The organism is Cohnella boryungensis (assembly GCF_042651945.1).
Lineage (GTDB): Bacteria > Bacillota > Bacilli > Paenibacillales > Paenibacillaceae > Cohnella > Cohnella boryungensis.
In genome coordinates this window covers 1-57671 of record NZ_JBHSED010000021.1, presented here as the reverse complement: position 1 = coordinate 57671, position 57671 = coordinate 1, and the positions used below count along the sequence as shown (strand labels likewise).

At 54.5% G+C, this 57671-nt stretch carries 45 protein-coding genes (1 of these 45 running past the window's edge); 10 read left to right on the top strand and 35 right to left on the bottom strand.

Annotation, left to right across the window (positions count from 1 at the left end; all coding sequences use genetic code 11):
• Positions 1–342, bottom strand: the 5' end (the start) of a protein-coding gene (locus ACFO1S_RS12755; RefSeq protein ID WP_204605323.1) for an SDR family NAD(P)-dependent oxidoreductase. It extends 435 nt beyond the left edge of the window; 342 of the gene's 777 nt are visible here — the first part of the coding sequence; the start codon lies at positions 340–342; its stop codon lies off the left edge, out of view.
• A gap of 606 nt (positions 343–948) precedes the next feature.
• Complete coding sequence (locus ACFO1S_RS12750) at positions 949–2238, bottom strand: MFS transporter (RefSeq protein WP_204605353.1); 1290 nt, start codon at positions 2236–2238, stop codon at positions 949–951.
• Positions 2239–2618: 380 nt separating this feature from the next.
• Here ACFO1S_RS12750 and ytxJ point away from each other — a divergent pair, with 380 nt between their 5' ends.
• Both ytxJ and ACFO1S_RS12740 read left to right on the top strand, forming a co-directional pair.
• Positions 2619–2957, top strand: coding sequence for a bacillithiol system redox-active protein YtxJ (ytxJ, locus tag ACFO1S_RS12745; protein ID WP_204605322.1), 339 nt, complete (start codon positions 2619–2621; stop codon positions 2955–2957).
• Between the two features lie 27 nt (positions 2958–2984).
• Positions 2985–3650 carry an ArsR/SmtB family transcription factor gene (locus tag ACFO1S_RS12740; RefSeq protein ID WP_204605321.1) on the top strand — a complete coding sequence of 222 codons (666 nt, stop codon included), beginning with the start codon at positions 2985–2987 and terminating at the stop codon, positions 3648–3650.
• Between the two features lie 219 nt (positions 3651–3869).
• Here ACFO1S_RS12740 and ACFO1S_RS12735 read toward each other — a convergent pair whose 3' ends face one another.
• The 8 genes from ACFO1S_RS12735 to ACFO1S_RS12700 all read right to left on the bottom strand — a co-directional run bounded on the left by ACFO1S_RS12735 (position 3870) and on the right by ACFO1S_RS12700 (position 14657).
• The gene (locus ACFO1S_RS12735; protein WP_204605320.1) at positions 3870–5573 is read right to left on the bottom strand and encodes a S41 family peptidase; all 1704 of its coding nucleotides are present in this window, start codon (positions 5571–5573) and stop codon (positions 3870–3872) included.
• 88 nt (positions 5574–5661) lie between these two features.
• Positions 5662–7026 (bottom strand): sensor histidine kinase, encoded by a 1365-nt coding sequence (locus ACFO1S_RS12730; protein WP_204605319.1) that lies wholly within the window; start codon positions 7024–7026, stop codon positions 5662–5664.
• Positions 7023–7700, bottom strand: a complete 678-nt coding sequence (locus ACFO1S_RS12725; protein ID WP_204605318.1) for a response regulator transcription factor — start codon at positions 7698–7700, stop codon at positions 7023–7025. Before ACFO1S_RS12725 ends, ACFO1S_RS12730 begins: the two co-directional genes overlap by 4 nt.
• Before the next feature lie 217 nt (positions 7701–7917).
• Positions 7918–9837, bottom strand: coding sequence for a ribosomal protection-like ABC-F family protein (abc-f, locus tag ACFO1S_RS12720; protein WP_204605317.1), 1920 nt, complete (start codon positions 9835–9837; stop codon positions 7918–7920).
• A 374-nt stretch (positions 9838–10211) separates the two neighbouring features.
• Positions 10212–10979: an immunity 51 family protein gene (locus tag ACFO1S_RS12715; protein WP_204605316.1), complete on the bottom strand. Its 768-nt coding sequence runs from the start codon at positions 10977–10979 to the stop codon at positions 10212–10214.
• Between the two features lie 3 nt (positions 10980–10982).
• Positions 10983–11204 carry a GNAT family N-acetyltransferase gene (locus ACFO1S_RS12710; RefSeq protein ID WP_378126898.1) on the bottom strand — a complete coding sequence of 74 codons (222 nt, stop codon included), beginning with the start codon at positions 11202–11204 and terminating at the stop codon, positions 10983–10985.
• A complete protein-coding gene (locus ACFO1S_RS12705) occupies positions 11159–11941 on the bottom strand; it encodes a GNAT family N-acetyltransferase (protein WP_378126883.1) in 783 nt (260 codons plus the stop codon). Before ACFO1S_RS12705 ends, ACFO1S_RS12710 begins: the two co-directional genes overlap by 46 nt.
• Positions 11942–12086: 145 nt before the next feature.
• The gene (locus ACFO1S_RS12700; RefSeq protein ID WP_378126897.1) at positions 12087–14657 is read right to left on the bottom strand and encodes an adenosylcobalamin-dependent ribonucleoside-diphosphate reductase; all 2571 of its coding nucleotides are present in this window, start codon (positions 14655–14657) and stop codon (positions 12087–12089) included.
• Positions 14658–15078: 421 nt separating this feature from the next.
• Between ACFO1S_RS12700 and ACFO1S_RS12695 the strand changes: the two genes are divergently transcribed.
• The 3 genes from ACFO1S_RS12695 to ACFO1S_RS12685 all read left to right on the top strand — a co-directional run bounded on the left by ACFO1S_RS12695 (position 15079) and on the right by ACFO1S_RS12685 (position 18754).
• Positions 15079–16791, top strand: a complete 1713-nt coding sequence (locus tag ACFO1S_RS12695; RefSeq protein WP_378126896.1) for a DEAD/DEAH box helicase — start codon at positions 15079–15081, stop codon at positions 16789–16791.
• On the top strand, positions 16788–17672 hold the full coding sequence (locus ACFO1S_RS12690) for a YqhG family protein (RefSeq protein WP_204605313.1): 885 nt from the start codon (positions 16788–16790) through the stop codon (positions 17670–17672). Before ACFO1S_RS12695 ends, ACFO1S_RS12690 begins: the two co-directional genes overlap by 4 nt.
• Positions 17673–17827: 155 nt before the next feature.
• Positions 17828–18754, top strand: a complete 927-nt coding sequence (locus ACFO1S_RS12685; protein ID WP_204605312.1) for a hypothetical protein — start codon at positions 17828–17830, stop codon at positions 18752–18754.
• A gap of 29 nt (positions 18755–18783) precedes the next feature.
• Here ACFO1S_RS12685 and ACFO1S_RS12680 read toward each other — a convergent pair whose 3' ends face one another.
• Positions 18784–19008, bottom strand: coding sequence for a YqzE family protein (locus ACFO1S_RS12680; protein ID WP_204605311.1), 225 nt, complete (start codon positions 19006–19008; stop codon positions 18784–18786).
• A 159-nt stretch (positions 19009–19167) separates the two neighbouring features.
• On the opposite strand from ACFO1S_RS12680, the gene ACFO1S_RS12675 reads away from it, so the two are divergent.
• A complete protein-coding gene (locus ACFO1S_RS12675) occupies positions 19168–19845 on the top strand; it encodes an N-acetylmuramoyl-L-alanine amidase family protein (protein WP_378126882.1) in 678 nt (225 codons plus the stop codon).
• On the opposite strand, the gene ACFO1S_RS12670 is transcribed toward ACFO1S_RS12675, so the two are convergent.
• From ACFO1S_RS12670 to ACFO1S_RS12610, 13 genes are all read right to left on the bottom strand, one after another.
• Positions 19824–20645 carry a divergent polysaccharide deacetylase family protein gene (locus ACFO1S_RS12670; RefSeq protein WP_204605310.1) on the bottom strand — a complete coding sequence of 274 codons (822 nt, stop codon included), beginning with the start codon at positions 20643–20645 and terminating at the stop codon, positions 19824–19826. The genes ACFO1S_RS12675 and ACFO1S_RS12670 overlap by 22 nt on opposite strands.
• Before the next feature lie 87 nt (positions 20646–20732).
• Complete coding sequence (locus ACFO1S_RS12665) at positions 20733–21434, bottom strand: 4'-phosphopantetheinyl transferase family protein (RefSeq protein ID WP_204605309.1); 702 nt, start codon at positions 21432–21434, stop codon at positions 20733–20735.
• Positions 21435–21616: 182 nt separating this feature from the next.
• Positions 21617–22945, bottom strand: coding sequence for an ABC transporter substrate-binding protein (locus ACFO1S_RS12660; protein WP_204605308.1), 1329 nt, complete (start codon positions 22943–22945; stop codon positions 21617–21619).
• A gap of 204 nt (positions 22946–23149) precedes the next feature.
• Entirely contained in the window at positions 23150–24352 is a 1203-nt protein-coding gene (locus ACFO1S_RS12655) for a glycoside hydrolase family 130 protein (protein WP_204605307.1), read from the bottom strand.
• Entirely contained in the window at positions 24349–25596 is a 1248-nt protein-coding gene (locus tag ACFO1S_RS12650; RefSeq protein ID WP_378126879.1) for an AGE family epimerase/isomerase, read from the bottom strand. Before ACFO1S_RS12650 ends, ACFO1S_RS12655 begins: the two co-directional genes overlap by 4 nt.
• Positions 25593–26558 carry a glycoside hydrolase family 113 gene (locus tag ACFO1S_RS12645; RefSeq protein ID WP_204605306.1) on the bottom strand — a complete coding sequence of 322 codons (966 nt, stop codon included), beginning with the start codon at positions 26556–26558 and terminating at the stop codon, positions 25593–25595. Before ACFO1S_RS12645 ends, ACFO1S_RS12650 begins: the two co-directional genes overlap by 4 nt.
• 205 nt (positions 26559–26763) lie before the next feature.
• Positions 26764–27801, bottom strand: a complete 1038-nt coding sequence (locus ACFO1S_RS12640) for a substrate-binding domain-containing protein (protein ID WP_378126895.1) — start codon at positions 27799–27801, stop codon at positions 26764–26766.
• Positions 27802–27910: 109 nt separating this feature from the next.
• A complete protein-coding gene (locus ACFO1S_RS12635) occupies positions 27911–28741 on the bottom strand; it encodes a carbohydrate ABC transporter permease (RefSeq protein WP_204605305.1) in 831 nt (276 codons plus the stop codon).
• A 2-nt stretch (positions 28742–28743) separates the two neighbouring features.
• The gene (locus ACFO1S_RS12630; protein WP_204605304.1) at positions 28744–29622 is read right to left on the bottom strand and encodes a carbohydrate ABC transporter permease; all 879 of its coding nucleotides are present in this window, start codon (positions 29620–29622) and stop codon (positions 28744–28746) included.
• A 156-nt stretch (positions 29623–29778) separates the two neighbouring features.
• Positions 29779–31293, bottom strand: a complete 1515-nt coding sequence (locus ACFO1S_RS12625; protein ID WP_204605303.1) for a response regulator transcription factor — start codon at positions 31291–31293, stop codon at positions 29779–29781.
• A gap of 19 nt (positions 31294–31312) precedes the next feature.
• A complete protein-coding gene (locus ACFO1S_RS12620; protein ID WP_204605302.1) occupies positions 31313–33172 on the bottom strand; it encodes a cache domain-containing sensor histidine kinase in 1860 nt (619 codons plus the stop codon).
• A gap of 214 nt (positions 33173–33386) precedes the next feature.
• Positions 33387–33890 carry a WGxxGxxG family protein gene (locus tag ACFO1S_RS12615; protein ID WP_378126877.1) on the bottom strand — a complete coding sequence of 168 codons (504 nt, stop codon included), beginning with the start codon at positions 33888–33890 and terminating at the stop codon, positions 33387–33389.
• A 436-nt stretch (positions 33891–34326) separates the two neighbouring features.
• A complete protein-coding gene (locus tag ACFO1S_RS12610) occupies positions 34327–35247 on the bottom strand; it encodes an AraC family transcriptional regulator (protein ID WP_378126875.1) in 921 nt (306 codons plus the stop codon).
• A gap of 188 nt (positions 35248–35435) precedes the next feature.
• On the opposite strand from ACFO1S_RS12610, the gene ACFO1S_RS12605 reads away from it, so the two are divergent.
• The gene (locus ACFO1S_RS12605) at positions 35436–36233 is read left to right on the top strand and encodes a phytanoyl-CoA dioxygenase family protein (RefSeq protein WP_204605300.1); all 798 of its coding nucleotides are present in this window, start codon (positions 35436–35438) and stop codon (positions 36231–36233) included.
• The gene (locus tag ACFO1S_RS12600) at positions 36226–37143 is read left to right on the top strand and encodes an NHL repeat-containing protein (protein WP_204605299.1); all 918 of its coding nucleotides are present in this window, start codon (positions 36226–36228) and stop codon (positions 37141–37143) included. The genes ACFO1S_RS12605 and ACFO1S_RS12600 overlap by 8 nt, the downstream gene beginning before the upstream one ends.
• Positions 37144–37244: 101 nt before the next feature.
• Here the strand turns inward: ACFO1S_RS12600 and fur are convergent, their stop codons facing one another.
• From fur to ACFO1S_RS12545, 11 genes are all read right to left on the bottom strand, one after another.
• On the bottom strand, positions 37245–37733 hold the full coding sequence (fur, locus tag ACFO1S_RS12595; protein ID WP_204605298.1) for a ferric iron uptake transcriptional regulator: 489 nt from the start codon (positions 37731–37733) through the stop codon (positions 37245–37247).
• A 104-nt stretch (positions 37734–37837) separates the two neighbouring features.
• On the bottom strand, positions 37838–46441 hold the full coding sequence (locus tag ACFO1S_RS12590) for a Tc toxin subunit A-related protein (protein ID WP_204605297.1): 8604 nt from the start codon (positions 46439–46441) through the stop codon (positions 37838–37840).
• A gap of 312 nt (positions 46442–46753) precedes the next feature.
• Positions 46754–47416, bottom strand: coding sequence for a bifunctional 2-keto-4-hydroxyglutarate aldolase/2-keto-3-deoxy-6-phosphogluconate aldolase (locus ACFO1S_RS12585; protein ID WP_204605296.1), 663 nt, complete (start codon positions 47414–47416; stop codon positions 46754–46756).
• Positions 47417–47444: 28 nt separating this feature from the next.
• Positions 47445–48422 carry a sugar kinase gene (locus tag ACFO1S_RS12580; protein ID WP_204605295.1) on the bottom strand — a complete coding sequence of 326 codons (978 nt, stop codon included), beginning with the start codon at positions 48420–48422 and terminating at the stop codon, positions 47445–47447.
• A 33-nt stretch (positions 48423–48455) separates the two neighbouring features.
• Complete coding sequence (locus tag ACFO1S_RS12575) at positions 48456–49109, bottom strand: GntR family transcriptional regulator (protein ID WP_204605294.1); 654 nt, start codon at positions 49107–49109, stop codon at positions 48456–48458.
• A gap of 224 nt (positions 49110–49333) precedes the next feature.
• Positions 49334–50926 (bottom strand): AraC family transcriptional regulator, encoded by a 1593-nt coding sequence (locus ACFO1S_RS12570; protein WP_378126872.1) that lies wholly within the window; start codon positions 50924–50926, stop codon positions 49334–49336.
• Between the two features lie 223 nt (positions 50927–51149).
• Entirely contained in the window at positions 51150–52166 is a 1017-nt protein-coding gene (locus ACFO1S_RS12565) for an ABC transporter substrate-binding protein (RefSeq protein ID WP_378126870.1), read from the bottom strand.
• Positions 52167–52313: 147 nt separating this feature from the next.
• On the bottom strand, positions 52314–52796 hold the full coding sequence (locus ACFO1S_RS12560) for a nitroreductase family protein (protein WP_378126869.1): 483 nt from the start codon (positions 52794–52796) through the stop codon (positions 52314–52316).
• A gap of 28 nt (positions 52797–52824) precedes the next feature.
• Positions 52825–53400 carry a nitroreductase family protein gene (locus tag ACFO1S_RS12555; RefSeq protein WP_378126867.1) on the bottom strand — a complete coding sequence of 192 codons (576 nt, stop codon included), beginning with the start codon at positions 53398–53400 and terminating at the stop codon, positions 52825–52827.
• The gene (locus ACFO1S_RS12550) at positions 53378–53896 is read right to left on the bottom strand and encodes a MarR family transcriptional regulator (RefSeq protein WP_378126866.1); all 519 of its coding nucleotides are present in this window, start codon (positions 53894–53896) and stop codon (positions 53378–53380) included. Before ACFO1S_RS12550 ends, ACFO1S_RS12555 begins: the two co-directional genes overlap by 23 nt.
• A 199-nt stretch (positions 53897–54095) precedes the next feature.
• Entirely contained in the window at positions 54096–56084 is a 1989-nt protein-coding gene (locus ACFO1S_RS12545; RefSeq protein ID WP_204605292.1) for a helix-turn-helix domain-containing protein, read from the bottom strand.
• A 240-nt stretch (positions 56085–56324) separates the two neighbouring features.
• On the opposite strand from ACFO1S_RS12545, the gene ACFO1S_RS12540 reads away from it, so the two are divergent.
• Together ACFO1S_RS12540 and ACFO1S_RS12535 are read left to right on the top strand one after the other, a co-directional pair.
• The gene (locus tag ACFO1S_RS12540; protein WP_204605291.1) at positions 56325–57137 is read left to right on the top strand and encodes an undecaprenyl-diphosphate phosphatase; all 813 of its coding nucleotides are present in this window, start codon (positions 56325–56327) and stop codon (positions 57135–57137) included.
• Between the two features lie 251 nt (positions 57138–57388).
• Positions 57389–57583 (top strand): transposase, encoded by a 195-nt coding sequence (locus ACFO1S_RS12535; RefSeq protein WP_378126894.1) that lies wholly within the window; start codon positions 57389–57391, stop codon positions 57581–57583.
• Positions 57584–57671: the final 88 nt, after the last annotated feature.

Genomic DNA, 57671 nt, shown 5'->3' with positions numbered 1-57671 from the left:
ATTTACACGGATGACACGATCCCAGGACTCAGGTTCAATTTCGTGGATGGCGCCCACTCCGCTGATGCCCGCATTGTTAAACAGAACATCGATTCTTCCATACTTGCCGATAGCGATTTCCGTCATCTCAGCTACGGAATTGGGATCGGCAACGTCGGCATTAATGTAGAAGGCTTCGCCGCCTGCTTGCTGGATTAGACGGACTGTTTCAAGACCGCTCTCCTCGCTGAGGTCGTTAACGATTACCGTTGCTCCTTCGGAAGCGAACAAGAGCGCAGCGCTTCTGCCTATACCGGAACCCGATCCGGTAATTAAACTCACTTTGTTGGCCAATCTCGGCATCACAGCCACCTCTATTTCATATATTAAATATGTTTTTATATATGAATGGTATCATCAAATTCCTTCTTTCGTCAATCGTCCTACAACCAAGCAAAAACGCCTCCGGTGTCCTCTGACAGCCGGAGAAGCTTTGCGGAGACGATACAGGGAAGAATATACGTAAAACTTATAAAGCCTGTATCGTTAAAAAAACTGGCCTTTCGGGAAATACCCGATCAAAAGGCCAGTGCTTTCAATTTAATCGTTTTTATTTAAGTCATATGCGCCTATAAGTGATTCGTTTTGAATCGCTCTATAATTTCAGATACGGCTCGATCAGCGGATCTGAGCGCGCCTTCCAGATGTCCGCCTTGAGTACGAGCGGTTTCCGTACCTGCAAAAATGATCTTCTTGTCCCAGCTTTGCATACCCGCAGGAGGACCATAACTTGGATAGTCTTGAAATCCCTTGAGCGGTAAGCAATGAGGCTGCTCTCAGGCCACTCAATCCTGCCCCAATAATTATCACGGGTTCATGCTGTGTCATGTTAAATTCCACTCCTGTATACTTCGGCGATTCGATATGCGGTAACGCTGCGAGCTCAACATCGGGAGAAAAGTGGAGGCTTCAAGCTTTCTTCGTTCGGAACCAAACGACGACTGGAATCAGCAGTAAGGATAGGAAAGCTCCAGCCAAAGAAAGTGTCGTATAGCTGGATTGCGCTACAACCATACCGGACAATGCGCCTCCAGAGGCTCCCCCTAAAGCGATCAAAACATCCACCGTGCCCTGGGTCTTTGCACGAACCTGCTGAGGCGTTGCATCAACAATCGCCGCCGTTCCGCTAATCATGCCAAAGTTCCAACCCAATCCAAGAAGCGCAAGCGCCAGAACCAGCAACCCCATAGAATCACCAGGCGCAAATGCTGCCAGTAAACCTGACAACAGCAACGTAAATCCGGAAACGTACGACATGATAATATGACCAAATTTATCGACGAGAACACCAGTAATAAGAGAAGGGAGATACATCGCAGCAACATGAATGCCGATGACTATCCCCACCTCGCCCAAGCCGTGACCATGATGTTGCATGTGCACGGGAGTCATGGTCATAATGGCAATCATCACAATCTGGGTGAGAACCATGACGGTTGCTCCAATTGCAATGCCTTTTTTACTTATGGTGTTTTCTTGAGCATGGGATAGTTTCTCTTGGTTAGGAATAGCCTTGACCCTTTGCCCTTCAGCAACGGCCTTTGCGACAATGAACGGATCAGGCCGCAAAAAAATAAGAAGGATCAAGCCGGCTGCAATATAAGCCACGGCTGCGAGCATGAATGGCCCTGACAACGAAGGAGCGCCCCAGGAAGTAGTAAGCCGTCCAGTCAGGTTTACTAGATTCGGGCCGGCAACGGCACCAAACGTTGTGAATACCATAGCCATACTTATCGCTTTTGCCCGGTGTGCAGGCAATGCCAAATCCGTACCTGCATATCGCGCTTGCAAGTTTGTAGCCGTGCCCGCTCCGTATAACAGCATCGAAAGAAAAAGTAAAGGAATACTGTCTACTAGCGCTGAGAGTACAACGCCGATGGCTCCCAAACCGCCTGTAATGAATCCAATAGCCAGTCCGGGCCGTCGTCCCCAGCGTTGGGAAAGGCGACCGATCCCAAAAGCGGCACCAGCCGAACCCAATGTAAATAGCGCAGTGGGCACTCCAGCATAGCTATCCGAACCAATCATGTCTTGCGCAAGCAATGCGCCAACGGTGATTCCTGCCGCTAATCCCGATCCGGCAAGAATTTGTGATAAAATGACTACCTTCATTGTTTTTACATGTAACTGACGCTGCTTCTCCGATGAATTTACATACTCCAAAATGGAAGGGGGCAGATTTTGCACTTTATCCCCCATAGCTAATGGATTCTCCAGCATTTGTATTCTCCTTCTCTCTTTGAGCCACGATAATTCTTCTTTAAATTCTAATATTCAATTTTTCTATTGAATTATAGTTATGAACGCTGGCTTCGTCAAGTGCATTCTAATGAGGATTGCGAAGCCAGTTCGTCTGCTCATTACACCAGACTGAATTGAATTTTGAAACGTATTCCTCGTTAATGCAGTTGCTCCCATCTGAAAAACCTCCTTTTAGTATGCGGTATAGATTCATCTTTTTCTTACCTCCTTACAGTTCAGTTATGGAACGCTATGCTCAATTGAATAATTGAACAGCTTGATGTACACTATATAAAAACTCTAGACTAATCGGTTTGATAACGAAAGGAGTCCTTCATATGGATTGGATTGAAATTACAAGTATTGAGGAATGGAACGAGGTTTTGAGTAAGTCATCTGAACGTGGACAAGTAATTCTTAAGCATAGTACAACTTGCCCGGTAAGTGCTAATGCACTTCAAGAATATGAACAGTATTTAAAAGATACACCGAATGAAAAATTGGATTATGTCATGATCAAAGTCATCGAATCGCGACCGGTATCCAACCAAATAGCGGAAGATTTGAATGTGAAGCATGAATCTCCACAAATCATTTATGTAAAGGATAGAGCCAAATACTGGACTGCCTCGCATTGGTCTGTTACGAAGGCGCATATGACCGCAGTGTTAGATTAACTTTTCAAGAAGCGAGGAAAATGAATTATGACCAATAATATGTTGGACTCTGCGAATATCTTAAAGGAAGAGCTCTATAGACACTTATCGAGAATCGGAAAATGCCTGTCGAGCGATAAGCGTTTGGAAATACTGAACTTATTGTCCCAAGGATCAAAAACGGTGGAGAAGTTAGCCTCTTCCTCGGGCATGAATTTTGCAAATGTATCTCGTCATCTACAGGTTTTATTGGATGCCAGACTTGTTAAATTCACAAAGAAAGGCACACACGTTATCTATTCCTTGGCTGACCCTGCTATTGTTGACTTCATGACTTCGCTATGGAGGATTAGCGAGAAGCAAATTCCGGATATTGCAAGACTTAAGGGCGATTTTATGAATAACTTAGACAACATTCAAACTCTAACGATGGATGAAGTGATGGAAAAGTTAAATACGGAGTCCATACTTCTTTTGGATTTACGACCGAAAGAAGAATTTGAAATTAGCCATATTGAAGGCGCTATATCGGTACCAATGGAGGAACTGGAGTACTTCATACGTGAACTGCCTCAGGATGCCGAGATTATTGCTTATTGTAGAGGTCCGCTCTGTGTATACTCCGCAATAGCGGCACAAAAGCTGCAGGCCGAAGGATTTAAAGCCTATCAGATGGATGAGGGATTGAATGAATGGCAGGAGCATTTTGCTTAATCGATGCTTTCGATTATGAAACCAGCCTGTAGCTGCTTAAATGTTGCCGCTATAGGCTGGTTTTCTGTGAAATTCCATATTCCCTTAGACAAAACGCTCAAAAGTCGCACTGCCCGATTTTGATTCCATAGTACGCAGAACAATTTACAGGCCCTTCTTGTTCGTTTATGCTACGGGGGCTGCCGCCGCTTCAGCGAATAATAGAGTGGTTCCCTTAGATTATCTCTCTAACGCTTCGATTGCATACTTCAACTCGACATCCTGTCCGTTCATTACGCTTTCCTTGAACGTTTCTTCGTTTAGAGGGATTTTAATGTCGGGAACCGCGCCCCCGGACCCAGATTGGTCAGCGTCGCCCTGAACCACTTTGTCTTGATTGAGTGACCTCCCATCTGGAAATTGAATGATGTACCCCTCTGGCATTTTTATTTCAATCGGGCTGCTCATAAGTCCAAACGAACCGGCTGTAGATGTAAACCCTACAATTTTGACGTTAGGCAATCCTTTTAATGCAAGAGGCATTCCTTCTCCCGAGCTACCGGTTCTGCTGTTGACTAATAGGGCCACTTTCCCATCAAAATAAGGCTTTGAAGGCTTGACCCTAATAACCTCATTCCGGTTCAGCTCAAACTTTCCCGTATATCTGTTGTAATAACTGACATATTCATAGTGCTTCTCCTCTTTAACGAAGAAACCGGCCAGATTAGCGGCAAGCTGATCCTCCCCGCCTGGATTGTTCCGCAGATCGATAATCAAGCCTCTTACGCGCTTGTCCTGAAACATCTTTAATAGGTCCGCCAAGCTTTTTTCGGGGGCGGTAATGTTTGATTTAGGGAGAAAATGCTTGATTCTCACATAACCGTACCCGTTGTCCAGAAGCTCGCCTTCAATTGGGGAAGCATCCAAATCGGCCTGAGTGAATTTGGTTTTCGTCTTCTTGAGCGTTTCGAATTGATCGTCATAAGCCGTCAGACTCGTTCGGACGAACTCCGTCTCTCCCCAATTGCGAAATTCCACTTGCACTTCCTTGCCGATGGGCGCCCGAACCATAAAACGCCCCTGATTGAACCTCTTCACCTCATCCGTAGCCATGCTGGTCTCGCTCCAAATCGTCCGGTTGAAGGTTTCCTTACCGGTTACCCCGTCCCACATGACGATTTCCGCGCCCAGCTTAATTCCGCTTTTCTCGGCGGGGCTATTCTCCAAAACCAGACTCACGAGAACCTTGCCGTTATCCAATTGAACGGTGCTTAGTCCGAAGCCGCCGCCAACTTCTTTCTTAAAAACCTCATTCCCGTCGTACACATTGTCGTTAACGATTTTGATATGTCCGTCCCGCAGAGAAAATAAATATTCTCTTAACGTTATATAATACAAATCGAAGTTTTTGTCTTTCTCGGCCTGTTTGAATATCGGCTCGTACTTGCTTCGACGCTCATTCCAGTCGATTTTCTTCCATTCCCCGAACGGATACTCCCGCGATAATCTCTCGTTCATTTTCACGAAAGCTTCGGAGTAGCTCATTCCGCTTAAATCGCTAACCGGGTTGTACCGCAATACTCCCTCGTACATTAACACAAACACAATGGGAACAACTCCGCATACGCAGATAACGCTCCTAACGCCCCTGAGTACTTTCTTCCTCGGAGCAGTCCAGATTTTAGGCTTAAACAGTCTCTTGATTGTGCATACAAACAGGATCAGCGTCAGCGAATCGATGATTAGAGCCGGAATCGTAGTGTCTCCGGATGCAATGCTTGCAAGGGATGCAAGCAGGCCCGCGCTGGGCAAAAAATCAAACCATCTGTAATGTTTCTTGATAGGAACCGCATAAATCGTCAATACGAATAAATTGATGATGCACATTACCAGCTCATAAACCGTCAACCATTTTACCGAATCAATCGTGCCAATAACGCTCATTCTCCGTCTCCTCCATTCATTTTCTTCTGTATTCTGCGAGATACATACGGAAGAATATGGGGGAAATATGAACGGAGCATGAACTGATTTATGTTCTGACAGATGGAATGGCCGGCAGATTAACGACGACTTTAGTCCCTTGTCCGACATTGCTTTCAATACGAATGCTGCCCTGGTGAAGAGCGACAATTTTATGGACGATGGCGAGTCCAAGACCGTTGCCGCCGCTGCGATTCCGGGACCGATCCGTCTTGTAAAAACGCTCGAAAACGCGGCTGAGTTGTTCAGGCGCAATGCCGATTCCGGAATCGGATAAAGTCACGATATATTCATCCATGCGAGTCCTTATTAGAATATGAATGAATCCGCCTTCAGGCGTAAACTTGATGCTGTTGCCCAGCAGGTTCATCCATACTTGGTTAAGCTGATCCTTATCGGCCGTTATTTCAGCCTGAGGCAAGTCCAGATCAATGTGAATGTTCTTCCCCGACCATAAGGGCTCGCAGTTCACTACAACCTGTCTTATTTGCTCGTCAAGATTAAACGCGGTGTACTCCAGAGGATGGTGATTGGAATCAAGGGACGCAAGCTTGAGTAAATTATCGCTGAGTCTGGATAATCTGCCGCTTTCCGTCAAGATGATATCCAGATACTGAACGCGCTCGTATTCGGCAATCGGATTCATATCCTTCAACGCTTTCGCAAAACCGGAAATGGACGTTAACGGAGACTGGATCTCGTGCGACACATTCGAGACAAAGTCCTGACGCATCTGCTCCAATTGTTTAAGATCAACCGCCATCTCATTAAAGCTGCGAGCCAAAGTTCCTAACTCGTCCTTGCGCTTGACGCCCAATTCCACGTCGAAATCGCCCTTTGCAAGTCGTTTAGTCGCGGCGGTAAGCGTCTTGATTGGATTTACAACATAGACGGCGGCGATGAGAATGCAGATGCTTCCCGTAATCAGAACAAATAAAAGGATGGTCAACATCATGTGAATGAGGGTCGATTCGTTTTTGGATGAGGGCAGCAAAAATAAAGCTTGACGCTCGCCGCCGATTTGGAAGGGCAGCCCGATGAACGTCATCTTGTCTTTGGAGGTTGACCGGTATATCGCCCCCTCGATGACTTTTCGACTGGATTCCTGTGAAATTGCAAGCTCGTCCGTATCGGAGCTGAACTTGAATGATTTCATGACTCCAGAGTCGGCGTATAATTGAATGGAGTAGGAGGTCAGCCGCACCATGCTTTGCATGAACTCATCCGGATTTTCCGGGCTCGTCTGTTCGTAGACTCGAATGATCTCCTCTGCAGCCGCTACCATATCGTCCTGCCCTATTCGGTCTATTTTTTCCTCAAACAGGGCTAGCCCGGCAAGAACGGAGACAACCAAGCCTACTGCCATGGCAGCCAAAAATGTTAACACGACGCGGACGTATAAAGACCTCGTCATTTATTTACCTCTAGCCGGTATCCGAGACTGCGAACGGTTTCGATACGGAAATGGTCGGCATCTTCGGCGAAACGCTCTCTTATTCTCTTGATGTGGACATCGACGGTTCGGTCGTCGCCTTCGTAATCCATCCCCCAAATTTGCACGATAAGCTGCTCTCGGGTCAATATTTGTCCTGGATGACAGGCCAGCTTGAACAGAAGCTCAAACTCTTTTAACGGCAATATAAGTTCTTCGCCTTCGCGGATGATTTTGAGGGCTCGCCGGTCCAGCACGATTTCGCCTAATTGAACGACCTGGGAGGAAGCGATTCGATACCTCTTCAACAGCGCTTTTACCCTCATCACAAGCTCGACGGGATCGAAAGGCTTAGTCACGTAATCATCCGTCCCAAGCTGAAAGCCTTTCACCTTTTGGTTCGCTTCCCCCTTGGCCGTCACCATCAGCAACGGAATTTCCGGATACAGCCTGCGGATCTCTCTGCATAGCTCCCATCCGTCCATATGCGGCATCATAATATCTAGGATGACGATATCGACTAACGAATTTTCCATGACGGTAAGCGCCTCGATACCATCTGCCGCCTCGACTGGATCAAACCCTTCGTTCCGCAAATACAAGGTTATGAGCTTGCGAATATGAACATCGTCGTCTGCGATAAGTATTCTGGCCATGACCCCTTCGTTCCCCTTTCTGTCTGACGTAATTGACCATTACTCTTACTTTATCGGACGAAGCGATAACTTAAGCATACACCTGCAAATTTAACATTGCGAAATCTACTTTCAATTCCGTTGCAACACTATTTATGATACGGTTCACCGCGCTGTCTGTAACGGCAAATTATAAGGGGCCGTCTCTTATGGGACAGTCCCTTTTTCTAAACGCCGACTACTCCCCCTGTTCCTCCATCCACCGCTCAATCAGGTGATCCAGTTGTTCTCGAAGAACCTCTCTTTCCGTCCAGTTCCTCTCCAATTGGGATACCGCTTTCGTGTCTTGCCCCAGTTCACCTAACGCGGCTTCAAGCTCTGCAAGTCGTCGTTCCGCCACTTCGATCTCCTCTTCAAGCTTCCTGCCGCGCTGCCCCCCCTTCTCTCTTCGAACTGCGACCGACGACGTTCGATTCGGTTCCGACCGCGATTGCCCCCGCTCTTTCACCTCGCCCTCGATTGACATAACCATCCTGCGTCGGCTTTCCGCCCTATATTCATTAAATCCGCCCAGATAAACCGCTAGACGACCTCGATTCAGTTCCCATATTTTCTGTGCCAGACGGTTCATGAGATACCTATCGTGGGTCACAATCAGAATCGTACCTGGATAATCCTCTAGCGCTTCCTCAAGCGCCTCCCTCGACGCGATGTCCATGTGGTTCGTTGGTTCGTCCAGAATGAGCAGGTTAGGCTTCCTGTGCACTAGCAGTGCCAACCTTAGACGTGTCCATTCTCCGCCTGAGAGCAGACGAATAGGCTTGAACACATCAGCGCCGTAGAAAAGGTAAGCAGCCAATCGGTTACGGGCTTCACCTTCCTCTAGCCTGGCTCCCCCTCGGTAGTAGTCCAATACGGACTGTTCCGCATTATCCGGAATCTGCTGCTGAGCGAGATAACCGACCTCGACTCGGATGCCGAGTCCCGCATCTCCACCGTCTGCGGAGACCTCTCCAAGGATAATTTTCAGAAGAGTCGATTTTCCTGAGCCGTTGTCTCCGTTCAGCACCACTTTCTCGCCATAGTGAAGCTCTCCCGTTACACCTTCCAGAACGGTTTTCGACCCGTATTGCTTCTCCACGCCATCGAGGATGACGACTTGTTTCCCGGACCGCTCGGAAGGCCGAAGTTCGAACTCCGCATCCCTGCGATGGATTGCGGGACGTTTGAGTTTCTCTATTCGGTCGATCGCCTTCTGCATGCTGGCCGCCCTCCGGAAAAACTTCCCGTTATCGCCGATTCTCCCCCATTCCATCAACTGCTTAAATGTCTCCCGCATTTTCTTGATCTTCTTCTGTTGCTCTTGGTAATCATCGAACTGCCGAAGAAGCAGCTCTTCCTTCTCCTTCACATATTGAGTGTAGTTCGTATGGAACACGGTCGATTCGCCGTCCTCAAGCTCCACGATCTTTGTAACGACTCTGTCGAGAAAGTAGCGGTCATGAGAAACAACTAGGCAAGCTCCTCTGTATTTCAGCAGAAATTCTTCTAGCCACTCCACCGCAGCCAAATCGAGGTGATTCGTCGGTTCGTCGAGAAGCAAAAGTCCGGGCTCCATCAGTAGCTGCGAGGCGAGACCTACTTTTGTTTTCTCGCCTCCAGACAAAGAATGGTATTCCCGGGAATACCATTCCCGAGGAATGCGTAAGCCATCTGCAATCTGATCGATTCGGGTATCCAGCTCGTAGCCCCCGTCCAGTTCGTAGCGTTCTTGCAGCTTCGCATACTCTATGAGCAAGGCCTCTAAATGTTCCGGAATCAGATCCGGCGATGACATCGCCGATTCGAGAACTGTCATCCGCTCCCGATACTCGAGCAGTTCTCGGAACCCGGCTACCAGCACTTCCATGACTGTAGTACCGGCTTCCAATTCCGGTATTTGTTGAAGATAACCGATACGCGCATTCTTTCGAACAGCCAACATTCCTTCGTCCGGTCTGTCCAGCTTGGCGATCATGCGTAGCAGAGTGGTCTTACCGCACCCGTTGCGACCGACGAGCCCCGCTATTTCACCGTGATGCAGTTCGAAGGTTACATTTTCCAAGACGAGCTGGGCGGCGTTGTATTTCTTTACGTTTTGACAATTTATCGTTAACAAGTGGGTTCCTCCTAATACGAGGCCCTACCCGTCTGAGTACCATAAAAAAAGGACGCAGGGAAAATTCCCTACGTCCAGTCCGGTTCGATCCGTTCAGGTTAAGGTAGGAGCCTTTTCGCGAGTTGTGAAATCGTATGATTAAAAATGGACAGACTTCTCCCGTCTTGCTTATAACCATGAACGATGCCAGCCATCGCGATGGGCAGCCGGCTCACTTGATTATTCACACACTCCCGATTCATCCTACCTTCACCTCCCTTTACGTAATTAATTCCAACTATACTACAACCAAATACGCCTCGGCAACGTTCACCCGACCATTATTTTTGCAAAATGCGTAAGGAGCTGTCGCAGCCAGCTCCTTCATACCGAGATCAATCCAATTGTGCGCGAGAGAATAAATCCCTGATTACAGCGTCATCCTCGCATGCATCTTTAAATCCAATGGAAAAACTTTGTAAAGCCTCTCTGTTGTCTGAATAAGCGCAGAACATACTTGCTTCTGGGTCGAAATGTACGATACCCATCAACTGAGGCATCCTTTCCTCAAGAAAAACAGCAGCCAGAGAACCCCAATCGTAACCGTTGCCCTCAAATCCCTCGTCGGCTCTTGTTTGAAAAACTTCATCTTTATACGTACCAATAGCCAAAATGACTGATGATTTTCCATTATTATGCTCTACTAACAGAAATGGTTTTACTTTTTCTGCCAAGGGAACTTTTCCTATCCCGATATCGTTACTCTGTTCACTCTCTGCCTGTACTAACTGCTTTCGTTTACGTTTCATTTGGCCGATTTCTTGTCGGCTCCATTCTATAAACATCAAAGCATCCTTATCCGCGGGGTCTAGCTTATTCACAATTTCGAATTCTCTAATTGCTGCTTCATATTGTTTCAGGTGGTAGTAGGAATAGCCTAGACGGTAGTGCCAAAGAGGGTCCTTGTCACCTTGTTTCTCCATCGTCAAAAGCAGCTGCACTGCCGCTTCGTAACGTTCCAAATTATTCAATGCTCTTGCCAAATGACTGACCGAATCATAATCCCTGTCCGGTTCGGGAATTTCCAAAATCCGATCTGCGATTTTTTCATACTCGCGATCATTATGCCAAAGGTTTAGCTGTTTCAACAGATCTTTTTCCATGCTCTACCTCTTTTCGTTTGACACTTCGCGGCTTATCGCGGCGTGTAGCTCATAATAATCCATCGTCGAGGTCTCCACGAAACCGCAGGATTGATAGAGCCGGAGGGCATTGGCGTTCTCCACGGCCACCTGCAGCATAATGTCCCCTGCGTTCGCTTCCTTCAACTTATCTATCGCCTTCAAGAGAGTCGCTCTTCCATATCCCTTGCCGCGATACTCGGGCAGAACGCCCAGACCATAGATGCCCCCAATGCCGGGGACAGCTGGATATGGACTTTCCCAATGACCTGTTGGTCCGCTTCTGCAAGATAGATGGTCATGCCCCTCTTTTCTTCCTCCTCAGGTAAGATCATCCCTTCCATTAGATCGCTTGTCTCCTCTTCCCCCAGCTTGTCGCCAAAGTATATCGCATTCTGCCGGTGAATCTCCCACGCATCGGCATTCGTCGCCTTTCGAAATATAATGCCCTCTAAGTCATTGTGTATCTCCGGTCGATTCACTCGCAGATACATCTCATGCTCCGAATGATGATACCTTGCTCCGGTTCCTTGGATGAACGCTCGCCCGGCTTCTGACTTCCGATCGCTTAAGAGAAGCATACTTTTGGGAGATTTGCGCCTCCACTCTGCCAAAACCAGCCTACTTAGTGTCCCAAAAACGCCTTGCCGCCTGTATTCTGGATGAACCATGCCATTCACTTCGAGCGGTGTATCTGCGCCGCCGAATTCGCAAACCCCTATATAGCCAATCAATTCATGTCCGTCAAAATACATGAATTCATTGATTTCGCGGATCCCCGCGCAGTCTTTCCCTGTGTTTATGCCAAGCTTGTAGTCCAATTCGAGCTTCAGCGTCGTCTGGTCTTCGCGGATGCACCGTTCTTGGAGTCTGTTAATCAAGTCATAGTCTTCTTGGCAGATTCCTTCTCTAAGCTTCAACCACGGGTTACGGATAATCTTCATGTGACACCTCTATTGGTCCGATTGTCGTATTCCCGAACGATCAAGGGTTCAGGCCGATGACAACTATGTTCAAATCTGGTGACAAATCAATTTCTGCTTCGTGATAGAAGTAATTATCTGACGAATTATTCTCACCTGCTGCGACTCAGTTACACTTGCTATAGCCGCAATTCCCGCACGTTTTGCAGCCTTCGACGTTCAGCAGGGAGGCCGAGCCGCAGGAGGGGCACAGATCCTTTGACGTGTAGGCGACTCGCGCTTTGTCGGACAGGACGTTGTAGCCGGTTGCCGCGATGGGCGTCTCGACCGCCGCCGCTTGCTCGCCATCGGCGAGACCGGCATGGGTTTCGAGCGCTTGAGCGACCGCATCGGCGATGGACTCGACGCGATTCGGACCGAAGCCGACGGCGCCGGAGCCGCCAATGCCCTTAAGATGCTTCACGAGCAGTTGGACTTTGTCGCCATGATCCCCGTAGCGCAGGAACAACGAGCAGACCCGTCCGAGCGCTTCAGCCATCGCGAAGACATCGGAGCCGGCTTTGCCGACGTTCAGGAAAATCTCGCCCGGCGTGCCGTCGATGTCGTTCACCGTAATATAAGCCATTCCGAACGGCGTATTATATTTGTAGGTCGCGCCGCGCAAAATTTTCGGACGGCTCTTGTACGCTTTGTCGAACGTTTGCTTTTGCTGCGGAGTCACGTTCACGTTTAACGCGGCATCGAGCGTCTCTGCGGGAGAGCTCGCGGCAGCTGCGCCGACGGCGGCCTCCGCCTGAGCCGCTTCCTTCTTCTCGTCCTTGGCCGTGCTCAGAACTTGCACGTCCCGACTGCCGTCCCGATAGATCGTCACGCCTTTGCAGCCCAATTCGAACGCAAGCTCGTACAGCTCGGCCGTCTCTTCGACCGTGAAGTCGGACGGACAATTCGCCGTCTTGGAGATCGAGCTGTCGACCCAGCGCTGAATCGCCGCCTGAGCGCGAATGTGATCCTTGGCGGACAAGTCCATCGCCGTAACAAACCATTCCGGCAGCGTTTCGCCCGGATGCTCGTCCTTCCACTCCTGAGCGATCGGGACAAGCTGCTTATCGAAGCCGAGACGGCTCTGACGGAAAAATTCAAAGGCAAAATAAGGCTCGATGCCCGTTGAGGTCCCTACCATCGTCCCCGTGGAGCCCGTCGGCGCCTGCGTAATGACGGTAACGTTGCGCATGCCGCGCTTGGCGACCGCTTCGCCGACTTCCGGGTACACCTCGACCATATTTTTCATAAATCCGCTTTGCAGGAACGGCTCAGCCTCGAAGGCAGGGAAAGAGCCTTTCTCCGCCGCGATCTCCGTAGAGGCCAGGTAGGCTTCCCGCGCCATAAAGCCGTAGATTTTGTCTAGAAACTCCAGGCTCTCCGGGCTGCCGTAGCGAATTTCCAGTCGAATCATCAGCTCCGCCAGCCCCATAGTCCCCAAGCCTACGCGACGCTCGTTCTGCTGGTTTTTCTGATTTTCCGGGAAATGATACGGCGTCTTGTCGATGACATTGTCCAGGAAACGGGTGGAGTATTTGACGACCTGCGACAGCTCATCCCAAGCCACGTCGTGGTTCTCCGCATCGTAGAACTTGGATAGATTAATCGCCGACAGATTGCATACGCCCCACGCGGGAAGGCCTTGCTCTCCGCACGGATTCGTACAGATAATCGGATTAAAATACCAGCTATTGGACATCTGATTGTAGTATTCCATAAAAACAACGCCCGGCTCGGCCGATTTCCACGCGCCCTCGATAATGCTCTTCCAGACGTCGCGCGCGCGAACGGTCCGATAGGGTACGACGTTCTTGCCAAGCCTCTTCCATTTCTCCAGGTCGCCGTCCCATAACTCGTCATATTCGGGGTCCTTGGCGTCCGGGAACACCAGCTCCCAATCGGCGTCTTCCTTAACCGCCTTCATGAAGGCATTGCTCACGCATACCGACAAGTTCGCGTTCGTTACCTGGCCCATGGTCTGCTTAACGGTAATGAAATCCTCTACGTCGGGATGCCAGTCGTTAATCATCAGCATCAACGCGCCGCGACGGCTGCCTCCTTGCTCGATCAGTCCGGTCGTATAGCTGAACAGTCCGCCCCAGGAGACCGCCCCGCTGGAAGAGCCGTTCACGCCCTTGACGATGGCGCGCCGCGGCCGAAGAGAAGACAGATTGATGCCGACTCCGCCGCCGCGAGCCATAATTTCGGTCATCTCCGACAGCGTCTGCATAATCCCTCCGCGGCTGTCGTGAGGGGATGGGATCACATAACAGTTAAACAGGGTCAGCTCTTCGCTGGCTCCCGCTCCCGCAGCGATGCGGCCGCCCGGAACGAGCTTCCAGTCCTCGAGAAGCCAACGGAATTTCTCTTCCCAGGCTTTTTGCTTTTCTTGCGTATCCTCAACGGAAGCCATCGCTTTAGCGAGACGCGACCACATCTCTTCCGGCGTCTTTTCGATCGTAAGGGTAAGCTTCTCCACCGTAGACTCGACAAGCTCTCCGTTGCGGAGCTTGACCGTTACTTTTGCCCCCTCGCGCGCGACGACTTCCCCGACGTCCTTCGTAGGAAATTTCGGATCGTCCTTCGTCAGCACGAGCACGACGTCGCCGACCTGAGTCTCGTTCGTGTCCGCGTTCTTCCATGCATACCGGTCCAAAAATATTTTCTCGCTTAATCCTTCCAGCCGTCTTCCCTGCATCGTGTTCAATCCGGCACACCCTCTCCACAAAAATGAATAGCTGTCCTCTGATTTACGACGCGCGACAATCGTTCGCATATGTAAATTGTACAATATATTGTGTCCGAAAACCATTATAACCCCCCACATTTGGTGCCCCTTATGAATATTCCGTGAATTTCCGCCATCTCTACATCGCCTTCTCCATGACTTCGAGCACTGCCTGCCGCCGATCATTTCACAGATTTGTTTTGAATCCCGCGCGTTTGCTCATACTAAAGAAAGAGTTGAGATGTTACCGCTTAGGAGGACTTTACCGTTGCAAATCCCACACTCCGGTCCCACCCCCGTCGGCCTATCGGCCGCCGATGAGGCATCATCCCCTATCCCGTCGTCTACCGAGTCGCCAGCGGGCGTCTCCAAGCCTCCCTATTCCGGGCAAATTCCCGATTCCCCGCCGCGCAAGCTTCATCCTCTAGTAGACCTGCACCTCGATCGGGGAATATTCGAAGAATTGGAGCGCAGAGCGGAGCGCAACGGCCCTTGGGACGATTGGTCCATCTACCAGCTGGCTCTGGAGGCGGAGCAGGCGACCTTGGTGACCGACTTTCATGCACTGCGCTGCCTTTCCCTATTGCCGCACTTCGAGCCGATGCCTCATCAGATCGATACCGCCCGCAAAGTGCTTCACGAGATGCGAGGACGGGCGATTCTCGCCGATGAAGTGGGACTTGGCAAGACGATCGAGGCCGGCCTGATTCTGAAAGAATACTTGATTCGCGGTCTGGTCAGAAAGGCGCTGATTCTGGTGCCCGCGTCGCTTGTGCTGCAATGGGTGCGGGAGCTGAACGGCAAGTTCGACATCCCGGCTGTCGCGCAGCGCAAAGCTTATTCCTGGGACAATGACATTGTCGTAGCCTCGATGGATACCGCCAAGCGCGATCCCCATCGCCAAGCGCTTCTGGACAGCGAGTTCGACCTGATTATCGTGGATGAGGCCCACAAGCTGAAAAACAAACGAACGGGCAACTACCAATTCATCAATGAGCTGCGCAAAAAATATTGCCTGCTGCTCACCGCGACGCCGGTTCAGAACGATCTGTCGGAGCTGTACAACCTGATCACGCTTCTTAAGCCCGGCCAGCTCGGAGGCGAAGGAGATTTCGCGGCGAATTTCGTCGCGGATCGCCGGGTGCCGAAGAACGAGGCGAAGCTGCACGAGGCGCTTGGTCAGGTCATGATTCGCAACCGCCGCAGCGACGGCGGCGTCGAGTTCACGAAACGCGTCGTCACCAACGTGACGCTTCGTTTGTCCCCCGAAGAGATGGCGCTTTATGACGGCGTTACCGATTACGTGCGCAAGCATGCAGCGGCCGAGAGCGGCGATATGGCCAGCATGCTGTCGCTCGTCACGCTTCAGCGCGAGGTCTGCTCCAGCCGCGATGCCGTCTTCCTCACCCTGATCAACCTGTTCAAGAAAACGACCGAGGATTCGCCGCTCCGCGCCCGCATCTGGGAAATCGTCGAGCTGATCAAAAGCATTAAGGCCAATACGAAAGCCGAGAAGACGATCGAGCTGATTCGCAGTCTTGACGACAAGGTGATCATTTTCACGGAATATCGGGCGACGCAGGAATATTTGCTGAAGTTTTTCAAGGATCACGGCTTATCCGCCGTGCCTTACCGGGGCGGCATGAACCGGGGGAAGAAGGACTGGATGATGGAGCTGTTCCGCAAGCGCGCGCAGGTCATGATCGCGACCGAAGCGGGGGGAGAAGGTATCAATCTGCAGTTCTGCCACCACGTCATTAACTTTGATCTGCCCTGGAACCCGATGCGGGTAGAGCAGCGAATCGGCCGCGTTCATCGCCTCGGACAGACAGAGGATGTGCAAATCTTCAATCTCTGCACGATCGGTACGATTGAGGAGCATATCGTTCACCTGCTGCACGAGAAGATCAACATGTTCGAGCTGGTCATCGGCGAGCTGGATGAGATTATTCAGCTGTTCGAGCAAGACGAGTCGCTTGAGAAGCGTCTGGCCCAGCTCGTGCTGGAAACCGCTGACGGCGAGGAGCTGCGCCGAAAAATCGACGGGCTCGGGGATACGCTGATGGAAACGAAAAATCGAATGCTGCAGGAGAAGCCGACATGAATCCCAAACAGGTTAACCGTTTTGTCGTCTGTTATTTGGAGTCCAAGCTGTGCCACTTCGTCGAGAAAAGCCCCTCCAGCGTCACCGTCAAGCTGTCTCCCGACGCGGACCGGGCGCTTTCGAACCGTCCCTATTATTGGAGCTTTGTCGACCGCACCGGCACTCCGCCCGAGACGATGACCTACCGCTGGTCGTTCGAGCACCCGACGATGGCCGATAGAACGAACGCGTCTCCGATTTCCTACGTGATGACCGAATCCGGCCGCGTCATTCAGGAGGAAGTATACTTCGGCTCCCGGCGGCTGCACCAGCTCTTCGAGGTCGTTCAGCATGCCGGACGCTGTGTGACGCTGTTCGAAGAGCCGCCGCGCGGAAGGCTGGACCCGCTCGGCTCCTTGCCCTATACTGCATGGCTGGGCGTGAACTTCAAGGTCGGCTATGAATGCGATATGAAAAGGGAAGAGCTGTACGACTGGGGCATCTCCCTCGCTACCGGCATCATCCAGGAACGCTTCATGGACAAGCTGAAGGATCGAAGGCTGACGCCGCGACTTCCGTCGAACGTTCACCTGTTAAGGAATGGATTGTCTCTGCGCAAGGGGATGGTACAGCTTGAAGCCGCGCTGGAACGGAAGCTGCGAAATACGGACTTTGGCTGGGCGGTCGAAGCCGAGGCAAGAAGGCAGGATGAGCTGGAGCGCATTCGTCAATATTACGAGCCGATGCTGGCGCACATGGAGCATCCCGACCAGCGGGAGCAGAAGGAACTCTTGACCGCCCGATTTCGGCAGAGAGAGGCAGAGATCGATTGGCAGTATCGACCGCGCGTCTCCGCCTCCGTCTTGAATTGCGGTATTTTTCACCTTCCGGGCATCGATTAGCCAGCCTTGGCGAAAATACGCCGTGAATCGGCAAAAATAGAACCGTCGTCAGAACTCCTTCCATGACAGGTTCTAACAGCCTCGGCAAAGCTTGTCCGATACAATAAATTTCAGAGAACAGGGTTGTCCATTCTAGGAAACAGCAGGTGATCGACATGTGGTTATTCGCAAGCTCGAAGCAGAGCCGGATGCGCGCTTGCCGCCGGTTCGCTATAACCGTTGCGGCCTTGGCCAGCCTGGCACTGTATGCCGCTCCCCCTACCGCCTACGCCGCGAACTCCGAATCCGCGTCTCGCGCCTCCGCTCCGTCGCGGCTGGAGCGTCAGGTGCAGGATTGGGTCGCGCAGTTGTCCGAGCGCAAGCCGTTTCACGGCTGGCAATCCGCCGATTCCCAGATCGAAGCGCTCGGTCCCGGCACGCACAGCTGGCTCGTGTTGTTCACCAAGGATGGTCATGACATCGGCTATATGGTCGTGCACGCCGTGACGGACGGCACGTTCCGGCTAGGCGAATACGGCGTAGGCGCATTCCCGCTATTCTCCCCGCAGCTGCTGAAGCGTTCCCTTATCGACAGCGGACTGGTCTCGGAGAATCGGGCCGAGGCCATTACGGCAGTCAAGCATTATCTTCATCCCTTCTCCGCCGCATGGGAGGTTTCCATAGGAAACGATACGTATTGGTTTGATGCCAAGACCGCGGAGCAGCTTCCTGTCGACCGGAAGAACTGGAACGATCGGTTGTCTTCTTTGCATGGCGCTTCGGAAGCCGCCCCTGTGTCAAAAGAGGCCCGTGTCGAAACCCTGCAAATGAATGAGTCTTTCGATCCGTATGATAGATTGTCCTGGCTCACCAAAGAAACGCCTTTCCGCGCGAAAGACGTTGATCTGCTGCAGAAGCGTCTGAACCAAGGCAAGCCTCTGCGGTATGTAACCGAGCCGTTCGGCGATGCCATGCTGTATGCAGTAGCGGTCATCGGCTACCAGCGCTGGTCGAACGGCCGTGTGGATATTGCGATGGATATGAACGGAACGCGCTTTGCTCCCCTCGACGCTCTGCTGGATCAAGGGCAATTTTACCGTTGATTCGTTAAGCTTCGTACGGTCTCATTGCATCATTGCGACGTATTCGCGGAACGCGCCTCCGGGCGCGTTTTGTTTTTTCTGTCCACACGTCCGCCCCACCATAGCATCAGCCCCATCGGAGCCATCCCGAACCATTTCGTCAGCCAGGGCTCCTTGCTCATCGCCGCCGGCTTTACCGGCTGCTCCTCGGGGGAGCGGTCCATGTAGCTGACGACTCGCTCCGTTACGTACTTCAAGTATTCGGAACTGTCCATGCTTCTTCCCCTCCTTGTTCATAGCATGCCCGAATGCGGCATCGGCAATCCCCTCGAACGTGGCTTTCTGCTTTCGAGGCATTTGCCTGTTGCATGAGGAAGGCGCTTTTGAGTCACGCTATAGCAAGTTGGTCGTCACGAACAGGAGGATGAATCGGCGTGTTACGTAAACTATGTCTGCTCTGCTGCTCGATGCTGCTGCTTGGCGGCTGGAGCGGGGCCGGGAGCCCCCCTAGCGTCAAACGGGCTTTGCCTTCGGCCGATGTCCTGATCGATGCCGGACATGGAGGGATCGACGGGGGAACGCATTGGAATGGCATATTGGAGAAAGACATTAATCTGGCCATTTCAAGGAAGCTGTATTTGCTGCTGCGCGCCAAAGGCCTGAAGGTGATTCTGAACCGTACCGGCGATTACGCGCTCAGCGACGACAACCGCTGGCATCTGTCGCGCTCCCGGCATCGACGCGATCTTTCCCAGCGCAGAGGCTTGACGGACGAGATCGGCGCCTCACTGTTCGTCAGTATCCATGTCAATTGGTCGCCGAAGGGGAATAAAAGAGGCCCTCTGGTTATCCATCAGGCCGAGGGAAGAAGCGTCGTGCTTGCGCGCTTTATTCAGGACAGTCTTAATCGCCAGCAGGGCAGATTCCGGCTGCCTCAGGTCGCGGATAAATTTTATTTGCTTAACCGGGTACAAGCCCCCAGCGTCATCGTAGAGACGGCGTTCCTCAGCGATCCCCAGGATCGCGCCATGCTGACCTCGATTCCCGGGCAGAATCGGATAGCCGCCGCCATCGCGAACGGAATTATCGCTTATCGGGCCTTCTCGCCCTGAGCGAGGGGATCGGGTACAGGCAGCATCCGGGTGAGCGGAACGAAAGCCGCTTGGCTCTTCAATTCGGGGATAGCGCCTCTGAGCGCTTCCGAGGTATGAAGTCCCGGCGCTCCGACGTGACCGATGACGATGCAGCGCTCGTTTTTGCCAAGAAACTTTTTGACTACGCCGATCTGTTTCAGGACGTGATGCTTCGTGTATACATCGTCGAGAAAGACGTCGTTATGGAGCGTGACAACCCCAATTTCTCGCGCAACCTTCGGCACGACCGTTTTGAAGGACGTCCGGCTGTCGAGGAAGAAGAGGCCTTTCTCCTTGCATACCTGCAGCACGATAGTCATGACGCGAGCATCGGCTGTAGCTTTGGAGCCCATATGGTTGTTCATTCCGATTGCATGGGGCACGTCCGCAATGGCCGCCTCCACCCGTTTGCGAATTTCCTGATCGCTGAGATCGGTCGTAATCGCACCGGGACCCAGCCAGCTCTTGCGTCCGCGAATGGGTTCCATCGGCAGATGTACGATCACATCGTGCCCCCGTCGATGGGCTTCCATCGCGTCCTTCTTCGTGGTAGGCAGGAAAGGCATAACCGCGACCGTCAGCTTGATCGGCAGCTCCAGCATCTGCTCCGTCCCTTTCATTCCGTTGCCGAAGTCGTCGATGACGACGGCAATCTGGCGCGGCTGGGCGGAATTGTCCGTAAAGGAGAATCGGGCTTGCGCCGTCGCAGAGCCCAGCAGCGTTCCCCCCGCCAAAGCGAGGGCCGCAGCCGATAAGCTTATTCTGTGTCTGAATTTCATAAGGTTCCATCCTCCAGCATGTAATGGCCAAACGGTGCATTGGCGCTTAGTATCTGCGGGAATGGAAATATTTATGTGCTTTTTTCTCTAATCGGCCAAGCGTTCGCACACCTCGTCACAGAAGGTCTTCACTCCGATAACGGTGAGGCTTTGAGAAGCGATCTTCTTGGCGGCGCATACCGCAAGCTTATAATCCGGCGCCCAGTCGTACAGCTTAAAATGAAAATGCCGGGGAAGCATATCGGATCGGAACTCGGGACGGTCGTCTCGCAGCTCGAACGAGAACGCGCTCAGCGGCTGGCGCAAGCCGGTGCCGATCGCCTTCACGTAGCTTTCCTTCAGCGTCCATAGCTTGAAGAACGCTTCCCATCTTTCCCGGCCCTCCTTCTCTATAATTTGCTTATATTCCGTCGGGTGAAAAAATCTTTCGGCGAGCTTAACATCGATCGGTCGAACGAGCTCCACGTCTATGCCTACCTCTTCCTCGTCGCATACGCATACGACCCAATCGCCCGAATGCGAAACATTGTATCGGAACCGCGGCGAATTTTGCACGAAGGGCTTGCCGCACGCATTGCGGGAGAACCGAATTTCCCGATTGCGGATGCGCAAACGGCGCTTCGCAAGGTCGCGCACCATCAAGTCGGCCACGAGCAGGCGCTGAGCGTCTTCTCTGCGGCGGAACTTGCGGATTCGTGCCCTTTTCGCCTCGTCCGCAAGCTCAAGAAGTCGGCGGAACTGCTCTGCGTCTATGTGCCGATCGCAGTATACGGCTATTAATTCCAGCATTCAATCGCCTCACTGACCAGCCCCTCCATCGAACTGAAGCGGCTTTAAGATCGCTAATCGTCACAGCCTTTTTCACGGAAGCCCGTAGTCCAGCTTCTGCTCCGCCTTCAGACAGCTTCGATTTTAGCGGAAAACCTCCCGGCATGGCCGGGAGGCTTTTGGGTTGCAGCGATCGGCTCACCCTAGTAGCCTAACGCTTCTTTCGCCTTTTTCCATTTGGCGTTCAAGGCGTCGAATTCCGCTTGGATGTCCTTGGAGGTGAAAATCTTCTGGATGTATTTCCCTCCGTACAGGTCGATCTCCGCTTTGTTCGCAATTTCGTTAAACTTCGGGTCGGAAGCCAGATTTTCAATATAGTTGGGCTTGAATCCGTCGAACTCCGCAAGCTGCGGATTGTTGGACGATTGGATTTTGAACACCGGCAGGAATCCGCTCTCGTCCGTATAGCCCGACTCCTTGACGAAAAACTCCACCCATTTGATCGCAAGCTCTTTATTTTTGCTGTCCTTGCTTACGCCGATGAAGTAGTCGGGTCCGCGAGGCACGTTGTAGCTTCCGCCATTGTTGTCGTAAGGGAACGGGAAGAAACCGATATCCTCGGATTTGCCGCCGGCGCCAATAATTTGCGGAATGACCCAGTTGCCGAGGAAATACATAGCCGCTTTGCCCGACGCGACCTCGCCCTTGGACAACTCCCAGTTATTCGTCGCCAGATCCTTCTCCGTGTAGCCTCTCTTGACGAACTCTCTTCCGATGGACAACAGGGTACCCCAGGCGTTGTCCAGCTTGTAAGGCGCTTCATCGCTAACAAACTGATCGAAGAAATTGCCTTGGCCGGCAACGAACCAAACTCCGTTCTCGCCCCAGTTCGTAATCGGCCACATCGCGCCGACGTTCATATACAAAGGCACGATGCCCGCCGTCTTCAGCTTCTCGGCCGCCGCATACAGCTCGTCAAGCGTGCCCGGAACCTTGTCGATTCCCGCCTTCTTGAAGGCTTGCTTATTGTAGACGATGCCTTGCGTATTCACGCCGGTCGCAATTCCGTAGCGCTTGCCTTCCCATGCTCTCATATCCGGGAAGTAGGCATCCTGGAACAGGCTGTCCGGCAACGGCTCGTAGTAGTTCGGCAGCTCGCTGAGCGGGAGACTCGGATCGAGGAAGCTGACGTCGCCGGCTTCGCCTGTCGTGAGCCGAACCTTGATCTCCTGGGCGTAATCGGTAATCGCCACCCATTCGAACTCCGCTTTCGGATACTTCTCCTTGAATTTGGCCGCATACTTGTCCAGCGTTCCATCGTTCTTCATATCCGTTCGGGTTGTGACGAAGGTGATTTTGCCGCCTAATTCCGATTCGGCGGCGCCTCCTTCGGTCTCGGCTGAGGCGCTTGGCGACGATTGTCCGCCGGACGAAGCCGAGGGGCTGGCTTTGCCGTTATTGTCGGAACCGCAAGCTGCAAGCAAAGCCATTAACAATACAAGGACGATCGAAACGAGCAAGCTCTTTTTCATTTCTGTATTACCCCCTTGTCATAATCTGCAGCGACCGATGAGAATTCTCATATTTGGCATCGCTTACATCAACTAATTATAGAGGGATTTGTCAGATTGAAAAATGCTCTGGTTTGGGTTTACTTGTCTCGAATTATGCTAACAAAACCTATTTTTCAGTTTCCAATCGCATATTGTTAGTTGCAATTATCGTTACGTTAGCGGCTAACCTCTTCTCAGGAAGGCGTACTCCGGTGTTTCCATCAGCTTCAGATTACGCGTGATCAGCTCGCTGCGCTGCTCGACGCAGGCTCGCGAGCGAAGCGGATCTTCGGGGGTATTCAGGCAATAATCGACCAGCCTCCCGATGGACGTGGCGGCCACATGGATGCGGGTATCCGAGGAGGCGTAATAGATGTAGATATCCTCCCCATCCTGAATGACGCCGTTGCAGAAGACAACATTGGACACGTCGCCGACGCGTTCGATGCCTTCCGGGGCGATCAGATGCCCGGCAGGCGCATGAATGACTTTCTCCGGGTCGTTCAAATCCGTCATAAACGCATAGATGACATAGCGAAGTCCGGCAGCCGTATTCCGCACGCCGTGGGCGATATGCAGCCAGCCTGCATCCGTCTTGAGCGGGGCCGCTCCCTGGCCGTTCTTCACTTCCTTGATCGTATGGTAGAGCTTCGGATCAACCAGCATTTCGTGCCCGATAACCGCCGGATTCATCCCCTCCGACAGTCCCCATCCGATGCCTCCCCCAGCTCCGGTATCGATGAAGCCGTCTTGGGGCCGGGTGTAGAAGGCATACTTGCCATTCACGAATTCCGGATGCAGCACGACGTTGCGCTGCTGCGGAGACGGAGTGGCCAGATCAGGCAGCCGTTCCCAGGTTGTCAAGTCCTTCGTCCTGGCGATGCCGCCTTGCGCGACCGCGCTCGACGTATCTCCCCGAGCCGCGCCCGGATCCTTCCGCTCGGTGCAGAACAATCCGTAAATCCAACCGTCCTCATGCTCGACGAGGCGCATATCGTAGACGTTCACGTCGGGATCATCGGTCTCCGGCAGCAGCACGGGATAATCGCGGAAGCGGAAGCCTTGCACGGGGCTATCGCTTTCCGCGACGGCGAAGAACGATTTACGGTCAACGCCTTCGACCCGGACCATCAAGATATACTTGCCGTTCAGCTTGATCGCTCCGGGGTTAAAGGCCGCATTGACGCCGATTCGTTCCATGAGATAGGGATTCGTATCCGGGTTCAGATCATAGCGCCAGTAGATCGGCGCATGCTCGCGGGTCAGAATCGGGTTCTCGTAACGCTCATAGATTCCGTTGCCCGTGTCTACAGCCTTGTTCGCAAGATTAATCAGCGTCTCGTAGCGCTCGGACAGCGCTTTTAGCTTCGTCATGAATGAGTTCATTGCAAGCCTCCGTTTGCTTTAATCATTTTATCCAGTCGTTCCATAGCCTCGAAGCAGGCCCGGCCGTTATGGTATGGACATTTCCAGGCGCCGACCTTCGGTTCTCCGTCCAGCGGCTTTCCGTTGCGATCTACGCCCCAGTGCCACTCTCCGTGCTCCGGGTCGCGAATAAAGCGTTCGATGAACGTCCAGCACTTGCGCGCAGCCGTTAGATAGCGATCATCCCCGACCATCTGGTAAGCGTTGAGATAACCGACGACCGCTTCGGCTTGCGGCCACCAATCCTTGGTGTCGGAAGGGCTGCCGTCGTCCTCGGTTTCGTTGCGAATGCCGCCGTCCGCATCCGTGCCCTCCTCCAGCGTCGCCTTCGCCATTGTCAGCGCCTCGTCCCTGACGCGGCCAAGCAGCTTCTCGTCTCCGAGCGCTTCTGCCGCTTCAAGCAGAAGCCAGCTGCCTTCGATATCGTGTCCGTAGGAGATATGATCGGTCACGGACTGCCATTCCTCGCTGAAGAACAGCTTGAAGTGTCCGGTTCCCGGAACGACAATCTTCTCCAGATGGATGACGATCAGCTCGGCCAGCCGATTGCTCAGGCCTTCGGGTTGCCAGACGCGATACAAATTCGTATAGGCCTCCAGCATATGGAGATGCGTGTTCATCGATTTCGGCACGTTCAAATCCTTGCCGCTCAAGCTCATCTGCGCAACCGGCGACCAATCTCTGGCCAGCGCCTCGTAATAGCCGGCATGCACGGGATCATATGCGTGCTTCTCCAGCAGGACGTACAGCTCCTTCGCCCATTCCAGCGCTTCGGAGCTTCCCGTCGCTCGAACGTATTCCGCCAGGCCATAGATCGCGAAGGCTTGACCGTACACCTGCTTTTTCGGCTCGACAGCGTCGCCTTCTCTTGCAATCGCCCAGTACAAGCCTCCGTGGACCGGATCGCGAAACCCGCTTCGCAGCGCATCGTAAGCTCTTCCGGCGACGGCAAGATAAGCGTCGTTCCCGCTTAGACGGTACGCGCAGGAGAACGTCCACAGAATTCTCGCGTTCAGCACGAGGCCTTTGCTCGCATCGGGGTTGCGTACCATCCCGCTGGATATTTCCGCGACGAATCCGCCGTATTCATGATCGAGCGTATGGCGCATCCAGAAGCCGAGAATATTCTCGTTGAGCTCGCTTGCGATCTCTTCCCGCCAGGCTTGCAGCGACTCCTTGTCCAATAGACTCGTCAGCGTTCTCACTCTCCCTTCGTCAGGCCGCGGCTAGCGAGCGCCCTGTAGTTGTCGCGCACAATCCGTTCCGCTTCCTTGCCGTAGAAGCAATAGTCGCCGTTCCCGGCGGCTTCCTGCTTCCCGTAAAGCTTGGCCGGCCAATCCCAGAGCATGTAGCCCTGCATCCAGGACCGCTCTCCGCATCTCGCGAACATCTCGCGGTAGTAGGCGCATTGCTCCGCTTCGGAAGGACCGCCCGGCAACGACCAATCGTTCGGCTTCAAGCTGGAGCCCTCGCGACTGGGGCAGCCCGCTTCCATGAAGAAGAAGGGCTTGCCCCAGCGGCGTACAGCCGCCTCAATCCGATCCAACTGCGCGTCCCACTCGTGGATCGGATAGTATCCGCTGGATGACATCACGTCTACCGCGTCCCACCAGGTCAAGCGTTCTTCCTGATACTTGTCGCAATTATAAGTAAGAAGCCCGCCGTACAGCTTCCTGACGCGGTCGATCAAGGAGCGCCACTCGGCTTCTCGCTTGTCCGCCTGAACCATTTCACAGCCGATGCACAGCATCTCGCAGCCTTCTTCTTCCGCGATAGCCGCGTAGTGAAGAATGAACTTTTCATAGGAGGCGAACCATTCCCCCCAGCTCGGCTCCCCGGGAACGTTCTGATCGAAGAAGGCGATATGCGCTCGCCATGTGCCATTGCCGCAATTGACGATCGGCTTCAGGCACACCTTCAATCCGAGCCTCTTCGCTTGACGAATCGCCCACCGGGTTTCCTCGTCCGTTACCGTCGGAGCCTCCAGGTAAGGAATAACCGTGGACTGCGCCGTCTCTTGCACCGCGGCCAGCGCGATCGCCGTCCAATTGGCTCCGGTCTCCGCCATTTGCTCCATCGAATGCTCCGCCTGCGCATTTGCCCAGGTTCCCCGAACTCCCGTCCAGCCCCAGGTAATGCCGCACACGGTGTCCAACTCGAATCTCATGCGCTTTCGCTCCTTCTCTGGATGCATTAACCTAACAAAATAATTTTGTTATCGATATTAACATTAAAGTAGGATAACAAATCTAATTTCGATTTTATCACCTAAGTCCGCATTGTCAATGATTGAATCCAGCCGCTCCGCAGCACCAATAAGAGACTGTTCGCCGTCCTTGCCGGGCAAACAGTCTCTTGCGTTTAATATTCGTTCACGGCAGCGCCGGTACCCCCGTCGATTCGCGGAGAATGAAATCGCCGCTAAGCAGCAGCCTCTCCTTCGGCCCATCCGGATGGCGCACGCGCCACATCAGCATTTCCACCGAACGGTACCCCATCGCTTCCTTGTCCACGTTCACCGTGCTCAGCGGCGGACGGGACATCAGAGCGTCATCGATGTTATCGAAGCCTGTGACCGACACGGCGGCGGGAATGTCCAAACCCAGCCTGGACAGCACCGTCATCAGGCAGATCGCGACGGAATCGTTCGCGCAGACGAACGAAGTCGGCAGCTCGTGTCGTTCCTGCATCCTTTCCACGATGACTTGCAACTGCTCCGTCAGTTCAGAACGGTTATATCCCTCGATCTCCAGCAATTCTTGATTCTGGCGATGCTCCAGCGCAAGGTCCTCCAGCATGGCGCGAAACCCCATCCAACGATCGTAGAAGCTCCGCGAGAAGCGGACGTTGCCGACAAATTGAAAGCGCGTATGTCCCATGCCCGCCAAATAGTTGACGATTCTTCTCGTACATTCGTAGTTGTTCATGAACAGCGTATCGGATGGAATAAGCGGGTCCTCGTGATCGACAAGAACGAACGGTACTCCCCAGTTCCTCACTTCAAGCAGCAGTTGATTGGAGATCATGCCCACGCCGATTAGGCCGATCAGCCCTTCCGGGTTGATGAGCTTGGAGAGGCTATCCGAGCTCTGCTCGGTCACGATCACCATGCCCAGCCGGTTCTCCTCCGCTCCCGCGGCGATGCCGTCCAGAATTTTACCCCAATAATGCGACTCCCGGTTCTGGTACCGGACATTCGGAATAAGCACGACGATCGTGTCCTTCCGGTCCGGTGCGGCGTCCCTGGCGGATCTGCTCGGGGACTTGGCTTTTTTTTGCGCGAAGTAGCCTAACTGGGTTGCCGATTGAATAATTTTTTCTCTCGTTTCCGCGCTCACGCCCGTCTTCCCGGACAAGGCTTTGGATACGGCGAATTTGGAAACGCCTACGTGATCGGCGATTTGTTGCATCGTAACCTTCTGCGACACGATTGGTTTCACTCCGCTCCTCGAATAACGAATTAGTCGTCGTTATCATAACATATTTCGCGAGTTAGCGGAATTCGACAATCGTTGCCCCCTACTTGACCGCTCCGTTCGTGACTCCCGAGAAAATATAGCGCTGCAGCAGCAGGAAGATCGCCACCGTCGGAATAAAGATGATCAGCACGGCTGCGGAAATCAAATTCAACTGCGCGGCGTTAGGCCCAACGAAGGAAGCCATGGCCGTCGATACGACCTGCAGCTTCTCGGCTTGCATGAACAGGAACGGAACCGTAAAGTCGTTGTAGATGTAGATCGTTTTCAGAATGACCAAGGTTGCGGTGGCAGGCCCAAGCAGCGGAAAAATAATCGATCGGTAAATCCGGAACAGGGATGCGCCTTCGATCATCGCGTTCTCGTCCAGATCCTTCGGAATGCTCTTGACGAATTGCAGATAGATGATGATTTGCAGCACGTCCGCGCCCATATATAGCACCATCGCAACCGCCAGCTTGTTGTACAGCATCAAGCTCTTGACTACGCTGAAGATCGCCACCTGCGTCGTGATTGTCGGAATGAGCTGACCGATCAGGAACAGGCCGATGATCGATCCCTTTAATTTGAAGTCGAACCGTCCGACCGCGTAAGCGACCATCGAGCCGAACACAATGTTGCCGCAGACGGCGACCGCCAGGATCGTCAGGATATTCAGAAAGCCGATATCGAGCTTGCCGACCTCGAAGACGCGTACGAAATTATCGAAGTTCAAGAAATTGTCAGGCAGGCTCAGCCCGCTGCTGTAAAATTCCTCTCGCGTCTTGAAGGCGCCGACCACGACGGAATAGATCGGGAAGAGGACGATGAGAGTCGCGAGCCCGAGCGTGAAATACTTGAAGAGAGTAAATGCCGGGTTTTCATAGCGTTCCATCGTTAATCCTCCCCTCTGAACAGCAGCTTGCGCTGGACAAGAATGACCGTCATGACGATCAGCAGCAAGACGACGGACATCGCCGAAGCCAATCCGAACTTCTGATAAGCGTAAGCCGTATCGATCGTCTGCAGCACGAACGTTGCCGTTTCATTCACGCCGTTGGTCATAACCTTCGGTATATCGAATACCTCAAGAGCTCCGGTCAGCGTCAGAATCATCATCAGCTCCAGGACCCGGCGAATGCTTGGAAGCGTGATGAACCGGAAGCTCTGCCATTTGGAGGCTCCGTCGATTCTGGCGGCCTCGTATATGTCCTCCGGAATCGATTGCAGAGCGCCGATGAAGATGACCATGTTCAAGCCGAGAAACTTCCACATCGACACGAAGGCCAGCGCAAAATTGTTAAACCGCGTATCGGCCAACCATAGCTGCTGCCACGACTCCAAGCCCAAAGAGCCCAGCAAGACGTTGATCACTCCGTATTCGGCGTGATACAGATTTTTGAACATAATCGCCGTAGCCACGCTATGAAGCACATAGGGGAGAAAGATCATCGCCCGGAAGAAATTCCGTCCTCTTACTTTGCCGCTCAGAATAACGGCGAAATAGAGCGCAAAGGCCAGCTGGAACAGCCCGCCGATGAAATAGTAGAGATTGTTCCTGAAGACGCCGAACAGCTCCGGCCGCGAGAAAATCTCCGCGTAGTTGGCAAACCCGATCCATTTCATGTCGTAGCCAAGCCCGTCCCATTCGGTGAAGCTGAAGTAGAGCAAGGCCCCGGCCGGATACAAGGTAAAGATGAACAGAAGCGCTAGCGGCAGAGTGAGAAAGCCGACCAGAATCAAGTACTTCTGCGTTCTGTAGCTGAAATTAAACAAACGTAGTCCCCCTTCATCCATCCCGAAGCACCATTCAGAATCATCGTGAATCCGCTTTCACGTCTATTCATTATACGACGGGGGACTTGGGATTTTAAGGTTCTACGTTTGTTTTCCTTGTCTTCTATTTGGATAACGTTCACCTAATAAAATGAATTATCTGGCGCGTTCCCGATATTCCTTGGGCGTGCATCCGACCACTTTTTTGAAGATTTTGTTGAAATAAGCCGGATCGAAGTAGCCTACCTTTTCCCCGACCTCGTAGGTTTTCAAAAACAGGCTTTCCTTCAGCAGCTCCTTCGCCCGCTCGATCCTCACGGAAATATGATAGTCGGTCAGCGTCTCTCCGGTCTCCGTCTTGAACAGCTTGCTTAGATAGCTCGGCGTCAGGAAGACCTCCTCGGCCAGGCGGTTCAGCTCCATCTCCTCCGTATAGTGGCGATGGATATAAGCTTTCACCGTTTCCACCACGCGATGCTCCTGGCGCGATTCCTTCAGCTCCTGAAGGCGCTTGTCCATCTTCTCCAGAAAATAACGCACGTATTCCTGGACATTGGAGAATTCCTCCGGACCGGCGAGTTGCATCGGTCCGCCGACGGCCGAGCCTTCATGCGTCGAATGGCTTGCCGCTCGTGCCGTCGTTAGAAGCGCCAACGCCGTGCAGCCGTCGAGCCATTCCCTCCAGGAAGGCCGTTGAACCGTCATCTCCGCCGCCCATTTCCTTAACGCATCCCCCGCTTTGGCATAATCGCCTGCAGAGAGCGCTTCGCGGAACGACTTGTCAAGCAGCAGAAGCGGAGCGGTCGGCTCCGTCCTTTTGGGCACCCCGTCGAACGACTGAAACAGAACCTTTCCTTCGGAATACCAAGCGAATTCAATGGCCCGCTCGGCCTCAAGATAAGCCTGTCTGAGCGACTGTGGACCTGCATGCACGTCGCTGCAGCCGATTCGGCCCCGATAGGCGGCCGGCAGCCTCATCGGCAGCGTCTGGCCCAGCTCCTTCGTCGTATTGGCGTGATCCCGGCCTCCGATCGCGACAATGACAGCCGTCGTCCGCTCATCCCGCTTCAGTACGAACCGCTCCCGCAGCGGCGAGCCCGCCATGACCGCCCATTTGTCGGACGGGATTCCGGACGGTCCCTTGGCCATGAAGACGGCGAAGCTCTCTTGCAGCAACGGAATCATACTCAGCTCCTTCGCCGCCTCCCCCATCGTTTGCGCAGGCAAATCGGCAGGGTCGTTCAGCAGCAGCAGCTTCAGGCGATCCTCGATTCTTAGTTGGCGGGAATCCCGGCCCTTCTGGATATCTGCCCCCACCCTCTCCAGCAGACGCTTTAATTCAGGCATGTCCACCGGCTTCAGCAAATACTCGATGGCTCCGTTCCGAAGCGATTGCCGCGCGTAGTCGAAGTCGTCAAAGCCGCTCAGAACGGCGAATTTGAGATCCGGACGTGCCGCCCCGGCCCGCTCCATGAGATCCAGACCGCTTATATTCGGCATCTTGATGTCCGTGATGACAAGATCGGCCTGCAGCTTCGCGATTTCTGCCAGCATTTCCAGCGCGCTTGCATAGCTCGCCACAACTTGGAACTGCTCTCCGAGCTGGGTGATCAGCTTGCCGAGCCCCAGCCGAATTCTTTCCTCATCGTCCACGATTGCGATTCTGACCATGTACATTTCCCCTTCGCGGCTATTGTGACGGGATGCGGAAGATCACCCTCGTGCCGATTCCCGCCCGACTGTCTATTGTAATGCCGTATGCTTCTCCGTATCGAAGCTTCAGCCTTTCGTGAACGTTGCGCAGACCGATGCTTCTGCCCTTGTCCTCCGAACGGCAATCGTCCAGCCGGGCTCTCAGACGCTGAAGCGTCTCCGGGGGCATCCCGATTCCGTTGTCCTCGATCGAGAACGCGTGATCCGCTCCCTCGCGGGCGTAGGAAATACGAATATCCATGCCCGGCTTGGTTTCGTCCATGCCGTGGTACACCGAGTTCTCTACGATCGGCTGGAAAAGCAGCTTCATCAGCGGCATGTCCGTATCCATCGGATGCTCGGGGTAGATCAGCCTGAACTTGCGGGCGTAACGATAATTCAGCAGCTGGACGTACGTATCGAGATGATCGAGCTCCATGGCCAACGTTACCGTCTCCATCCCCGGACCGATACTATATCTCAACAGCTTGCCAAGGAGCAGCGCCATATCGCTCACTTCGGTATCGTCATTGATGACCGCCGTCATTCGAATCGCTTCAAGGGTATTATAGATAAAATGCGGATTGATCTGATGCTGCAGCGCCTCAATCTCAGCTTCGCGCTTGCGCTGCCCCGCTGCGGACACATCGTCGATGAGCGACTTGACGCGCTGAATCATGCGGTTGAACGCATTGCCCGCCAAGCCGATCTCGTCTCGGTGACGAACGGGAAAGGTCACCTCCAGATTGCCGTTCTGCACCTCCTTCATCAGCTTGACCAATCGACGCAGAGGCCGGGTCAAAGCCAGGATCAGCACCAGGGAAATCATCAGCGCGAACCCGATGATCAGCACAGCCGTCCATTCCGTTACCTTGCGCGTCAGGATCGCTTCCTTGGCCAGCTCGTGCTCGGGGATCGAAATGAGGATTTTCCATCCCGTATTAGGCGATTGCTTATAAATCGTCAGCACGGGTTCGCCATTAAGCCTGCCGTGAAAATTGCCTTCCTTCCCGCTCGCTTGCGTCAGCAGATCGCTCTGCTTGATATCCTGGCCCAAATATTTTTTTTCGCTGTCGAATACGACGCTGCCCGCGTTGTCAACAATAAGCGTTGTGCCGCGCGTATCCTTGTCCAAGTCCGCAACGAATTTCTCGATAACGCTTACATTCGCATCGATCGCGATCATGCCGATCTGCTTGTATGTAGGTCCGATAATCGCCCTGACGACCGTGAATACGAATTGTCCGCTGTGATTGGGCCCAGCCACTTCCTGCGTGGAGACAAGCACCGGCCGGCCATGCGCCTCGCTCGCGAGCCGCTTCCACATCGGATAGACCGCTTCCAGATCGGAGCGAATGCCTCCGCCTCTCACGACGGAATAGGAATGATCGTATTGATCGAACAAATAGACCGTATTCGTTCCCTGCTTGATCGTGTTCAGGAAATAAATGCTGTCCCTGATCTTCCCGCCGATGCCGAATTGCTCGAAGGCTTCCTCCTGCTCAAGAAGGCTTGCGCTGCCCGGCTTCCCTGCATTCCATTTGCCTGACAGGCTCTCGTAGTATTCATTTGATAGCAGCAATCCGTCCATAATATTATCGACGTAGGAAGGAATGATGGACAGCTTCTTGATGTCCTCCATATAATCGTCCAGCTTGCTGATCATCATGTCGGACACCTGCGACACATAGGTTATCGTGTTCTTCTCAATGGATCGTTGATACCTTTCCGAAGACGAATAGCTCAGCACCCCCATTGGCAACAGAATCAAAAAGAGAAAGACGATGAACAGCTTGCTTTCCATGCGCTTTACCGGCCATTGCAGCAGCTTCCGCAGTCCGCTTCTCCATATTCCCATTGTCGTTCCCCTTCGGCTAACGCTTCGCCCGTGATTGTTATCCGCCGCCCCCTATTTTAACATTTTTTATGCTAACAAGAAGCAAGATTTGCTAACACATGACAAACTACGCATACAAAGCCTTCTTTCCAGCAAATATGCACGGAATCATGACATCATAAAAACTCCTCCTTCAACCGGATAACGGCTGAAGGAGGAGCGTTGATCGCCGCGATTAACGTGCTTCGTCGCGATTGCGGCTGCGCATGCCGGCCAGACCGAACAGACCGAGCAAGCCAAGCCAGCCCCAGCCAAAGCCGGTTCTTGCCGTTGTCGTTTCCATTCTTCTCACCGTATTGTTGGTGGCGCGGGTTACCGGGTTGGTGGAATAGGGACGATAGTAGTTCATTCTGTTCGTATCGTAAGCCCCGTATCTGCCGTCCGTGCCATAAGTTCCATAATTGCCGTAAGTGCCATAAGTGCCGGTCGGCCCTGTCCCGATGCGTGTGCCGTTCAGGGTGTTGTTCAGGGTACCGTTCAGCGTCGTGCCGTTCATCGGGGTGACGTTATCCACTCTGCCTGCATTAGGATAGTACGTCTTGGTGGGCACGGTAGCGCCGTTTAAGGTCGTGCTTTCCGTCCCGGTGGTTTTGCCTGTAGTCGTCATTGCGAATGCAGGAACGATTAGAACGAGAGACAAGCACATCCCCAACAACAGACCGGCTAACGTTTTTCTCAAAATAAACCCTCCTTAAGCGAATTGACTGCCCCCTTAAGATGTCCCTCAGGCTTCAAAGTATGCTGTCCGGATCAACGGCTCTGCAGCCATATCCATGCAAAAAAACCTCTTCGGACGCGCATGGCGCCTATCCTAAGGCGGAGTGAATGTACATGAGCCTGTTTTTCGCCAAGATGGGTAAATGTACTGACCGGATATCCATCCTGACATAAGCTAGATCGTGACGAATCGTCATAAAAAAAGCAAGGTGGTGAACGATATGGGATATCCAGTTGCAGGTGAGGCTTGCGGCGTTAAAGGCGCGGCTACGGGCGCCGCCGCAATTGCACTTGTGCTTTTCGTCCTCTTGGTAATCATCTTGAGCGCCGGCGCGTGCTACTGATTCTCTAAAGCACATGAAATCCCGCCATCCGGCAAGGACGGCGGGCTTTGTGCTTTATTCGGCGGATAACCACCGCAAGGAATCGGCGTACTTTCTTGGGGATAAGCCCTCCGATTTCTTGAATAGCTTGCTGAAGTAATATACATCCCCGATCCCGACCAGCTCCGAAATTTCCTCGATGGAGCGCTTATGCTCCCGCAGCAATCGCTTGGCTTCCGCGATGCGGACCCCCGCTAAGTACTGAGGAAGCGATTGGCCTGTCGCTTGCTTGAACAGCGTGCCGAAATATTTCGGAGACAATCCGGCACGGGCGGCCAGCGTCCTCAGATCAATCTTCTCGGCAAAGCCGTTCTTCATATATTGAATGGCATCCAGCATCATGTCCGCATGAGAATGGCTGACCTTGATGCCTTCTTCCGTCGTCAGCTCGCGATGAATGAGACCGATCAGCTTCAGCATCGCGGCTTTCTGCCAGATTTGGGCATCCGCTCTCGATTCCTGAAACCTCGCGCACAGCTCGCGGAACACCTCGAAAAAGTCGTGAACCTGCGACGTCTGCAGCCGCTCCGGGATGTCTACGTCGCTCCATTCCGCGTCCGGTCTGGCGCGAAGCCAATTCGTATCCGGCGCGACCTCCTCCGCTTTGCTCCCCATATATACCGCATACGGCGAGAAGTCCTCCGCCTCCCCGAGAAATACAAAATCGAAATGGACCGCAAAGCAATGCATCGGCTCGTCGCCGACGATCTTCATTTCGTTCGCCCGATGCGGCCGAATGTAGTGAAGATTGCCCGGGCCCATCTCATAGATCCGCTCCTCGATCCGCAATCGGCCTGCTCCCTTGACTACATAAATAAATTCATGATCGTAAATATGTCTCTCCGGCATATGCAAGCCTGCAGGCAGGTTGACCTCATGCACGAAGCGTACATACGGCGACAATGTCCTGTAATCCACCCGGGTCGGACTGGCCATGCAATCGCTCCCTTTCATTCGACCGCTCGTCTTTTTCACGATTATATCATGCCGCAATCCTTAGTAAATCGGCTTTCATTCGATTCGACTTTTTTACAAAAAGTTCGGACTTCTCTCCATACACACCCTTCCCTCATGCTTGTAAGATAAGAAATGTAAGCGTGACCATTCCGAAGGAGGAAACAACAATGACCGTGAATACGCCAATTACCGAGGAGCACATCTCCTTCTACAGAGAGAACGGCTTCGTAAAAATCGACAACATGCTGACTGCCGATGAATTGGAGCTGCTGCGCGAATATTTGGAGGAAGCGATGCAGACGACCAGCGAACGGTCCGTGCAAACCGACAAGCAAGGCGGGCTGTATTATCGCGTGCTGAACCAGAAGGTCAACACCTGGAGAGACCATGCCGGAATGGGCAGATTCAGCTTTCACGAAAGATTCGCCCAATCCGCGCTGCAGCTGGCCGGGGTCGATAAGATGCGGCTTTTCCATGACCATGGCCTGTGGAAGATGCCCAACGATTCCAAGCCGACGCCATGGCACCAGGACACCCCTTACTGGCCCATCAACGAAGCCGAAGCCGGGATGATGTCCATCTGGATCGCGCTTGACGATGTGAACGAGCAGAACGGCTGCATGGCCTTTATTCCGAAGTCGCACAAGCTGGGCAAGCTGACCGGCATCGACTTCCTGGAGCCGCAGAACATCTTCGATTATGTCGAAGGCGGACAATTGGACGATCGCAAGCCCGTCATTGTTCCTCTTAAGGCCGGAAGCTGCACGTTCCATAACGGCCTGACGTTCCACTACGCCCATGCGAACATGACCGAGCGTCCCCGCAGGGCCCTGGCTATCATCTATATGCCGGAAGGCATTACGTTCAGCGGAGCGTCCCATCCTCTGACCGACGGACTTAACCTGTCCAAGAACGACCCGGTGAAAGGGCCGCTGTTCCCGGTACTGGCGGTGCGCGATGCTTGACTTCGGCTGCAGGCTTGAGCTTGTCCCGGACTGGCTCAAGGTTCCCGATTCGGTGAAGCTGGGATTTACGCACGGAATTGCCTTCGACTCCCTCGACCGCGCGTTCGTATTCAATATGAGCGAGCATGCGATTGCCATATTCGACCGGGACGGTCATTTCCTGAAGTCGTGGGGCAGCTCGTTCGCCAAGGGTGCGCATGGCCTTCACCTGAGAATGGAGGAGGACGGCAAGGAATATGTCTATCTGACGGACATCGCCCGCCATCTCGTCGCCAAGTACACGCTGGACGGGGAAGAAGCGCTGACGATCGGCGCGCCTCCTGTCCCGAGTCTGTACGGGTCGCCCGAGCAATACAAACCAACCGATATCGACGTAGCGCCGAACGGGGACATCTATGTTGTCGACGGGTACGGAGAATACGCGTTGCATCGGTTTGACCGCGAAGGCAATTGGCTGCAGTGCTGGGGAGGCAAATCAGGCGCGGAGCCGGTATTCTACGAGCCGCACGGCCTGTTCATCGATACCCGTGCCGTAGAGCCGCTGCTGTATGTGGCGGACCGTCGTCACCGGCGCTTCGTCAGCTTTCGCCTGGACGGGACGCCTGTTGAAGCGATCGGCGGAGACTTCCTGCTGCCGTGCGACTTGACCGCGCTCGGCGAGCACGGGTTTGTTCTGCCCGATCTGAACGGCCGAATTACCGTAGTTGACGGTCGGTTCGAGAACGCCGTCCATGCGGGTCAGAACCCTTCCATCTGGGAGGACCCAAGATGGCCGGACATTCCGCCCGAGGAATGGCTCCCGGACCGCTTCATCTCCCCGCACGGATTATGCGTGCACGACGGCCATATTTACGTCGCGGAATGGGTGCCGCAAGGCCGTGTGACGAAATGGAAGATCGTCACCCCCTGAACGCGAGGGCACAGCTCAACAAAAAAATGGCGGGGCAGAGAAAATCTCTGCACCCGCCATTTGCGCTTAAAGAAGCACTCCGGGACGTTGTCGCAGCCTGCTCAAGAAACGGCTTTGCTCGTTCTCTTGCACGGTCTGTTGTTGTTCTTGCAGTTCTGATAAACTCCCATGAAGTCCAGACGGTGATCGGTAACGCGGAAGCCGTACTCTTGCGCGACTCTCTGCTCCAGATCCGTCAGCCAATCCTCCTGGATTTCCTCCAGCGCTCCGCACACCTTGCATACCAGGTGGTGATGCATATGGTCGTGTCCTTCCATGCGGAGATCGAACCGCGCGACACCGTCTCCGAAGTTCATTTTCTGCACGATCTGCAGCTCGGCGAGAAGCTCCAGCGTCCGGTATACCGTAGCCAGGCCGATGTCGGGATACTTCTGCCTGACGAGCATGAACACTTCCTCCGCGCTCAGATGATCCTTCTCGTTCTCCAGAAGCACCATCAACGTCGTTTCTCGTTGCGGTGTCAGCTTATATCCGTTCACGGTCAATTGCCGGTTGATCTTGTCGATCTGCTCCAAGATGCTCGTGGTCATGGTTATGTGCGCCTCCGCTTCCGGCTGCTCTCAGCCTTGAATGCACTTTCTCCCATCATAGCAAATTAGGCGCAAAAATTAAAGCAAGTGTAGCGCTTGGCCGTTTAGACAATTCCGTACTCGCACAAGACCAGAATGTCCTCGATCCGATCCGCGTTCAGCCTCGTTCGACCATTTATAGTTGTCTTCAATGCATCCGGCAGAGCTGCGATTGCAGCCTCTTCGGCAGACAACAGCCACTCTCCATAACCTTTGCCTTCCGACGAGAGCTCGAAATCCGCGAACGGCATCCCGTGCAGAATCGCAGCGTTCGACACGAGCTCCGCCGCAACGCCGTCTCCGCCTCCCGGAGGAGTTAATTTCAGCTCCAGCGGCGAGCCTTGACCCGGGTAAGCCGTCCCCTCCTTCAGCTTCAAATACGCTTTGACACGGTTAATCGTCAGCACCCTGCCGCGATAGCGATAAGGGAACCGCGCCGCCTCCAGCATCAGCGATAGGCTCTGGCCTGCTGCGGAACCCGGCGGGCTCAGGAATTGATGCCATTGCGACGAATACTCGTGCCGCAGGCTGAACAGCCTGCGAAGATTCGGCTGTCCCGGCAACGCCAGGGCAGGTGAGGCCGTCGTTCCTTGAGTCTCCGCCGCTTCAAGCACGGCGCTCTTGAATGCCGCCGACCTTAATGCGTCTCCGCCTTCCCGCGCGGTATAGCTGATTCGAATAACGATATCGGAGATCGTATCCAGATCGAAAGCGTTCGTCTCCCGCGGCAATTCCAGCTTCCAATCCGAGATGGCTCCCGCGCCTTCGAACGGCAAATACCTTTCATCCCGGAACGATAGCTCGAACAAGCCGGAATCGTTCTGGGCATGGCTGAAAGCAATCGACTGGACCGCCGAGAAATCGTGCAGGAATCGGGCATCGTCCGGCTGTCGCTTGTAGGGAGCCGCCGCGCTCGCGCTTGCCCGAATGCGGCTTGAGAGCAGCGTCAGCCTGCCTTGCACGCCCGTATAGGGTCCCGTTACGCAAGGCACGGAGACGCTCACGGTTTTGATTCGGCGCATGTACTGACCCGGGTAGTCCATATCGAATAGCTCTTCGGGCAATGCGATGCTGCAAGTCCCCGTATGCTTGAGCGCGATGAGCGCGATCGGATCAAGCTGCGCAAGGGAGATGGACTTCGTAATCTCGTAATCCCGCGAATTCTGTTCATAATAAGCCGTCTCCAGCCTTTTCAGGTCGAGATGCAGCCGCTCGCCGGCAAGGAGCCCCTTCCTCAAGCCCTCCCAATAGCCGAACTGGATAAAGCCGGAATTCACCGTTCCTCGTTCGAATCGATATGCCATCTCGGCTCTTTTCGCGATATTGTAGGCCAGCTGATAGGTTTGAAAATAAAGCGTCGACAATTGGGCTCCCATCCACTGATACAGCTCGCGATTCGTGAATTTGCCGCGAAGATATTGCTCCGTCTCGTCCGCTTGCGCCAATTGCAGCTCAAGACCGGCCATTTCGCGTTCCGCCGTTCCCTTCCTCAACTCGGCCCCGGCGATCGAGGTGTCGATCTGCGCCAGCTCCCGCGAGGCGAGCTCCTCCTGAAGCTTCCATTCCGCCTCCCTGCGTTTATAGCCGCCTACGATTCCGCTCATCGCCGCTCCGGTATCCACAATCGAGGCCAGCGTCTTCATGGCCTGACCGAAGGAGTTGGCCGAGCGGCCGGCGTTCGAGCCCCCGTATTGGGCCGCCGCTAATGGCGAGGATATGCCCGCCGCTCCAAGTGTGGCGTCCGGCAGAGCGTGGCCTGCGGACGACAGCAACTCGGAGCCGCCGGCAACCCCCTGCAGCAGGGCAGAAGCGCCCATGCCCAACAATTGAAGATTCTCGAACGTATTGAACCCCCCAGCCAGCAGCCCGGCGTAATGCTTCCTCCTGTGTTCGACAGCCGCCCGCGACTTCTGCAGGCCTTCGATAGCGTTAATGGCTTCCTCGATCTGGCTGCTGCGCACCTGTCTAATGAGCCGGTACAAAGACGACTCATGACGCGCCCGAAGGCTGCCGAGCTCCTCCGCATCCTTCTTCTCCAGCGCGGACAGCAGAGCGGAGCCAAGTGCTCTAACCTCGCCGCACAGCTCAAGCGCCTTCGGCAGCACTGCCGCGAACCTGTAGCTGCCCAGCGGTTGAAGCGTGTCCGCTAGCACGGACCCGGCACCCGCTCCGCCGCGAACGGCGGACACAGCAGCTGCGGGATCAATCGGCGCTTCGAAGAGAGCCAGTCTCCGGGAAACGCCTTCGAGATTCAAGCCGTTGCGGATTTTCCGCAAGCGGTCCTCTACCTTATCCCAGTAAGCCAGCAGCTTGTCGTTCTTCGGAATTCCGAAATACAGCGACCTGCCGACCCCCGCGCCAAGCGGCGCACCGTTGGGGCCGATGGACGGCTGCACCTTGACCGACGGGAACCGGTTCTGCACCGTCACAAGCGCGTTCGAGAAATCGTCCAGTCCGACTTGCCGCAGCTGAGCATAGGATTGATCCGCGGCTTTCGTCATCTCCGGAATGCGCTGCGGGCGGGCTCCGAGCAGATTAGCCGCCGTCACGTAAAGCTGTGTCGCTTCGTTGATCGATTCAATCGTGTCCCGGGCGAACAGATCGTCTCCCCAGGCGACCAGCGTATCGATATACTTCATGACAACGGATTTCTGATAGCTTGCGATACGCATTCTCGCGATTCGGTGCGGCTCGAACGGATGAACGCGCCAGGCGGCGATCTCTTCCTGAAGCTCCTTCTTGACGTCGGGGTCGCCGCTTGGGTCCGCCAAGGCGGTTAACAGCCTCCATATCCGATTCTCCTCCGTATTCTGAAAGAAAGGGAGGAATCGCCAATACTTCGCCGGCGCGGGCTCGCTGGAATCGATCGTCGGATTAAAGACGTAATGGTACCATTTCAAAGCCTCTTCGAATCTCCGCTCCTTGCAAAGCCGGTCTGCCAGGAGCAGCGGAATGTGCAGGAACATCTCCCAATTGTAAATGCCGTAAGCACTCATAACGCGGAAATCGACATTCTCCTCCGGCGAGCCCCATAGATTCGAAGTCGGACTGTACGTCTGATGGAAGATACGCGGATAACCCAGCTCGTTCGTCAGCCGCTGGGCGTCCAGCGAAAGCAGTCCTTTGACCCCCCGGGCGTTGTACAGCCGGATGAAGTCCCTGACCAGCGGATGGAACAGCATTTCATATTGCATCGTCTTCGTGGCGGCCCCTTCGGGCTCTTCCGCGTAATAAGTACGATAGTAGTCCTGATGAACGTAAGCCAACGTCCGCTCATCCTGGTAGAAGGAGAAATCCCTGCGCTCCGAAGGCACAACGAACCGCGTCGTCCCTTTTGTCTGCTCCATCAGCTTGATCTTCGGTCCGAAGCGCCTCGTATCCCTGCCGTAAGGGATCGCAAGCAGAGCATCCTGTTCGGCTTGAAACATCGTGTCCGTTCTTTCCATATTATCGGGCGCGACCACAATAGCCCGTTCGGCCGAAGATCGGTTGAGGACTTTCGTGCTTTTGCGCGAAGCGTTATAAATCAATCTTCCGTATATCCAGGTTTGGAAGCCATCGTTGCCCTGCGGCTCTGGCTTGTAACGAATCTCAATCGCCAGATCCTCTCCGGTCGATAATCGCTGAACGTGGATATGGTAAAGCTTCCTCGCCTGCTCAAGCGTATCCGTAGGCGTCAGCATCTGCAAGAACAGGCTCTCGGCCGATACGCGCTTGCCCGACCAACGGCTGTCGCGGAACTCCGACCAGGCCAGCTTCACCGACATCCGTTCCTGGGAAGCCCCCGGCTGCGAGCCCGTCGGCCGGTTATCCTTCTGCTCGGCGGATTTCTCGAATTGGCTCCAAAATAAATACAGGCTCGAATTGAAGGAATAAGGTACCAGATGATCTCCTTGAATGTCCGCGTCGATCTTGCTCCAGGGCGTCCAGCCTTCCTTGCTTCGAATGCGATGATAATACGCATGCGGCACAGAATACGTTCTAGCGAAGACATGCATATCCTGCCCCTCGCGATGCAACGCCCGGATATCCAGTCGGGACACTTCGTCCAGTTGAGTCAGATAGCGGCCGAACGCTTGGGCGAGATTGCCGTCGTTCACCTCGCACTGAAGAAGATCCTGCTCCAGCTGCTCGAAGAACGGCGTCTTGTCATCCCGCAGCTCGGGCTCCAGCCAGTTTTCCGGATAGAGGAAAATTTTGCGGTTGGCTTCCCACACCCGATAGCTTTTCATCCACTCCCACATGTCCGTATTGATCGAACCTGGGGAGATGCCGGGCTCCAGATTCAACAGGCAGCGCTGCACGAACAACTGCACGGATGAGATCGCCTGTTTGATTCTTGAAGTCTTCATGGCGGCGTTCATCTCGACATCAATCAGGAAATATTCGAATAGCTGGTTGCCGTTCCCGATTCCGTTAGCCTTGATCGGTTGCATCTGCAGCACGTAATCGACTAACGCATCGCGCCATTTCTCGCGGAGTCCATCCTCTGCGACGGCTGCGATCTGCCGCCATGCTTGCTCGTCGAACCGCGACTTGGCGGCATTCTTCACTTCACGGGCCATGGCGGCATCCGGGAGCTCCTTCGTCCAACCCAGCCACTTCGCCGCAGGAATGCCGATGCGTTCGCTTAGCTGCAGCACGTTGCGCAGCGACGGAATCCGCGACGGATTTACGAAGCTTGCCGGGGTCAGCTTCCAGCCTGACTCTCCGACGATTACGGCGAGCTCGGTGGAGTCCCAGCCGGTCAACTCGCTCAGCAGCCCAATCAGCTTCTCCGGCGAAGCCTCCGGCTTGCCGGCTTCCGCGAACAGCTTCAGCCAACCCGGAGCGCCGGGCCGGAGCAAGCCTTTGAGCTGCTTGTATTGCGCCAGCAGACGCCATTGGCCGAACAAGGCGCGAAGCTCGGCGGCCGAAGGCTGTTCCCCGGCAGGAAGGGCATTAAAGTCAAGGCCGCCGAAATGGACCGAATTGTCATGGAAATACTGCAGCTCTTCCGGCTCCAGCTCCAGGCTCTTGATCAAGTGCGCCGCCTTGTGAAGCTTGCGATAGGAGATTGGAAGCGATACAGGGTCCAGCGTCAGAAAGTCGCGGATCATCGGAGCGCCGGGGTTGTTGGCGTCGGAGCAGCGCAGCAGACGCTCTAGGAGTCCGGATACGGCTTCATCCGACAAGCCTAACGCTCCCGCCAGCGACTGGATCGCGAATACTCGAACAAGCGCGGCCTCTGCTTCCTGTCCCCCGGCTGCCGATTCCCGAATGCGGCGATATCCGTCCGCCAATGCGCTCATAAGCTGGCCTACCGCCAAATCGGTTGGCGCCATAAGCTGATTCTGCAGCTCCCGGTCGCCCAGCAAATAACTGAGCTCGCCGATCCGGGAACCGGCCTCCAGCAGCTCTTTATTCAGGGCGACTACCGCGAGCGTATCTGCCGGCGAACGAAATGCCGGCGTATCCGTCATTCGCAGCAGGGCGATCAGCTCCGGGATCGCAAGCGACAGCAGACGTCCGAGCAAGGCGTAGCGATGCAAGACGGACAGATTCGCCAGCGTGAGCTTCGTATTCGGTCCGGCTAAACCGGTCGCTTCCAGCACAGCCTGCAGATCGTTTTCCTTCCAGCGAAGCACCGCAAGCAGTTGGGACTTCTTAGCCTGAAGCGGCAGCGCATGCCCGCGAATCTCCTTGCCCCCGCTAAGCAAGGCGAAGTCTGCATCGGGCGGATTGCTCAGCGCTTTGTTCTGGAACAGCCGGGCGTACAGCGAATCGTCCCCGTCCGTATCCAGCGTGCTCCACAAGCTGTACAGCTCCGCTTCCGTAGTGCGGCTCTGCCCCAGCGCCCGGTGCAGCCGCTTCATGTCCGCCAGTTCCACGAGGAAAGACTCCCGCTCGCGTCCTAAAGCGCTAAGCGCTTTGTCCAGCTCGCGAACGCTCCAGCCGAGCTTCCGTCGCAATCGCAAAAATCGGTGAATGTCGCGCAGCGGCGCATAATTGTCGAACGACACATTTTGCAGCCAGCTGTATTCCAGCTCGCCCGGGTCGGATTGGGCCATAATCCAAACGTTCGGGACAGCGGGATTCGCGTTCAAATATTTCGAGCCGAGCAGCTCCAGCAATTCGTCATAGCTGATCTCCGCGCGCTTCAGAAACTCAGCGACATTCGACAGATGCTGATGCCAAGGCTGCAGCGTGCGAAGCTCCTCGGCGGGGATCGCCTCGATGGTGTTGCCTTCCGCCGGCGTCCAGGCCAAATGGGTCCATTCTCCGCTGCCCCCTCCGCAGCGGTATTCAATTCGCAGGCTGTAGGATTGTCCCGCCTGCATCGGAATCGGCTGCGTAACGCCGACTTCCGGATTGACCACATTCCAGCGGTCGAACAGCAGCGCTCCGTTGAACCATAAGCGATACCCTCCGCTCATTCCATCGAAGTGCAGCTTCATCGCTCCCGACCGCTTAGGGACGATCGCGCCGGTCCAGCGAACGCTGAATTTCTTCGGCACCGTCGGCGCCGGAGGCTCATGATGCCACGTCTGCGTAATCGGTCCGTCTATTCGCGTCAAGACCGGAGCGCCCGATAAGTCCTGATTCGAGTAATACTCTCCCCATAGCCCGTTTGTAGACACCGTCGCCGAAGAGTAGCCGTAAAATTCCCACAATTGGCGTTCCAGCCGCCCCATCCAGATGTTCCGCTCCATCGAGGACAGCCCGAGGTAATCGCCCGCCAATGCGTAGGCGGGATGGCCGTCCGGGAACGCGGATTTGAGCTCATGCAGATCGGTTCCCAGCCTCTCCAGATACGCGCCTGTAGAATGCAGCGCCCGGTCGAAGGGCAGGGAAAGCGGAAATACCGCATGCTTTACGGCTGTCGCAGCCGCGTTTGTGATGCTTTCGGGAAAGGAATCGCTGTACTCGCGATTGACGCTCAAGTCCTCCGCCGCGCTGCCCGCGTCCGTATTGTTGGCGATTGGATAGCCATGGACAATATAGCTTTCCAACGCTTCATTGACGAGATCGATGTAAGGAACGAGCGTATTCGTATTCTCACAGGTCAGCTTCAGATGCTCCAGGTCTCTCCGGTGCCGTCTCAGCGCGTCCAGCGGACGCTCGGTCATGCCGGGAAGGAGCGTCTTCGGGTTCAACAGCTGCAGCAGATCGACATAATAGGCTGCGGCGCTATAGACCGACTTGCATTCCGCGCAGTCGCACAGCTCAAGTCTGCCGAACAAGGCCGCCCAGTCGGGAAGCGCCTTTCGGAGCTGCTCGTTCAGCGCCGAGCCGCCCAGAGCGGCCGGTGTAATATCGTGCATGCTTTGATAGGCCGAGACATACAGCTGAACGGTTGTCGCATGGACCTGATCGGCCTGCGCATAGACGGCTTTCGCCTCGTCATCGCCTCCGAGCGACGGCCCGAGGAGCTTGACGAAGGCCTGTTCTCCCAGGCTGACCACATCCAGCGCCGATTCGAGCCCGTTAGCGAGCAGCTCTTGCATCCTTTCGGGCCGAGGGCTGATCTGATACGCCCGCTGCCAGGCCTTAAGCCGGGAAACCAGCGCTGCCGTCTCCTGCTCTGCTTCGCTCTTGTGCAAGCTTCCCGCGCCATTGCCCACATACTCGTCGACGACTGTCGAGCCGAGATCGAAATCCGGCGATTGCTCGAAAAACCGAGCCAGCCTCTCGCGCAATGGATTATGAAAGCGGCCGGATCGACGGGCTTCTTCCAATGCGCTGTCCATGTCCAGCTCCGGAAACAGGTTGCGCTCCCGGCGCAGCCATTCTTCCTGCGGCTGCGGGATATCCTTCGGGCTAGCTGCGGCTGATTCGGACGAAATCGCAGCGCGCTTCTCTGCCCGGACGTTCGTTTCCGCTTCCTCCATCGGAGGCAGAGGCTGTCGACCAATGAGACGGGCGAGACTCTCGTTCAAGGAGTCAGGGACAGCTTCAGCCGGGAGGGGCAGCCTGGCCGACGCGGCGATGCCGTTCTCCTGTCGTGTTTTCCGGCGACCGATCTCTTGCAGCTGGCGCAGGTTCGCTTCGCGCTCTCCCTTGACTTGAGGAGAAATCTGCCCCAGCGTCTCTGCCTTGACGAAGGCGGCTTCAAGCTCGGCCGGATCAATCGCGGCAAGGCTTTCCCCCTCCACCGGCAAACCTTGCCTGAGCAAGCCGTAGTAGGCTTGCGCGGCCACTTCTCCGTTATCCCCTCGACTCAGGACATGCGCGGCCCTCCAGTTCAGCACCCGCTCAATCGGGATACCGCTCGCGCCGGACGCGTACACGGCCTCCTCCTCCGTCAAGCCGGTCGGCTCTTCTCCGTTCAGCAGCTCCTCCAGAGCGGATTCCACTCTTTCCCATTCCGTTCCCTGCGGCTTGAGCGGCACAAAATGAATCGTGATAGACTCGCTCCCCCGCGCACGGTAGATAACCGAGGAAACGAAAGGTTCAACTTCCATCTCCCGATGCGAAGCTTTCACCCGCAGATCTATCGTTTTCCTTCCCGTCCTCCTGAACGCCGCGACATCGTACGCAACCCGGAATCGCCCGCATTCATCCGTCATCGCCTCCCCGATTCGCGTTTCGTCCCGCAAGCCTACGCTGTAAACCTCGACGAGCGCGCCCTGCACCGCCGTTTCGCCCATGAGCGCTGCTCCGATCACGGTGTGCTGTTCGTTAAGCATTTGATCTCACAATCCTTTCAAGAAAATTGGTGATGCTTCCTTGCGTAAGATCCATCCTCGTTCGGTCCCAAAAATAGTCTTTTGTGTAACCTGCTCTCAAATTTTATGTCAATATGACGCTGCCCCGGTAGTGACGGCGGTCATCATGACCGTAACGGAATCGCTGCGCACTCCATTCTCTGTCCGCTGCCGCCGCTGGCGCACCCTTGCTCCGGTCATAACAAAAAAGAGCAAACCCGCGCCGATTGGCAAGGTTTGCTCTTACAGGCATTCGGTCCGCAGCGCGGTAGGAATGCAAAATTAATGGATAGGTTAAATCGATGCTTTGGCAGCCTTAAACGCTTGGGCATACAGCGCCGCGCGCTTCGCAATAAGGCTAAGATCGCCTTTCTTCACGGCTTCGTTCGTCAGATCGGAGCCGATGCCGACGGCTACGGCGCCTGCGGCGATCCATTCGCCCACATTGTCCAGCGTAACGCCTCCTGTCGGCATCACGTTCGCCTGCGGCAATGGACCCTTGATCGCTTTGATCATGGCCGGCGTCGTGCTCGGGAACAGCTTGACGATATCGACGCCCAGCTCAAGCGCCTCCTGAATTTCCTTGATCGTCATGACGCCTGGCATGACCGGCACGCGGTAACGATTGCAGAGCGCAACCGTCGCCGGATTCAACGCCGGTCCCACGACGAATTCGGAGCCGCTCAGAATAGCCGCCCGCGCCGTCTCGGGATCGAGCACCGTACCCACGCCGATAATGGCGAATTTGTCCGGATCGGTAGTCGTGCTGGAATATTTGGCTGCAAGCTTCTCGATCGCCTTCAACGCCGAGGGCACTGTCATCGTGACCTCAATCGCTTTAATTCCGCCGGCGATCGCTTGCTCCGCCATCTCGGCAACCTCGTTCGCGTCCTTGCCGCGGAGCACCGCGACGACACCTGCGTCTACCAATCTTTGAATCGTTTTTATTTTGTTCATGGCTTATGTCTTCCTTCCCAGGTTGATCTTATCTTTCGATATGCTTCTGATTGCCCAGAATCGCTTCGACTTCGGCTAACGTTGGGAGCCCTTCCCAGTCTCCTGCCATCTGTACGACCAGCGAGCCGACCAGATTGCCGAGACGAACCGCCTCTACGGGTTCGAATCCCCGCAGCAAGCCGGACAAGAATCCCGCGCAGAACCCGTCTCCGGCTCCGATCGGATCGATGAAGTGCTTGGCTTGGAAGTACGGCACCGCTGTCACCTGCGTCTCGCCTACGACATAGGTTTCGTCTGCGCCGCCCTTCACAACGCATTGAGCGTTTAACTGCCTTAGCCTGCCGACGATCTGCTCGAAATCCTCGGTTTCGTACAACAGCTGCAGCTCATCCAGTCCGGGCAGGAAATAATCGGCCTCTTCGGCAATTTGCAGCAGCGTCTCCCGCGCCTCCTGCAAGCCCCACAGCTTCAGTCGCAGATTCGGATCGAAGACGATCTTGACTCCGTTCGCCTTGGCGATGCGAATCGCTTCCCGCAAGGTAGCCCGGCAGCTCTCGCTAAGCGCCGGCGTAATGCCCGTCACATGCAAATACTTCGCAGCCGCAATGTATTCCGGGTTCAGATGCTCCGGCTTCATCGCGCTCGCCGCCGACAGCTTGCGGTAATAATAAACCGAGGTTTTGCCCGATAGCTGCTCACGCAGCATCAAGCCCGTCGGCTCATCCGCTGACAACGACGCCCCCGAGACGTCTACGCCTTCTCCGCGAATGCCCTTCAGAATCATCTGGCCCATCGGATCATTGCCCAGACGGCCGAACCATCCGACGGAGTGTCCGAGCCGCGCGAGCCCGATGGCGACATTGCTCTCCGCGCCTCCGAACGATTTGTCCAGACTGCCGGCATGCTCGATGCCTTTCGGTCCGCCCAGCAGCAGTCCCATCGTTTCGCCGAAGGTAACTACATCGATTCCCGTCTGCCTCAATCTCTCACTTGACGTTTGCACCATTTTTCCCGTAGCCTCTCCTTCCTGTCGCGAAGCTTATTTCAGGGACTTGTTTCGCCCCATGCGCCACCAGACCTCTTTCATATGCCGGACGTAAGCCTGCTCGATCTTCTGTTCATCCCCGTCCCTCAGCACCTCGATTAATGGAGCATGACTGATGGCAATGGACAGCAGGTCCGGATAGTAGAGCTTGTTTGTTATTGCCATGAAACGCTTAAGCTTAACCGCAATCTGCCGCCAAATGTGCAAAATGGTCTGATTACCGGATTTCTCGAAAAAATAACCGTGAAATTCCATATCGGTATCGATGAAGCGAAATAAATCCTCTTCCTTGGCCGCCTCTACCATGCCGTCGTACAGCCCGATGAGCCGCTCGAAGTCTCCTTCGTCCAGCCGGGGAATGACTCTCCGCACGGCATCCCACTCGATCAGCTCTCTCAGCGCATAGATTTCCTCGATCTCTTCCTGCTTGATCTCGGCGACGATCGACCCTTTATTGGGCTTGCCCACAAGCAGGCCCTCCTGCTTAAGCCGCTCCAGCGCCTCCCTGACCGGGGCCTGACTGACCTTCAAAGCGGTCGCAATCTCAAGCACGAGCATACGGTAGCCCGGATACAGCTCGCCCCGGACGATCGACTCCCGCAAAGCCAAATACACCTGCTCGCTTAACGAATGACCTCGTTCGTCCAATCGAAAGGGTATAACCCATCTCTCCTTCATTTATTATCGATAATATTATCGATAATTATATCGATAATGGAAGTATAGCAAGCCGATCTTCATGCGTCAACGATTGTTGGCACGTAGCGCGTGAAGAGTGAGCGGTAAAGTAGACACGCGAACAACCGGCGCTTCTCAGGCGCAGCAATGCCAGAGGAGCAGCCGGTTTATATGGGGCCATGAAGCATGCGCAGCTACGCCAGCGCCTTCAAGACATCCTCGATCTTGCGAATATGGGACAATACGCCGTAGTTCATCCAAGCCCAGAAATCAACCTCGTGGACGCATCCGTTCCGCACAGCCGGGAGCGCCTGCCAATGAGGACTGTCGACAAGCTTGCGCCCCTCGCCCTCGCTGTTGTCGAACGTCACGAATACATGATCGGCATCGAGCCGGGCCAACGCCTCCGGCGAAATCTCAACCCTGCGCTCCTGATCCTTCATCTCGCGAACGAGCGCAGGCTCCGCAAGTCCCAAATCGCCGTAGAGGATCGGCCCCGTATAGCCTCGGCCGTCTCCGCCATACAGCAGGATCGACCGGGCCGAGACGCGAAGCACAGCTACGCATTGCCGCTGTTTCCGTAAGCCGCTAAGCCGTTCCTTTGCCGTCTCAACCAGACTTTCATAGCTGCCAATGACCTCCGCCGCCCGATCCTGAACGCCGAACACGGCCGCGATCGCGTGAAGCGTCGAACGCCAGTCCTCGCTTGTCGACGGCAGTCTGAACACGGGCGCGACTCGCTTGTACTTATCCAGGTTCCAGCGGCGATAACCCCCGTCCAATAAAATCATCTCCGGTTGAAAGCGAGACAGCGCCTGCCAGTCCCCGGTCGTGACATCGAATTCCGGCACCGCATGCATGGCCAGATATCCTTGCTTCCCCCAATTCTTTCCCGAGAACTGAACGGCGGGCGTAATGCCGAGCGCCATTAGAAAATCCTCCAGAAATGGCGCGAATATGCGATCCGGATTCCGATGATGGCGGCGAAATTGTCCAGGCGTCACCCCGACCTCCTGTTTGAATCGCCGATTGAAATAATACTCGTCGTTAAAGCCTACCGCATTCGCAATATCGACAAGCTTGTCTTGCGACAACAGCAGCAATTGCTGCGCCTTCTCTATTCGCAGGCCGTTCAAATATTCGAGAGGAAGCTGCTCGGTCAAGTCTTTGAACATCTGCGTATACTTGGCCCGGTTCGTGCCTGCGCGAAGGGCAAGCTGATCTACCGTGAATGCTTGGGCGTAATTGTGCTCCAACTCCTCGATGGACTGCAGCACCGCCTGTCGCGTCCGCTGCTCGTAGCCGGCCGCGCGGTTCTGCTTGAAGAGAAACAGCAGCAGCTGCTCGAAGCGCACTTGATTCTCGAACACCTCCAGCTCGTCCTCCGCCTCGCGCTGGCGATAGAGAGCATCCAGCAGCAGCAGACCCTGCGAGAACGGGGAGCACTCTAGCGCGCCGGGAGCCGGCAAGCCGCCAGTCCGCGGGAGCGCCTCGCTGTTCTTGACCGCAGCGATCGCTTCGAAGCCCAGCCGGTAATAGCTCAGTCCTCCCTCCTCCGCCTCCAGCCGGGAGGAGCATGCAGGGCCGATCAGCATGCAGCTTCCTTGCCGCAGCGGATAACCCGTCCCCGCCAAGACCATTCTTCCGTGTCCCGCCGTCACCGCGATCAGCGCATATTGCGTTCCTGTCGCGAACGTATGCCGCGTCTGCGGGTTTTCCCGCTTGAATACGATGGAGGACATCGAATAATATACGGGCTGCCTCGTGCGGATCGCTTCGTCCTGCATGTCTCGTTGCTCCTTCATCTATGTTGAGAATGATTTTCAATGACACTGGAGATAGTGTATTCGAAAATAGGAGGCTCAGCAATGGAGGAGCACGCGGGGAAACAAATAAAGCCCCCTCCAAGCAGAAGGTTGATTTGCTAAACCTGTTTGCTTGAAGATGAGCTTATTCCTGGAGACATCCCCCTGCGGGCGGCTCTCAGTCTCTTACTTCCGTTAGTTATCCTTATTTAACCAGCAGCCTCGTCAGATCGTCCAGCTTCATGCCGTTGGCGGTAATGGCTCCGCTCTGCCAATGCGAGCGCTCGACCTTATAGATGTTTCCTTTCTTGAAGGCCGGCACCGTTTTCCAGAGCGGGCTGTTCAGCCCCTCGATGTCCTCCTGATTCTCAGGTGAATCCCAGCTTCCATTGGAGGTCAGGAAGATAATGTGATCGAAATCCAAATTCGGTATCGCTTCTTCCGACAGTATGCTTTGGAACTCCGTCATCTCCTTCACCATTTTCGGAGGCTCAAGCCCGAATTCCGAATACAGCATTCCGGTATACCGATTCCTCACCCCGAACAGCGCCAGCGTCTTCTCGCCGACATTCAGACGAATGACCGCTACCGTCTCCTTGCCGATCGCCGACTCCAGCTTCGCCTTCGCATCGGCGATCTTCTGCTCGTACTGGGCAATGACGCTGTCGGCTTTCTCCGGAATGTTCAACGCATCGGCTACCGACCTCAGAATGTCCCGCGAGCTCGCCAGCACGTTTTCCGGCAGACGAACCGTCGGCGCAATCTTCGAATACTGCTCGTATTTCTCCTTATCCGCTGCCCCGTCCACGATAATCAGATCCGGATCATGCGCAAGAAGCGCCTCGATGCTGCCCGTCATATCGAACAACGGAACGTCCATATTCAGGTAGTCCTGCTTGCCCCAGAGCGGGTGATACCACTGCGCAACCGGCGTAACTCCCAGAGCTTTGAGGTAATCCTCTACATAGACGCCGACGACACGCTTCGGATGGACCGGAACCTCTACCTCGCCGAATTCGTCCTTGACGATCCGCGTCTCTTCTTCGCTTTCCTTTCCAGTCTCCTGCGACGGCTCCGCCGATTTCGTCGCGGCAGCCGCTGTAGGCGTCGGCGATGCCGAAGGCGCATCCGTCTTCTCCTTCTCGCTGCCGCACGCCGCCAGCGCGACAAGCATCAGAATCGCCGCTGCCGCAGCGATCGTTTTGTTTTTCCAGCCTTTCATAGGAATCCCCTCTCCTTGATCTCCTTGCAATTGATACTCATTCTCAATTGCTACACGGACAATCATACGGAAAGGGCGCGGAACTCTCAATGTACTTTCTCCGCGAGCTTTTTGTACAAACGAATCAGCATGCTTGAAGCAAGAACGTTATAGCAATTCGAGGCTGATGCGATCGGCAGCCGCAGGCGTTCCGTCAGCAGCGGGATCGATATGCCCGAGATCGAGAACGACTGCGATCCGTTCATTCGGCCGGATGCCGAACCGCTTGCGCAGCTCCGGATCGTAAATCCAATCCGGCATCGATCTCCTCGTGCCAAGCCTCTTCTCTCTGGCGAGCAGCTCGAAGTTGGCAACCAGGCAGCATACGGCGGCCAAATCCTCGTCCCTTCTGTGAGGGTCCTCGTCCTCTTTCGCGATGATAAGGAGATGGGCCGGAGAAGGCTGCTGCAGCTGTCGCATGGCCTGCATGCCCTCCTGATCCACATAGACGAATCTCCAGGGCTCTCTTAGCCCATGATTGGGCGCCCATACCGCATCGTTAAGCACTTCCAGCACGAGCTCCCGCGCTACGGGACGATCCTGAAACTGCGTCACGTTGCGCCAATCCATTAAATAATCGGCTAGCTTCATACTTGCTCCCTCCCTGCCTCGTACGGCTTTAGTGAACGCTTTCCGTATAGACGGACCATTTTTTGTCGGCGGGCGTCCTTCCTCTTCCTCTTGGCGGCTTATCGAAGTGCCCCATATGCAAAATCCCGACAAACCTCTCCCCTTCCCGCATGCCGATGCTGGAATAGAAAGCCTTGTTCCGGATCAGCTTTTCCGTGTCCCACAGCATGCCCAGGCCCTGCTCCCAAGCGAGCAGCTGAAAGGCTTGCAGGACCCGGCACGTATCCGCATAGATCCGATCGTTCATGCTGCGGTCCGGATCTGTCTGGGCGAGTACGATCAGATGCGCGGGAATCTCGGCGAATTTTCTGGCGGCAACGTCCATCCATTTGGCCGGCATCAGGCGGACCCATTTATTTTCCTTTACCTTGGCCAGCATGCTGTCGACCAGGTGCTGGTTCGCCTCCGGCGAGCCCGCATAGATGCAGCGCCACCGCATGTCGCCGTCCGGGTCGCGCAGTCGGGTTGCCTGCTCCAGCAGTTCCTCGACCGTCTCCCGCGACACCGGGGCCTTGTTGAATCTGCGGATGCTTCTTCGTTCTCTAATCAAGCTTGAGAGACTCATACCAATCCACCCCTTCGATTTCCAGGCAATATCCGATGACATCCATTAAGAAGCGCTTGGCCGTCGCCAGCTCCGATTCGCTGTATCGATCCAGAAAATTAAGAAAGTGATTCTGCACCATGCGATGCCCGATCTCATGCAGATCGAACAGCCTTTTCCCTTTCGGAGTCAAACGATAGAATAGCTCCTTTTTGTTGTCGTTAAGCTGCGTTTTGCGAACCAGATCGTTCTTCTCCAGCTTGGTGCATATTTTGGAGAGGTTGCCTTTGCTGACCTCTAGCTTCTCCGCGATGCCCGTCTGGTTAATCGGCTCATGCTCACCGATGCAGGACAAAACGTGAATTCCGGTCAGTGTCATGCTCTGATTCCCCTGAAGCTCTTCCCCGAAGATGGTCAATACCGCTTCATTCCACCGAGCCTCGTGGCTCTCCATCTGATGGATGAGTTTAATAAACGTCTCATGCACATCCAGCTTGGCCAGCTGTTTCCGATCCATTCGAGTTCCCTCCCGCAACATATTGTTTCCATTGAAATTTTATTATTACAAATGTAATCAGATGATTGTAAGTATCAATTCATAATATTGTTTCATACGAAACAATATTAGAATAATATATCTTTTCTTCATCGTCAACAATGAAAAGAGCCCCACCGCCGATTGTCCGGCGATTGGGCTCCTTGCTCCAAGCGGCCTGTTACTTCTTCTTGGCCAGCAGCAGATTCACGATCGTATCCAGTTGAAGATCCAGGGAATACGGGTCCTCCATGACGAATTCGTCGTGAAACTCATTGCCGAACAAGTAGACCCGATCGTTCTTTACAGCGGGAAGCCCCTTCCACAGTTCGCTCTCGAGCATCCGCTTCGTAGCCTCCGGCTCCCCGTAATAGACGAAAATATGGTCTCCCATATATTCAGGCAAGCTTTCCGCCGATATCGATTCGAAGCCTTCCATCATATTCTTGGCGATCTCCGTAGGCGGCAGCTGCAGCATCTGATAGATGGTGGACGACCCGTAATTGCCTCCGACCGCGGCCAGCACGTAGACCGCTTTATCCCCGATTTGCAGAACGGACACCGTCTCGCCTTCCTTGACGATCCCCGCGATTTTGCTCCGTGCCTCCGCGACGCGTTGCTCATATTCCGCAATCCAGGCTTCCGCTTCCTCCCGTTTGCCGAATATGTCGCTGATGCTCCTGAATTTCTGCAGAGGGTCTGCCGTCGATTTGCCTGTCCAGTACGGCAAGAAGACGGTCGTTCCGACCTTCTCATATTGCTCGATATTCCCCTCGACCGATCCGAGAATCAGATCCGGCTCCAGCTCGACCAGCTTCTCGAGATTCATCGGGAAGCCTCCCATATCCTCAATGCCCGCCAGCACTTCTTTATCGATGCCCGCCTTCTCCAGCCATCCCTCGCCCAGCATGAACGTTCTGACGCCGATCGGCACGATGCCGAGCTTCAGCAGATGGCCCATGTATTGATCGGCGGCTACTCGCTGCGGCTCGGCCGGAATTACCACGTCTCCTTTCGGAGTCGATACGGTTCTTGTGGCGCTCTTGGCTTCCTGGGTCGGGCTGGCCGACGGGCTGACCGAGGGCTTCGCGACAATGGCCGATTCGGACGGCTTCGCCGATGCCTGCGGGTTCGTATTGGCCGTCCCCGAGCAAGCGTTCATCAGAAACGACAAACACATGACCAACGTCATGGCGGCGATTTTGGATCTGTTTTGCATGAATGACTCTCTCCCCACACCTATTTGATAATGATTTTCAGTATCATTATAGAGACGAGCAGTCTTTTGCAAAACGGCAATTCCTTGCATCCCACTGGGCAAATCCCGATCTGCCGATGACTTGCCTCCTTTCATGCGGTAACGAGCGGGAGATAGTCCGAAGTATTTCTTAAAGCTGCGGCTCAGGGAATGGGCATCCGGGAATCCCACAGCTTCGGCGATCTCTTGCAGCGTCGCATCCGTCCGCAGGAGCATGTTCTTCGTTCGGTCTGCCCGCACCTGACCAAGATAGTGAATAGGGCTCGTATGCGTTCTGTTCTTGAACATTCTTGACAGATGTCCTCCGCTGCATTCCAGCGCCTCGGCTATCGAATCAAGGGTCAGAGGCTCATGGAAACGCTCATGAATATAGCGAATGGCCAGCTCGGCGATATCCGGCTTCGCCGGCTCGATCTCTTGCTGCCGAAGCTGCCACAGCAGCTCATGGACAAATTGATAGAAAATGGCCTTGGCCTGCACCTTGCCCAACCCCGTTGTCTCTTGCCACTCCTTATCGAGCGCTTCAAGCTTGTCATGCAGGGAAATCGGGTAACGCGGAGCGAATTCGTACCGGTAATAGAACGGATTATCCTTCTCGGCCAGCAGCGCGACATCGGGCGGACAGGGAAGCGCTAGCGTTGCTCTGTACAGAATCAGATACAAGTGAAGCTCCTCCTCCGCCCAAACCTCCAGCTCGAGCCCTTTGCCCCCGTGAAATAAGTGATAGCCCCGAATCCGATGAAGCCGGCCTTCCATCTCCACTCTCCCGCTTCCTCTAACGGTGAACAGAAAAGCGCTGGAGGGCAATCGATAGGCTTGCCACCGCTCGCCCGCCTCCAACGTTTTAAGACGAATATCCATGATTCTCACATTGGCGTGATTCCATAACAGGATCTGGCTCTTCAGATTCATTTCGTCGCTCGTCCCCTTGCTCCTCGCGCTGTGTCAGCTAGTATACTCATCTTAATTGATAACATTTCTCATTGGCAACAGCGGCAGCGCCGTTTGCCGCCGACGGCCGATCTCCTTGCGAAGCCCTGGGCGCCTTCGGCCCTCCCGGTCGTTGACAAGGCACACAGGCTCGTCTACTCTATTAAAATGACCCGGCTTAGAGAATAGCTGCAACGCTTAACGAAAGAAAGTAGGTTGGAAATGGAACGATTCATTGAACTGCTGCAGTACTTGCTATTAGGTATCGTTCAGGGCGTAACCGAACCGATTCCGATCTCGTCCAGCGGACATCTGATCGTCGTCCAGAAGCTGCTCGGCATGCAGCAAAACGGACTCAGCTTCGAAATTCTTACGAATACGGCTTCATTGATTGCAATAATGTACATTTATAGAAGCGATATTTTCCGGCTCGTTCGCAACGGATTCCGCTACCTCCGCACACGAGAGACCGAATGCCGCAAAGACTTTCTGTTCCTGCTGTATATCGTCGCAGGGACGATTCCCGCCGTCATTATCGGTTTGCTGTTCAAGTCGGACATCGAAGCATACTTCTCCTCGGCCAAAACCGTAGCCGTCTCGCTGCTTCTGACCGGTGTCGCGCTCTGGCTCATCCGTAATCTGCGCGGACGCAAAAGAGACGGCGATCTCACCTTCAAGGACGCCTTGATTGTCGGACTGGCGCAAGCCGTCGCATTGATTCCCGGCATCAGCCGCTCCGGGTCGACCGTCATTACTTCGATTGCCGTCGGCATGAAACAGGATACCGCGCTTCGCTTCTCCTTCATGCTGTACATTCCGGTCAGCCTGGGAGGACTTGTGCTCGGAGCGTCGGACATTGCGACCGATCCCCACCTCTCCTCGCTGGCGATTCCGTACCTGATCGCTTTTCTGGCTACGCTGGTCGTGACCTACTTCGCTATGAGATGGTTTATGAACCTGATGGAGAAGGGTAATCTGAAATATTTCGCCTATTACTGCTTCGCAGCCGGTATTCTGTTGCTGATCTTCCTGTAACCGAGCTTCATCATTCAACCAAAACAACGGGGCTGGCTCAAAAGTGCTAAACTTTTGAGCAGCTTCTTTCTTTTACATCGATTATGGTTTTGCGGGCATGTAACTCCTTCCGGTGGCTGTTGCATTCGTGAAATTTTGAATTTGTAAACTCGTAACGAGGAAATTTCACGACTGCAAAGGCCAACGCTCCGCTCCTCCAGGAGATACATGCCCTCTTTTTTCATCGATTGAGGTAAGAAAATGCCCACAGAATTGCAAAAAGATATCGCTACATGCGTCTGAGAAAACAGGCGCAGGAGAAACTCCGAAGTGAAGAAGGGTACGCGCTTTTCGTTAGGCGAATGATTGACCCAGAAAGTGTGTTTGGACAAATCAAGAATAACCGGGGATTCCGACGGTTCCTGCTTCGTGGCTTGCCACAGGTACGCTTAGAGGGAGGCCACTGAAAAAGTCTTTCAACTAAAAGAAGGTAACGTTCCTCAATTACATTGAGAGAGCAGTACCTTCTTTGCTGTATAATTAAAGTATTACAGC

Bases quoted from the DNA above. Each gene is read 5' to 3' on its own strand.
- ACFO1S_RS12620 (WP_204605302.1), bottom strand. From the start codon at position 33,172: ATGGGAATATGGAGAAGCGGACTGCGGAAGCTGCTGCAATGGCCGGTA.
- ACFO1S_RS12550 (WP_378126866.1), bottom strand. From the start codon at position 53,896: ATGGATCGGAAACAGCTGGCCAAGCTGGATGTGCATGAGACGTTTATT.
- ACFO1S_RS12640 (WP_378126895.1), bottom strand. From the start codon at position 27,801: ATGCAACAAATCGCCGATCACGTAGGCGTTTCCAAATTCGCCGTATCC.
- ACFO1S_RS12540 (WP_204605291.1), top strand. From the start codon at position 56,325: ATGGAACGATTCATTGAACTGCTGCAGTACTTGCTATTAGGTATCGTT.
- ACFO1S_RS12685 (WP_204605312.1), top strand. From the start codon at position 17,828: ATGTGGTTATTCGCAAGCTCGAAGCAGAGCCGGATGCGCGCTTGCCGC.
- ACFO1S_RS12605 (WP_204605300.1), top strand. From the start codon at position 35,436: ATGACCGTGAATACGCCAATTACCGAGGAGCACATCTCCTTCTACAGA.
- ACFO1S_RS12565 (WP_378126870.1), bottom strand. From the start codon at position 52,166: ATGAAAGGCTGGAAAAACAAAACGATCGCTGCGGCAGCGGCGATTCTG.
- ACFO1S_RS12610 (WP_378126875.1), bottom strand. From the start codon at position 35,247: ATGGCCAGTCCGACCCGGGTGGATTACAGGACATTGTCGCCGTATGTA.
- ACFO1S_RS12600 (WP_204605299.1), top strand. From the start codon at position 36,226: ATGCTTGACTTCGGCTGCAGGCTTGAGCTTGTCCCGGACTGGCTCAAG.
- ACFO1S_RS12705 (WP_378126883.1), bottom strand. From the start codon at position 11,941: ATGAAGATTATCCGTAACCCGTGGTTGAAGCTTAGAGAAGGAATCTGC.
- ACFO1S_RS12625 (WP_204605303.1), bottom strand. From the start codon at position 31,293: ATGGTCAGAATCGCAATCGTGGACGATGAGGAAAGAATTCGGCTGGGG.
- ACFO1S_RS12750 (WP_204605353.1), bottom strand. From the start codon at position 2,238: ATGGGGGATAAAGTGCAAAATCTGCCCCCTTCCATTTTGGAGTATGTA.
- ACFO1S_RS12730 (WP_204605319.1), bottom strand. From the start codon at position 7,026: ATGACGAGGTCTTTATACGTCCGCGTCGTGTTAACATTTTTGGCTGCC.
- ACFO1S_RS12545 (WP_204605292.1), bottom strand. From the start codon at position 56,084: ATGAATCTGAAGAGCCAGATCCTGTTATGGAATCACGCCAATGTGAGA.
- ACFO1S_RS12735 (WP_204605320.1), bottom strand. From the start codon at position 5,573: ATGAGCGTTATTGGCACGATTGATTCGGTAAAATGGTTGACGGTTTAT.
- ACFO1S_RS12635 (WP_204605305.1), bottom strand. From the start codon at position 28,741: ATGGAACGCTATGAAAACCCGGCATTTACTCTCTTCAAGTATTTCACG.
- ACFO1S_RS12700 (WP_378126897.1), bottom strand. From the start codon at position 14,657: ATGCAGGGAAGACGGCTGGAAGGATTAAGCGAGAAAATATTTTTGGAC.
- ACFO1S_RS12655 (WP_204605307.1), bottom strand. From the start codon at position 24,352: ATGAACTCATTCATGACGAAGCTAAAAGCGCTGTCCGAGCGCTACGAG.
- ACFO1S_RS12660 (WP_204605308.1), bottom strand. From the start codon at position 22,945: ATGAAAAAGAGCTTGCTCGTTTCGATCGTCCTTGTATTGTTAATGGCT.
- ACFO1S_RS12670 (WP_204605310.1), bottom strand. From the start codon at position 20,645: ATGAAATTCAGACACAGAATAAGCTTATCGGCTGCGGCCCTCGCTTTG.
- ACFO1S_RS12645 (WP_204605306.1), bottom strand. From the start codon at position 26,558: ATGAGATTCGAGTTGGACACCGTGTGCGGCATTACCTGGGGCTGGACG.
- ACFO1S_RS12585 (WP_204605296.1), bottom strand. From the start codon at position 47,416: ATGAACAAAATAAAAACGATTCAAAGATTGGTAGACGCAGGTGTCGTC.
- ACFO1S_RS12580 (WP_204605295.1), bottom strand. From the start codon at position 48,422: ATGGTGCAAACGTCAAGTGAGAGATTGAGGCAGACGGGAATCGATGTA.
- ACFO1S_RS12725 (WP_204605318.1), bottom strand. From the start codon at position 7,700: ATGGCCAGAATACTTATCGCAGACGACGATGTTCATATTCGCAAGCTC.
- ytxJ (WP_204605322.1), top strand. From the start codon at position 2,619: ATGGATTGGATTGAAATTACAAGTATTGAGGAATGGAACGAGGTTTTG.
- ACFO1S_RS12715 (WP_204605316.1), bottom strand. From the start codon at position 10,979: ATGGAAAAAGATCTGTTGAAACAGCTAAACCTTTGGCATAATGATCGC.
- ACFO1S_RS12690 (WP_204605313.1), top strand. From the start codon at position 16,788: ATGAATCCCAAACAGGTTAACCGTTTTGTCGTCTGTTATTTGGAGTCC.
- ACFO1S_RS12560 (WP_378126869.1), bottom strand. From the start codon at position 52,796: ATGAAGCTAGCCGATTATTTAATGGATTGGCGCAACGTGACGCAGTTT.
- fur (WP_204605298.1), bottom strand. From the start codon at position 37,733: ATGACCACGAGCATCTTGGAGCAGATCGACAAGATCAACCGGCAATTG.
- ACFO1S_RS12590 (WP_204605297.1), bottom strand. From the start codon at position 46,441: ATGCTTAACGAACAGCACACCGTGATCGGAGCAGCGCTCATGGGCGAA.
- ACFO1S_RS12680 (WP_204605311.1), bottom strand. From the start codon at position 19,008: ATGGACAGTTCCGAATACTTGAAGTACGTAACGGAGCGAGTCGTCAGC.
- ACFO1S_RS12570 (WP_378126872.1), bottom strand. From the start codon at position 50,926: ATGCAGGACGAAGCGATCCGCACGAGGCAGCCCGTATATTATTCGATG.
- ACFO1S_RS12665 (WP_204605309.1), bottom strand. From the start codon at position 21,434: ATGCTGGAATTAATAGCCGTATACTGCGATCGGCACATAGACGCAGAG.
- ACFO1S_RS12740 (WP_204605321.1), top strand. From the start codon at position 2,985: ATGACCAATAATATGTTGGACTCTGCGAATATCTTAAAGGAAGAGCTC.
- ACFO1S_RS12555 (WP_378126867.1), bottom strand. From the start codon at position 53,400: ATGAGTCTCTCAAGCTTGATTAGAGAACGAAGAAGCATCCGCAGATTC.